Genomic DNA, 56982 nt, shown 5'->3' on the forward strand with positions numbered 1-56982 from the left:
GACCGGATGTGCAGCGACCGCTCGAACCGGCTTTCCCGCTTTCGGATGGTCTGCCAAGGCGCCGCGGCGCGCAAGGTCGAGATCACGTCCAGCCGGGAGCCGGAGTCGAGCCGTCCGCGCCGCGACGGGATCGGCCGGCCGCGCCGGTTGCCCTTGCGCTTGGCCCCCGCGCCGGCACTGCCCCCGGCGCCGCGATTGGCCTTTTTCGAGGCGAGCATCGCCAGCAGGTCGGCGGGCAGGGTGGCCTTGGCGGCCTCCAGCAGGATGTCTTGCAGCGGCAGGTCGTCCAGCGACTGGCCCTCGCCTTCGTCCTGTTCGCCCTTGTCGGGCTCCGGCTCCGGCTCGGGCGGGGTGGGGTCCTGTTCGGGCGGCTGGTCCTGTTCGTCTTCGGGGAATTGCGTGGCGCGCGGACCGAGGACAAGCTGCACCGCCGCCGTCAGGTCGTCGGCCTCCACCTCGTCATTGCCGGCGATGGCCGCCAGCGCCCGGGCGGTGCGCAGCGCCAGCATCGGGGCGCGCATCGAATGCACGCCGAGCCGCGCGGCCAGCAGCGTCAGGTCCTCCAGCACCTTGTCGGCGGCCCGCACCGAGCGCAGCCGATTTCGCGCCTCGGCCAGCGCGGCGTCGTCCAGCACGATCTCGTCGGTCTGGCCGAAGGACAGGGCGTCCAGGTCGACATGCAGCGCCAGCCGGTCGGTCAGCGCCTCGGGCAGCGTTTCCTGCGGCTCGGCGCCCTCGTCCAGCGCGATCAGGCAATGTCCGGTTCCCCGGTCTATCGCGCCGGCCAGCCGCGCGGCGAGGCCCGGCTGGGTGCGCTCGGCCATCGGCAGCAGCAGAATGGCCGGCTCCGCCAGCACCCCGGCGCGCTCCACCAGCTTGCCCGAGGACAGCGTCGCGGTCAGGTCGATGCCGCCGAAAAGCTGTTCGTCGCCGATCGACGGGTGCAGACGGCGGATCGGCAGCGGGAGCGCGGGCAGCGCCTCGATCAGCCGGTCGCGCACGGGGCCCGAGCGCGCGCGCATCCACAACCCGCCGAGGCCGGCGGGGTCGACCGCCAGCGCGTTCAGGCCGACCTCGACCCGCGTCCAGACCGACTCGTCAGGCAGGCTCACCCAGCACCTCCTCGACGACGCGGGAAACGCGTGTGGTCGAGCCCGCCTCGTCCAGCGGATCGCGGCGCAGGCGGTGGCGCAGGGCCGACGGCGCCACCTTGCGCACGTGGTCGCGCCCGACCTTGTCGGCGCCCTCGAAGGCGGCCAGCGCGCGCGCGGCCTTGAGCAGGGTGAGTTCCCCGCGCAACCCGTCCGATCCCAGCGCCAGGCACAGCTCGGCGCAATCGCGCAGCACCGCGTCGTCGCTTTCCATCGCCTTCAGGTGGTCGCGCGCGGCGAGGATCTTGTCGCGCAGCTCCGAATCGGTCGCCCGCCATTGCTCCATGAAGCCGTCATAGTTCATCTCGTAGGCGTCGCGGCGGCGGATCACCTCGATCCGAGTGTCGATGTCCTTGGGCGATTCCACCTCGACGGACAGGCCGAACCGGTCGAGAAGTTGCGGGCGCAACTCGCCTTCCTCGGGGTTGCCGGACCCGACGAGCACGAAGCGCGCCGGATGCCGGATCGAGAGCCCTTCGCGTTCGACCACGTTCTCGCCCGACTGGGCGACGTCCAGCAGCAGGTCGACGATGTGGTCCTCCAGCAGGTTCACCTCGTCGATATAGAGATAGCCCCGATTCGCCCGCGCCAGAAGCCCCGGCTCGAACGCCTTTTCCCCGCTGGTCAGCGCCTTCTCGATGTCGAGCGCGCCGACCACCCGGTCCTCTGTCACGCCCAGCGGCAGGTCCACGACGGGGGTGGGCCGCGTGACGATCTCGTGCGAGGTCAGATGCGCCCAGTCCGGGCACGTGTCGAGCGAGGGCGAGTTGACCGGGCAACTCGCGACCGCATGGATCGGCGGCAGAAGGGCGGCCAGCGCGCGCACGGCGGTCGACTTGCCGGTGCCGCGGTCGCCGAACACAAGAACGCCACCGATCCCCGGGTCGATCGCCGTGAGGATCATCGCCTGCTTCATCTCCTCCTGCCCGACGATGGCGGAGAAGGGAAAGGGTTGGGTCATGCGGTCTCTTCTACTTTCTTCTTCGGCGCCTTTTTCTTGGGTGCCGGCTTGGGTTGCGCGTCTCCCCCGGGCGCGGCGTTCAACCGCTGAACCGGGCTTCCGCCCTCCCACGTACCCTCTTCTTCGAGAATGTTGAAGCGGGCATAGAGCTCTTCCTTGAACCAGTTGCCTTCGCGGACGTGTTTCACCGCCCGGCCATGCGGGCAGTCGCCATGGGCGAAGCTCGTCATCTCGCGCTTGTTGTTCCACAGCGAGAAGGTCACCTGCTGCACCCAGGGCACCTCGGCCATGCCGATATGGAAGGCGCAGTTGGGATGCTCGGCCACGATCGACTGGATGTCGGGCACCTCGGCCCAGAACTGCAGCGCAATCGGCAGCTTGACGGTGGCGCGCGTCAGTACCGCCATGTTGCCGGTTTCGTCGGCCTTTTCGGTCGGGCGCAGGGGCTTGACGCCGGACCATTCGCCCTTGGTCGAGATCGGCGTGAGATAGATCGTGTAGGTCTCGCAGCTATGGTCGCGGAGGCTGCGATGGGTGACGCTGCCCTGCAAACCCGCCCTGGCCGTCTCCATGTCCGGCCAGACACAGAGAATCGCGTTGACGTCGACGTTGGGCTTGGGGTTGAAGCCGGCATCCGAGCCGGTGCCGAGGAGCTTAAAAAACTCCAGCCCCGGCACATTCTTCAGCGCGAACCTGCCGCGCGCCATCTGGCTCAGCGCCTCGAGCCGACCGGCCCAGTTGTCGTAACGGAAGAAGCTGATGGTAACGACTTGCATTGGCGATTCTCCATGCGCAACTGTCTTTGTCCGTGGCACGTCGGGGTGCGACCGCGCGTTACCTGCCGCCCTCGATACGTATCCGGTAGAACCCGGCAGGCGCATTGTAAACTAAACTAGACAGGTTTAACCTAGCGACATGATGACACGAGTCGATCCCGCCCTGGCGGAGGAAGCGGTCCGGGCCGGCGGCCCAAAGGCCATCGTAATCGGCGCCGGGCTGGGGGGTCTGGCGGCGGCAATGCGCCTTGGCGCGAAGGGCTACAAGGTCACGGTGATCGACAAGCTCGACGTCCCCGGCGGGCGCGGCTCGGCGATCTGGCAGGACGGCCACCGGTTCGACCTGGGCCCCACCATCGTCACCGTGCCCTGGGTGTTCGAGGAGTTGTGGAGAGCCTGCGGGCGCGACTTCCATCGGGACGTCAAGCTGGTCCCGATGGACCCGTTCTACGAGATCGTCTTCCCCGACGGCGAACGCTTCCGCGCCTGCCAGGACACCGAGAAGATGCGCGCCGAGGTGGCCCGTCTCTCGCCCTCCGACCTCGCGGGATACGACCAGTTCCTGAAAGACAGCGAAAAGCGCTACTGGTTCGGGTTCGAGCAACTGGGCCGCAAACCGATGCACAAGTGGGCGGACCTTGCGAAGGTTCTGCACACCTTCGGCCTGCTGCGCGCCGACAAGTCGGTCTATGCCCATGCCGCAAGCCGGGTAAAGGACGAACGCCTGCGCATGGCGCTGTCGTTCCATCCGCTCTTCATCGGGGGCGACCCGTTCAACGTCACCTCGATGTATATCCTCGTCAGCTACCTCGAAAAGGAATTCGGGGTGCATTACGCGATGGGCGGCGTCGCCGCGATCGCCAAGGCCATGGCCGACGTGATCGAATCCCAGGGCGGCGTCATGCGCCTGGGGACCGAGGTGGACGAGATCACGGTCGAACGCCAGAAGCAGTCGCACAAGGTCACCGGCGTAAAGCTGGCCTCGGGCGAAGCGATCAAGGCCGATCTCGTGGTGTCGAATGCCGATGCCGGGTTCACCTACAATCGCTTGCTGCGCAACCATCGCCGCTGGCGCTGGACCGACGATTCGCTTGCGAAGAAGCGCTGGTCCATGGGGCTTTTCGTCTGGTATTTCGGCACCAGGGGAACGCGGGGGATGTGGAAGGACGTGGGCCATCACACCGTGCTGAACGGCCCGCGCTACAAGGGTCTCGTCAAGGACATCTTCTTCCATCAGGAGAAGCTCTGTGACGACATGAGCCTCTATATCCACCGCCCGTCCGTGACCGATCCTTCGGCGGCTCCAGAGGGCGACGACACGTTCTACGCGCTCTCGCCGGTGCCGAACCTGCATACGGACGACCCGGTCGACTGGCAGGCCCATGGCGAACGCTACCGCCAGGCGGTTCAGGACGTCATGGAAGACAAGCTCATGCCGGGCCTCGGCCAGCACATCTCCACCAGCCTCTGTTTCACGCCAGAGACGTTCCGCGACCGCTACCTCTCGCCCTACGGCGCCGGCTTCTCGCTGGAGCCGCGCATCTTCCAGAGTGCGAATTTCCGGCCGCACAACATCTCCGAAGAGGTCGACGGGCTCTACATGGTCGGTGCCGGCACCCATCCGGGCGCGGGGCTGCCCAGCGTCGTCACCTCGGCCGAGGTCTTGTCGAAACTGGTCCCCGACGCCGGCAAAGTCGCGGCGGAATGACGATGATCGACCCCGCGGATCTTGCGCATTGCGAAGCCTCGATCCGCACCGGGTCGTATTCGTTTCACGCGGCCTCGAAACTGCTTCCCGACCGGGTGCGGAACCCCGCGCTCGCGCTTTACGCCTTCTGCCGGCTGACCGACGACGCGGTCGACCTGACCACCGAGAAGACCGCTGCGGTGCTGATGCTGGGCGAGCGGCTGGACCTGATCTATCGCGGCCAGCCCCGGAACGCGCCGACCGACCGCGCCTTCGCGGCCGTGGTCGAGCAGTTCGAGATGCCGCGCACCCTGCCCGAGGCGCTGCTGGAAGGCATGGCCTGGGATGCAATGGGCAAGCGCTACGCGACGCTGTCGGAGGTCTACGCCTATTCCGCGCGCGTCGCCGCCGCGGTGGGTGCGATGATGACGGTCCTGATGGGGGTGCGCTGTCCGCATACCCTGGCGCGGGCCTGCGATCTCGGCGTCGCGATGCAACTGTCGAACATCGCGCGCGATGTCGGCGAGGATGCGCGCGAGGGGCGGGTCTACCTGCCGACCGACTGGATGGCGGAGGCCGGTCTCGACGTCGACGCCTTCCTGTCCGACCCGCGTCCGACGCGCCAGATTCGGCGGTTCGTCAAGGCGCTCATCGCCGATGCGAACCGCCTGTATTTCCGCGCGGAGCCGGGTATCGCCGAACTGCCGCTCGACTGCCGGCCGGGCATCTTCGCCGCGCGCCACATCTACGCCGCGATCGGGCGCGAGGTGGCGCGGGTTCACCATGACAGCGTCACCCGCCGCGCCTACACGACCAAGGCGCAGAAGATCGGCTGGCTGGCCTATTCCACGCTGCAGGCGGGGGTGGCGACGGTGATGCCGCGCTCGGCCGTGCTCTACGGCAAGCCGCTGCCGGAATGCGCCTATCTGGTGGAGGCCGCGGCCGAACGGCTGCCTTCCGACAACCCGTGGGGCGAGGGGCGCGCGGGCGAGGTCGTCGCGGCGCTGGCGCAGCTCAAGGCGCGCCAGGCCCCGCTTCCCGGTGACGCATTGGCCGGAGGCGAACGCCGCGCTATCTAAGACCCATGCTGTTCGATTTGCCCCTTTTCGCCGTCTTCCTGGTCACCGTCTTCGCTGCGGGGTCCACGGGGGCGTTTTTCTCACCCGGCGACTGGTACGAGCGCCTGTCGAAGCCGGTCTGGACGCCGCCGAACTGGCTGTTCCCGGTTGCGTGGTTCGTGCTCTATGTCTCGATGGCCTACGCGGCGATGCGGGTGGCGGTCTCGGGGCATCCCGAGGCCATTCTGGCCTTGGCGATCTGGGGCTTGCAGATCGTGTTCAACACGCTGTGGTCGCCGGTCTTCTTCGGGCTGCACAGGCTGTTTCCTGCGCTGATCGTGCTGTTCGGCATGTGGGCGTCGGTTCTGGCGATGGTCGTCGCATTCTGGCGGGTCGATCTCTTCGCCGGCCTGCTCGTGGCACCCTACCTCGTCTGGACCAGCTACGCCTTCGCGCTCAATTTTTCGATCTGGCGCCGCAATCCCGACGCAGCCCAGATGGCCGGGGCATGACGGGCTGACAGGCGGCTTTTCTTCTTGGCCGAAATACTCCGGGGGTCTGGGGGCGGTGCCCCCAGCCGGTCGCCTTGGCGTTCGCCAAGGCGAAACAGCTGACCGTCACTGTCAGTCCGTGAACCGCCAACCCGCCCGCCGGGGCACCCGAACCGCCAGCATCGGTTTCAGCAGCGGGCTTGCGAACCGGTTGAGGTCTAGGGCCTCGTGCACGCCCACCATTTCCTCGCCGAAGACCTGCGTGCGAACCGCCGAGCGGCAGTAGAAGGGCGCATCCAGCATGTCGGCCACCTGGCGCGGCGTGTAGCCCGGGTCGGCCCGCGTCTCGCGCCGGACCAGCCATTTCGACCGGGCGAACCGCGTCCGCGGCGGCGCGTCGATCACCTCGGCCGACCCGTCCGCCCCGAAATGCAGCCCCACGGCCAGTTCCGACCCGTCGCGCACGCTGGCGTCGTAGAAGCAGTAGGCGCCGTTGTCGGCCGTCGGGAACCGCCCCCAGGTCCAATAGCTGAAATCGTCCTCCAGCGCGTGGATGCCGAAATTCGCGTCGAAATAGCCATGCCCCGTCCACTGCCAGCCGGGCTGGTTCAGGTCGACCTCGATTTCCGAGGAGGGCGCGAAGGGCCGCCAGACATGGCTGCCGTCCTGCTTGAGCGGCAATTCGACGGACGTAACGGCCGACGGTGTGACCGTCACCCGTCCCTTCAGCCGGTGCATCCGGGGCCAGGCCAGCTCGTCGATGTCGATCACCAGCTTCTCGCCCGTCCAGGTCAGCTTGGACGGCCCCACCTCGAACGTCCGGTCGGTCTGGCGCAGCGCCGCCTGCCCGCGGTCCGTCATGGTCCAGCGCCCGCCCTTTCCGTAGGTGGCGACGTTGATGCAGCAGTGGTTCTCGGGGGTCTTGCGCCCGGACCAGCGGTACCAGGGCGAGAACACCGAGCCGATGAACGAGATGATCGAGATCTGCTGGGTGCCGTCGTGGCTTATGCCGTCGACATACCACCAGGCATAACCGTCGGGCGGGACGTCGAGGTTGAAGCAAGGTCCGTCAAGATCGCCTCGGCCGCGTGCCGTCCGGAGAGGGTTGCCATGGGGATGCCCGCCCCCGGATGCGTCCCGCCCCCCGCCAGGTAGAGCCCCACCACGCGCGTCCGCGCCGTGGGCTTCTTCAACGAGGCTGTCAGCCCGTGCGGGCTCCGCCCGTAAAGGGAACCTTCCGACGCCGGAAACAGCTTCGCGAAGCGGCGCGGTGTCGTCAGCCACTCGGTCGTCGGCGTCGGGTCGAAGGTCAGCCCGAACCGGGCCAGCGTCTCGAAGGTGCGTGTCCGGCACGTCTCTTTCTCCTCGTCTGTCGCCTCGGCCCCGTCGGCCACGGGTGGCCCATTCATAATGATCTCGAACCGTTCCAGCCCCTGCGGCATCTTCGCGCTGCCCCGGTCCTGTGCGCAGATATAGAGCGTGCCGTCCTCGGGCATACGCCCCCCGGCGATCGGGTCGAACTCGGTATGGGGATCGTCGCAGAAAAAGACGTTGTGATGCACGAGCTCCGGGCCGTGGGGCCTGGCCGCGTAGGACCAGACATAAGCCGACAGGCTGCGCGGATGGGTGGCGTCACGGGGCAGCGTGTCCTCGACATCGGTTCCCAGGAGCCCGGCGCCCAGCGCCGCCGGATCGCCGTTGAAGACGACGCAATCGGCGGGCAGGCGCGTGCCATCGTCCAGGTGAACGGCCGTCGCGCGCCCGGCTTGCGTCTCGATCCGCGCCGCCCCGGTGCCGTAGGTGAACGCGGCGCCCTTGTCGCGGGCCAGCCGTTCCAGCGCCTGCGCAAGTTGCTTCATGCCGCCTTCGACGCGCCAGACGCCCTGCGACTCGGCATGCCAGATCAGGCCCAGAAGCGCCGGGCTGCGGAACGGCGATCCGCCCACATAGGTCGCGTAGCGCCCGAACAGCTGCGCCAGCCGCCGATCCGAGAACTGCGCGCCCAGCGATTGCGCCAGCGTCCGGTGCGGCGCCATGTCGAGAATGAGCCGCGGTTGGGTCAGCACATGTGCCGTGAGCGCCCCCTGCGACGGCGTGCCGGCCAGCATCATCGGCCCCTCGAACGCCTCGAAGAGCCGCCGGGCGCGGGCGCAGAAGCCGCGGAACTCGCGCTCGGCCTTGGCGCCCGCGAAGTCGGCGACGGCGGCCGCGCTGGCCTCGGCATCCGAAAACAGGTCCAGCGACGATCCGTCCGGCCACCAGTGCCGCGCCAGAACCTCTTCTCGGTGCAGCGTGACGTAGTCGGACAGCCGCGCGCCGGTGCATTCGAACAGCTCCTCGAAGACCGTGCGCAGCGTCATCACCGTCGGCCCGGCATCCACCGGCCCGGCCGGCGTTTCCATCGTGCGCATCTTGCCGCCGGGTCCCGGTGCCCGGTCCACGACCTGGACATCGAGCCCGGCATGGGCCAGCCGGATCGCCGAGGACAGCCCCCCCATTCCGGCCCCGATCACGACGACTCTCTCGACCGTTCCGGCCATCTTGATCCACCTCAAGGAATGTTGACTCGAAACCATAGACTGTCCATCCTGATTTACAATTCCGAATGTCTCGCCAGATTGACAGTCGGGCTGGGCAGGACAACGCAAGGGAGCGGGCCATGGACATCTCGGCGCGAATCGACGCCGCCATCAGCCGGGCGATCGCGGAGGGGCAGGGCGGTTCAGCGCCGCCCAAGCTGGCCTCGGCGCTGGAATACGCGCTCACCCCGGGTGGTGCGCGCATTCGTCCCACGATCTGCCTCAACGTGGCGCGGGCCTGCGGGGACGACAAGCCGGACCTGGCCGACGCGGCGGCGATCTCGATCGAGCTGATCCATTGCGCCAGCCTCGTGCATGACGACATGCCGTGCTTCGACGATGCCGACATCCGGCGCGGCAAGCCCGCGCTGCACAAGGCCTATGGAGAGCCGCTGGCGCTTCTGACCGGCGACAGCCTGATCGTGGCCGGGTTCGAGGTGCTGGCCCGCGCCGCGCATGACGATTGCGCCCGCGCGGTCGAGCTCATCCGCATCCTCGGCCAGCGCACCGGCATGCCCTGCGGCATCTGCGCCGGGCAGGGCTGGGAGAGCGAGGAAAAGATCGACCTCTCCGCCTATCACCGCGCCAAGACCGGCGCGCTCTTCATCGCCGCGACCTCGATGGGCGCGGTGGCCGCCGGCCACGAGGCCGAGCCCTGGGAAGAGCTTGGCGACCGCATCGGCGAGGCGTTCCAGGTCGCCGACGACCTCAAGGACGCGGTGCTCGACGCCGACGCGATGGGCAAGCCTGCCGGGCAGGACGTCACGAACGGCCGGCCGAACGCGGTGGCCGAACTGGGCGTGGAGGGCGCGGTCCAGCGGTTCCGCGACATCCTGTCGGGCGCAATCTCGTCGATCCCGTCCTGCCAGGGCGAGGCGGCGCTGGCCCAGATGGTCCAGGCCATGGCCGAGCGGCTCATTCCCGAACCCGCACGACACGCCGCAGAATGACAGACAGCATCTCCGATACGCGACCCGCGCGTGCGCAGCGCGGGTTCAGTTGGCGTCGCTGGCGCAACCGCAAGATCGCCTCGCCCGCCTTCCAGAGCTGGGCCACGCGCTTTCCCCTGACACGCGGCCACGCGAAACGCGAGGGCGAGCGGATGTTCGATTTGGTGTCGGGCTTCGTCTACAGTCAGGTGCTTTATGCGCTGGTCGAACTCGACCTGCTGGTGGCCGCGCGCGACGACCCGCAAACGGTCGCGATGCTGGCCAACCGCAGCCGCGTGCCGCCCGACCGGATGGAGGCGCTTTGCCAGGCCGCCACGGCCTTGGGGCTGTTCGAACGCGTCGGGGACCGATACCAGCTCGCCTCTCTCGGCGCGGCGTTGCTGGGGGTGCCGGGCGTGACCGACATGATCCGTCATCACGACGTGTTCTACCGCGACATGGAAGATCCGATCGCCGTGCTCCGGGGCGAGCGGGAGACCGAGCTCGCCCGCTTCTGGCCCTACGTTTTCGGAGCGGGCGCGGTCGAGCAGCCAGAGGTCGCGGAACGGTATTCCAAGCTGATGGCCGACAGCCAGGGCCTGGTGGCCGAAGAGACGCTGCGCACCGTGTCCTTGGACGGCATTTCCCATCTGCTGGACGTCGGCGGCGGCACCGGCGCCTTCCTTGACGCGGTGGGCCGGGCCTATCCGTCGCTCCGCCTGTCGCTTTTCGACCTGCCGGCCGTCGTGCCCGCTGCCGAAACCCGGTTCCGCGAGGCCGGCATGACCGGCCGCGCCAGCGTGTTCGGCGGCAGCTTCCGCGACGATCCGTTGCCCGAGGGGGCGGACGCGGCCTCCCTGATCCGGGTCTGCTACGACCATGCCGACGACACCGTGCGCGCGCTGATGGCCAAGATTTTCGCTGTCTTGCCGCCCGGCGGTCGGCTCATCGTGTCCGAGCCCATGTCCGGCGGCGCAACGCCCGAGCGGGCCGCCGATGCCTACTTCGCGTTCTACTGCATGGCCATGCAGACCGGCAGGGTTCGGTCCCGGGCAAGGATCGCCGAACTGATGAAAGAGGCGGGTTTTCAAGCGATTGAGATGCCGCGCGCACGCCGGACCTTCGTCACCTCGGTCGTGGTTGGCTGTAAACCCGTGGCGACATGATGCCCCTCCGAAGCTGTCTAAAAAAGTTGACACTCAGCCCTGTCTAGCTAAACTTACAACAGTCAATCACCGTCGAGTGAGTCCCGAGTCAGCCGGGCGACAGAAACGGGAAGGGAGTGTCCATGGAAACCACCGCCGTCATCCTTCGGGGCCCCAAGGAAATCGGGCTCGGAAAGCTGGGGTTGGCGGCGCCCGGACCGCGGGATCTGGTGGTGGAAATCTCCCATTCCGGCATCTCCACGGGCACCGAAAAGCTCTTCTATACCGGCGAGATGCCGCCCTTCCCCGGCATGGGGTATCCGCTGGTGCCCGGCTACGAATCCGCCGGCGAGGTGGTCGAGGCCGGCTCCGAGACGAACTTCAAGGTGGGCGAGCATATCTTCGTCCCCGGCGCCAACTGCTATGACGGGGCGCGGGGGCTTTTCGGCGGCTCGGCCCGGCGCCTGGTGACCGATGCCAGCCGCGTGACGCGGATCGACGCCGGCCTCGGGCCGGAAGGCGCGCTGCTGGCGCTGGCCGCCACCGCCCGTCATTCGCTGGCCGGCGTCGACAAGAAGATGCCGGAACTCATCGTCGGCCACGGCGTTCTGGGCCGGCTGCTCGCGCGGCTGACCATCGCCGCGGGCGCGCCGGCCCCCACCGTCTGGGAGATCAACCCCGACCGGCAGGGCGGCGCCGAAGGCTACGAGGTCCTGCACCCCGACGACGATCTGCGCAGCGATTACCGCACGATCTACGACGCGTCGGGCGTCGGCGCGCTCCTGGACATGCTCATCACCCGCATCGCCAAGGGCGGCGAGGTGGTGCTTGCCGGGTTCTACACCCAACCGCTTTCCTTCGCCTTTCCGCCCGCCTTCATGAAGGAGGCCCGGCTGCGCATCGCCGCCGAGTGGGACCGCGAGGACCTGATTGCAACGCGCCAGCTCGTGGAGTCGGGCGCGTTGTCGCTGGGGGGGCTCATCACCCACAGCGTACCCGCGGAAAAGGCCGCAGAAGCCTATGAAACCGCGTTCAACGACCCTGCCTGTCTGAAAATGATCCTGAACTGGGGAGCCGCTCATGACGCTTGACGTCCCGAATCTGAAAGACATCGATCAGCGCCTGCGCGACGAGGCGAACGAGCCGCTGGACGAGGAAATCCCCGTCGCCGAGCCGACCAAGAAGACGCAGATCGTCGCGATCTACGGCAAGGGCGGCATCGGCAAGTCGTTCACGCTGGCCAACCTGTCCAACATGATGGCCGAACAGGGCAAGCGCGTCCTGCTGATCGGCTGCGACCCGAAATCGGACACCACGTCGCTTCTGTTCGGCGGCAAGGCCTGCCCCACGATCATCGAGACCTCGACCAAGAAGAAGCTCGCCGGCGAGGAAGTGCAGATCGGCGACGTCTGCTTCAAGCGCAACGGCGTCTTCGCGATGGAGCTGGGCGGGCCTGAAGTCGGCCGCGGCTGCGGCGGGCGCGGCATCATCCACGGCTTCGAGCTGCTGGAAAAGCTGGGCTTCCACGACTGGGATTTCGACTACGTGCTGCTCGACTTCCTGGGCGACGTGGTCTGCGGCGGCTTCGGCCTGCCGATCGCCCGCGACATGGCGCAGAAGGTGATCCTGGTCGGCTCCAACGACCTGCAGTCGCTCTACGTTGCCAACAACGTCTGCTCGGCGGTGGAATACTTCCGCAAGCTCGGCGGCAATGTCGGCGTCGCGGGACTGGTCATCAACAAGGATGACGGCACCGGCGAGGCGCAGGCTTTTGCCGAGGCGGTGAACATCCCGGTTCTGGCGGCGATCCCGCAGGACGAGGATCTGCGCCGGAAATCGGCGAACTACCAGATCGTCGGCAGCGCCCAGAGCCAGTGGGGCGAGTTGTTCGCCGGGCTCGCGACCGCCGTGGCCGATGCGCCGCCGATCCGCCCCGCGCCGCTCGACCAGGACGGCCTGCTGGGCCTTTTCGCGCCCGAGGAGACCGGCGCGGGCTTCGAACTGACGCCCGCGACCGACGCGGACATGCGCGGCAAGAACGCCAAGCCGAAGAAATCCCTCGAAGTGGTGTACGACGATGTTTGACCTCGACGAACTCTCCCGCTGGGACGAGGCGCTGCAGGCGCTCGAACACCACGCCCCCGAACCCGCTGAACTCCAAGAGGCGCCCGCCAGGGATGCGGCGCCCCTGCGCGAACTGGAGGACGCATGACCGAAGAGGTCACATATGACAATGCCCACACCGCCGAGGTGATCGAGGGCACGCCGCGGGAGGCCGGAAACCCTCACGCGACGGGTGCCGACCCGGCGCTGGGCGACGGCATGGGCTGCCATGCCGGAGCGGCCGAGATGGAAAAGGCGGCCCGCATGGCGGGCAAGTCCGAGATTCTCGACCAGTACGCAAAGGACTATCCGCAAGGCCCGCACGACAGGCCGCAAAGCATGTGTCCGGCCTTCGGGTCGCTCCGTGTGGGGCTGAGGATGCGCCGCGTGGCGACCGTTCTGTCCGGTTCCGCCTGCTGCGTCTACGGCCTGACCTTTGTCAGCCATTTCTACGGCGCTCGGCGCTCGGTGGGCTACGTGCCGTTCAACTCCGAGACGCTGGTCACCGGCAAGCTGTTCGAGGACATCCGCGACTCCGTGCACGCGTTGGCCGATCCCGAGAAATACGACGCCATCGTGGTGACGAATCTCTGCGTGCCGACCGCGTCGGGCGTGCCGCTGCGGCTGTTGCCCGACGAGATCAATGGCGTGCGGATCGTGGGTATCGACGTGCCGGGCTTCGGCATTCCGACCCATGCCGAGGCCAAGGACGTTCTCGCCGGGGCGATGCTGAACTATGCCCGCCAAGAGGCCGAGGCCGGCCCGGTCGCCGCGCCCGAGGGCGGCGTGTCCGACCGGCCGACCGTCACGCTTCTGGGCGAGATGTTCCCCGCCGACCCGATCGTGATCGGCCAGATGCTCGACCCGCTGGGGCTGGCCTGCGGTCCCGTGGTGCCCGCGCGCGAGTGGCGTGAACTCTACGCCGCGCTCGACTGCGGCGCGGTCGCGGCGCTGCATCCGTTCTACACCGCGGCCATGCGTGAATTCGACGCGGCGGGCCGCCCGATCGTGGGTTCCGCCCCGGTCGGACATGACGGAACCGCCGCCTGGCTGGCCAATATCGGCGACGCCTTCGGCCTGCCGGCCGACAAGGTCGCCGCCGCCCAGAACGCCTTCCTGCCGGCGATCAAGCGGGCGCTGGAAGATGCCCCGGTCGATGGCACGATCACGCTGTCGGGGTATGAGGGGTCCGAACTTCTGGTGGCCCGCCTGCTGATCGAGTCGGGCGCGAAAATCCCTTATGTTGGAACGGCTTGCCCGAAAACGAAGCAATCCGAAGCCGACCGGGAATGGCTCGAGGCGCATGGCGCCAAGGTGGTCTATCGCGCCTCGCTCGAGGACGACTGCGCCGCCGTGGAGGCGATCAAGCCCGACCTCGCCATCGGCACCACGCCCGTCGTGCAGAAGGCCAAGGAACTGGCGGTTCCGGGCCTCTACTTCACGAACCTCATCTCGGCCCGTCCGCTGATGGGACCGGCCGGGGCGGGCAGCCTCGCGCAGGTGGTAAATGCGGCGATTGCGAACAAGGGCCGCATGGCATCGATGAAGGAATTCTTCGAAGGTGTGGGCGAGGGAGACACCGCCGGTGTTTGGGAAGGGGAACCGAATCTCCACCCCGAGTTCCGGGCGCTCCACGAGAAGAAGCTAGAGAAGAAGCGTCGCGCCGAGAAGGCGCAGGAGATGATCTGATGCTGGTCCAGGATCACGACAGAGCCGGAGGGTACTGGGGGGCCGTTTACGCCTTCTGTGCCGTCAAGGGCTTGCAGGTCGTCATCGACGGGCCCGTCGGATGCGAGAACCTGCCCGTCACCTCGGTGCTGCACTACACCGACGCGCTGCCGCCGCACGAACTGCCCATCGTCGTCACCGGCTTGGGCGAGGAAGAACTGGGTCGCGACGGCACCGAGGGCGCGATGAAGCGCGCCTGGGGCACCCTCGACCCCGCACTTCCGGCGGTCGTGGTGACCGGGTCCATCGCCGAGATGATCGGCGGCGGCGTCACCCCCCAGGGCACCAACATTCAGCGTTTCCTGCCGCGCACCATCGACGAGGACCAGTGGGAAGCCGCCGACCGGGCGATGACCTGGATCTTCACAGAGTTCGGCATGACCAAGGGCCGGATGCCGCCGGAGAAGAAACGCGAAGAGGGCGCCAAGCCGCGGGTCAACATCCTCGGCCCGATGTATGGCGTGTTCAACATGCCGTCTGACCTGGCCGAGATTCGCCGCCTAGTCGAAGGCATTGGCGCCGAGGTCAACATGGTGATGCCGCTCGGCGCGCACCTGGCCGAGATGCGCAACCTGGTCAACGCCGACGCCAATATCGTGATGTATCGCGAGTTCGGCCGGGGCCTCGCCGAGGTTCTGGGCAAGCCCTACCTGCAGGCGCCGATCGGGATCGATTCGACGACCAGGTTCCTGCGCAAGCTGGGCGAGATGCTCGATCTCGACCCCGAGCCCTTCATCGCCCGCGAGAAGCATTCCACGATCAAGCCGGTCTGGGATCTCTGGCGCTCGGTCACGCAGGACTTCTTCGCCACGGCGACCTTCGCCATCGTCGCGAACGAGACCTATGCCCGCGGCGTGCGGCATTTCCTGGAAAGCGATCTGGGCCTGCCCTGCGCCTTTGCCGTCGCCCGCAAGGCCGGCGCCAAGACCGACAACGACGAGGTCCGCGCGATGATGGCGCAGAAGCGTCCGCTCGTCGTGATGGGCTCGATCAACGAGAAGATGTACCTTGCCGAGTTGGGCGCGGGACACGGGCCGAAGCCGGCCTTCATCCCCGCCGGGTTCCCGGGCGCCGCCATCCGGCGCGCCACGGGCACGCCCTTCATGGGCTACGCAGGGGCGACCTACCTGCTTCAGGAAGTGTGCAATTCGCTGTTCGACGCGCTCTTCCACATCCTGCCGCTGGGCACCGAGATGGACTCGGCAGCGGCAACCCCCACCCGGCTTCGCCGCGATTTCCCCTGGGACGAGGACGCGCAGGCGCTCCTCGACCGGATCGTGGCCGAACACCCGGTTCTCACCCGCATTTCCGCCGCCAAGACGCTTCGCGATGCCGCCGAAAAGGCCGCGCTGGAGCAGGGGGCGGAACGCGTGGTGCGCGAAACCGTCGAGGCGCTCGCGCCCGCCGGTTTCGAAAGCCTTGTCAAAGGAGAAAGCAAATGACCGACCAGACTTCCGACGTCCATGTCGCGCGCGCGCACCGGCCGCCGAAAGTGGAGTTCATGGTCTACTTCACGATCATCTTCCTTGCCGCGCTGCCGCTCGCCTTCGTCGCGACGCTGCTGGCCGTGGTCAAGCGGGGCGATCTGAAGACGAAAGGGCCGGTGGCCCGTGCCTGGAGCCAGGCGCGGATCATCACGCCCATGATCTTTTCTGCCTGAGCGATCAGGCAGTTCACCGAGTTCGCCCTACTCCCGGTTGGGCGAATTGTCGGCAGGGCATGGTGCCTTGTCGGAACCCGGCCGCCGGGGTGCGCGGCATCAGTCTGACGATCCGGAGGAAAGTTAATGGCTGAATCTGACGTGTCGTTCACCGGTTTGACCGACGAGCAGGCGCAGGAAATCCACGCTGTCTACATGAGCGGGCTTTGGCTGTTCTCGGCCGTTGCCATCCTGGCTCACCTGGCAGTGTACATCTGGCGTCCGTGGCTCTGAGGAGGACCTGAACAATGGCAAAATTCTACAAGATCTGGATGATCTTCGACCCGCGCCGCGTGCTGGTTGCGCAAGGCGTGTTCCTCTTCCTGTTGGCGGTGATGATTCACCTGTTCGTGCTCAGCAACCCGTACTTCAACTGGTTGAACGTGGCTGCTGAAAAGGCCGCCGGCGCGTAAGCGACCCGCGGCCTTCCGGTGACGAACACTGGAAGTGGCATCAAGGCCGCGGGCGGGAGCCCCGATCTCCCGCCCGCGGCGATCTCGAAGAACAAGGACGGCTGAGGCCCGGACGGACACGGCCGCCATTTGCGGAGACAGACGATGGCACTGCTCAGTTTTGAGAGAAAGTATCGCGTCCGTGGAGGGACGCTCATCGGTGGCGATCTGTTCGACTTTTGGGTGGGGCCTTTCTACGTAGGCTTCTTCGGAGTGACGACGATCTTCTTCGCCACCCTCGGAACGGCGCTGATCCTCTACAGCGCGTCGCTTCAGGGGACCTTCAATCCCTGGACAATTCACGTTGCCCCGCCCGACCTCAGCTACGGTCTCGGCATCGCGCCCCTGGCCGAAGGCGGGCTCTGGCAATTCATCACCGTCTGCGCCATCGGCGCATTCGTCAGTTGGGCGCTGCGCGAGGTGGAGATCTGCCGCAAGCTCGGCATCGGCTACCATGTGCCGATCGCCTTCGGCTTCGCGATCCTCGCCTATGTGACGCTGGTGGTGTTCCGCCCGCTGCTGCTGGGCGCCTGGCACTTCGGTTTCCCGTACGGCATCTTCAGTCACCTGGACTGGGTGTCGAACACCGGCTACGCCTATCTGCACTTCCACTACAACCCCGCGCACATGCTGGCCGTGTCGCTGTTCTTCGCCACCTGTCTGGCGCTGGCGCTGCATGGCGGCCTGATCCTGTCGGCCTGTAACCCCGAGAAGGGCGAAGAGGCCAAGACCCCCGATCACGAGGACACGTTCTTCCGTGACTTCATCGGCTACTCGATCGGCACGCTCGGGATTCACCGGCTTGGCTGGCTTCTGGCCATCAACGCCGTCTTCTTCTCCGCGGTCTGCATCATCATCTCCGGTCCGCTCTGGACCGAGGGCTGGCCTGAATGGTGGACCTGGTGGAGCAACATGCCGATCTGGCCCGAAATCGAGGCGGCCGGCGCTGGCCAAGGAGTGATGTAACCATGGCTGAGTATCAGAACATCTTCACCCAGGTTCAGGTCGCGGGTCCCGGCGACTGGGGCATGGACAACGAGAACAACATGATGGAGGAGCGCGCCGGCGGTATCGGGAACTTCTCTATCCTCGGCTGGCTCGGGAACGCGCAGCTGGGCCCGATCTACCTGGGCTACAGCGGGGTGATCTCGCTCGTCGCCGGTTTCGCCGCGTTCTTCATCATCGGCCTCAACATGCTGGCCCAGGTGGACTGGTCGATCGTCCAGTTCCTGCGCCAGGGCTTCTGGCTGGCGCTGGAGCCGCCGAGCCCGGAATACGGGCTGCAGTTCCCGCCGCTCCATGACGGCGGCTGGTACATGATCGCCAGCTTCTTCCTGCTGGTGGCGGTCTGGGCCTGGTGGGTGCGCACCTACATGCTCGCGGTCGAGCACAAGATGGGCAAGCACATCGCCTGGGCGTTCCTCGCCGCGATCTGGCTCTTCATGGTGCTGGGCTTCTTCCGCCCGATCCTGATGGGCAGCTGGTCGGAAATGGTGCCCTACGGCATCTTCCCGCACCTCGACTGGACCACGGCCTTCTCGATCCGCTACGGCAACCTCTACTACAACCCGTTCCACGCGCTCTCGATCGCGTTCCTCTACGGCTCGGCCCTGCTCTTCGCGATGCATGGCGGCACGATCCTCTCGGTCACCCGCTTCGGCGGCGACCGCGAACTGGAGCAGATCTACGACCGCGGTACGGCGGCCGAGCGTGCGGCGCTGTTCTGGCGCTGGACCATGGGCTTCAACGCCACGATGGAAGGCATCCACCGCTGGGCCTGGTGGTTCGCGGTTCTCACCCCGATCACGGGCGGGATCGGCATCCTCCTGAGCGGCACCGTTGTCGACAACTGGTTCATCTGGGCCCAGGAGCACAACTTCGCGCCGACATATATCGAGCCCTACGGCTACGAAGCCTATAGCGGGCAAGGAGGCTGACATGTTGAAACTCCCCAAATGGTTCTTCAAGTGGAGTGAGGACAACCCCACCGATATCCGGGGTCCCGTGATCCTCGCGGGGACGGTGGGGTCGGCAGCGGCGGTCGTTGCGCTCATCGTGGCCTTCGACAACCCCTACCGGACCACGGACCAGCAGACCGGGCCCCGCGGGATCGGCATGGACGTCTCCAAGTTCGCGAAGGACAACGCGCAATACGACCCCTACGAGGAGACCTATGTCGCCTTCGATCGGGTCGAGGCACCGGAAGGGACGCCGACGGCGGCCGAGGCCTATGGCGACAGCGTCATCGCGTTCGGTGACATGGACCAGGCCAATTTCGACCGCCTGCAGGAGGCGATGAGCGCCTGGGTCGGCACCGACATCGTTCTCTACGACAACGGCGAGGTCGACGAGACCACGCTGGCGATCACCGAGAACTGCGTCGAGGCCACCCGCTATCTCAACGACGACTGGGACACGCACAACCTGGCGTCGGAAGGGATCGGCGTGAACTGCTATACCTGCCACCGGGGTCAGCCCACGCCTCCGGGCGCGTGGTTCGATCCGGGCGCGGTCAACTCCTCGGCCGAGGGCTGGGCGGCCGTCCAGAACCGGCTGTTGACCTACGAGCGGGCCGGCGTCACCGAGTTCGTCCACAAGTACACGGCCAGCGAGTTCACCTCGCTGCCGGTGGACTACAACGAGACGTTCCTGCTGGAGGGCGAGAGCATCAAGGTGCACGACCTCGAGTCCCGTGTCGACCAGCAGCCGGGCGATCCGACCTGGCAGAACGCCGAGCGGACCTATGCGCTGATGAACCACCAGTCGAACTCGCTCAACGTCAACTGCGTCTACTGCCACAACAGCCGGGCGTTCTACGACCCGACCCAGGTGACCCCGCAATGGTCGATCACCACGCTGGCGCAGACGATGCTGATCGACCTCAACCAGATCTTCTACGAGCCGCGCTCGGAGATCCTGGGCGAGGAATCCGGCAAGGTGAACTGCATGACCTGCCACATGGAGGTCATCCGTCCGCTCAACGGCCGCAACATGGTCGCCGAGTGGCCCGAACTCGCCACGGCCGGCGAGTGACCTGAATTCGGGCGCGGCGCCCCGGCGCCGTGCCCAACCCCATCGGGCCCTTGGCGGGGTCCGGTATTCGGGGCCTCCACACCCCGGTTCCCTTCCTGTCAGACACAGGACACTGGCGCCGTGTGGAGACGTGATCCACACGGCGCTTTTTTTGAGAAACGCGCGCGGGAGAAAACCGATGACCAAGCCCCTGACCCCGACACTGGACCGTGTCGCCGGCCCGGCCGACCTGAAGGGCATGAGCCAAGCCGAGCTGACCCAGCTGGCGCGGGACCTGCGAGAAGAGGTGATCTCGGTGGTGTCGCAAACCGGCGGGCACCTGGGCTCCTCGCTTGGCGTCGTCGAACTCACCGTGGCGCTCCACGCCGTCTTCAACACCCCCTTCGACAAGCTCGTCTGGGATGTCAGCCACCAATGCTACCCGCACAAGATCCTCACCGGCCGGCGCGACCGGATGCACACGCTGCGCCAGGGCGGCGGGCTGGCCGGGTTCTGCAAGCGTTCGGAAAGCGAGTATGACGCGTTCGGCGCGGGCCACTCGTCGACCTCGATCTCGGCCGCGCTCGGCTTTACCGTCGGCCGCGACATGGGCCAGCCCACCGGCGACGCCATCGCGGTGATCGGCGACGGGTCGATCTCGGCGGGCATGGCCTACGAGGCGCTGAACAATGCCGGGCACGAGAACCGGCGGATGTTCGTGATCCTGAACGACAACGAGATGTCCATCGCGCCCCCCGTGGGCGCGATGTCGAAATACCTCTCGGGGCTCTACAACGACACGCCCTTGGGCAAGCTCAAGGACATGGCCGAGGATTTCGAATCGGCGCTGCCGGGGCCCATTCGCGAAGGCGCGCGCCGCGCCCGCCAATTGGTCACCGGCTTCCCCGGCGGCGGCACCCTGTTCGAGGAGCTGGGCTTCGACTATATCGGCCCGATCGACGGCCACGACATGAGCCAGTTGATGACCGTGCTGCGCGCCGCCCGCGCGCGGGCCTCGGGGCCGATGCTGATTCATGTCTGCACGGTCAAGGGCAAGGGCTACAAGCCCGCCGAGGAAGCCCCCGATTGCGGGCATGGCGTGTCGAAATTCGATGTCGCCTCCGGCGCCCAGAAGAAGAGCCAGCCCAACGCGCCGTCCTATACCTCGGTCTTCGGCAAGACGCTGACGGCCGAGGCGGCGCGCGACCCCAAGGTCGTGGCGATCACCGCGGCGATGCCCTCGGGCACCGGGCTCAACATCATGCAGGACCGGTTCCCGCAGCGGGTGTTCGACGTGGGCATCGCGGAACAGCACGCCGTGACGTGCGCCGCGGGCATGGCCGCGTCGGGGCTCAAACCCTTCTGCGCGATCTACTCCACCTTCCTGCAGCGCGGCTACGACCAGGTCGTGCATGATGTCGCGATCCAGAAACTGCCGGTGCGATTCTGCATCGACCGGGCCGGTCTTGTGGGCGCCGATGGCTCGACCCATGCCGGCGCGTTCGACGTGGCCTACCTGGGCAACCTGCCCGGCATGACGGTGATGGCCGCCGCCGACGAGGCGGAACTGGTCCACATGGTCGCCACGGCTGCCGAATACGACGAAGGCCCCATCGCCTTCCGCTATCCGCGCGGCGAGGGGATGGGTGTCGAGATGCCCGAGCGAGGCCGGTTCCTTGAAATCGGCAAGGGCCGGATCGTGAAGGAGGGCACCAAGCTGGCCTTCCTCTCGCTCGGTGCGCCGCTCGTCGATTGCCTGGCCGCCGCAGAGGAGTTGGAAGCGCGCGGCGTGTCGGTAACCGTCGCCGATGCCCGCTTCGCCAAGCCGTTCGACACCGACCTCGTCGCCCGGCTCGCGGCCGAGCACGAGGCGCTGGTGACCGTCGAGCACGGTGCCGAAGGCGGCTTCGGCGCACTGGTTCTGCACTGGCTGGCGCGCACGGGGCGGCTGGACCGCGGCCTTGCGATCCGCACGATGACCCTGCCCGACAAGTTCATCGAGCAGGGCAGCCCCGCGCAGATGTATGCCGAGGCCGGCCTGACGGCACGCGATATCGCGACGACCGGGCTCGAGGCGCTGGGGATCGCGGCGGGACAGTTCGGCGCGGCCGCAGGTTAGGGCGGCCGCCCGCCGCTCAGAGGCTCGCGTCCAGCGCCGCCAGGATCGCGTCGCCCATGCCCGTTGTGGTGGTGGGCGTCGCCCCTTCGCTCTGCATAAGGTCGGCGGTGCGCACGCCGTCGGCGAGGACCTTCTCGACGGCCTGCTCCAGCCGCCGCGCCTCCTCCCCCTGGTCGAAGGAATAGCGCAGCGCCATCGCGAAGCTCAGGATGCAGGCGCAGGGGTTGGCCTTGTTCCGACCGGCGATGTCGGGGGCCGAGCCGTGGACGGGTTCGTAAAGCGCCTTGGGCCGGCCGTTCGCCATCGGCGCGCCGAGGCTCGCGGAGGGCAGCATCCCAAGCGACCCGGTCAGCATCGCGGCCACGTCCGACAGCAGGTCGCCGAACAGGTTGTCGGTCACGATCACGTCGAACTGCTTGGGCCAGCGGCACAGCTGCATGCCGCCGGCATCGGCATACATGTGCGACAGGTCCACCTCGGGGTAGCTTTCGTCATGCACCCGTTGCACCACCTCGCGCCACAGGATTCCCGATTCCATGACGTTGGCCTTCTCCATCGAGCAGACCTTGTTGCCGCGCCGCTTCGCCAGTTCGAAGGCCGACCGCGCGACCCGCTCGATCTCGGACTCGGTGTAGCGCTGGGTGTTGATGCCGACCCGCTCGCCGCCTTCCTCGGAGATGCCGCGCGGCTCGCCGAAATAGACCCCGCTCGTCAGCTCGCGCACGATCATGATGTCGAGCCCGGCCACCACGTCGCGCTTGAGCGACGAGAAATCGGCCAGCGCGTCGAAGCACTGCGCGGGGCGCAGGTTGGCGTAGAGGTCCATCTCCTTGCGCAGGCGCAACAGGCCGCGCTCGGGCTTCACGCTGAAATCGAGATCGTCGTATTTCGGCCCGCCGACCGCGCCCAGCAGCACCGCGTCGACCTCTTGCGCCCTGGCCATCGTGGCGTCCGCCAGCGGCACGCCGTGGGCGTCATAGGCCGCCCCCCCCACCAGATCCTCGGAGACATCGAAGCGCAGCCCCCGCCGATCCCCGAACCAGTCGATGATCCGGCGCACCTCCGCCATCACCTCGGGGCCGATGCCGTCGCCGGGCAGGATCAGAAGCGTGTTCGTCATGGGGGGCTGTCCTTGTCCTGAAAGGTCGGAAAGGGGCGTAGCCGTTGGCCCGGCGCGGGTCAAGGCAGGGCGACATCCACCCAGACGAGCCGGTGCCGCGAGGCCGCCGCGACGGTTTCGGCCATCTTCCCCTCGGCGGGCCAGAACACCCCCGCGCCGGTCACCTCGAACTCGGCCGAGGGCAGCACGTAGTCCACCCGCAGGTTGCCCGGATCGCCCTCGGCCCCGTCGTCCCAGTCGGCGGTGTCCAGCGCCGGGTCGCCGCGATGGGTGGCGTTCACGCCGCCCTGTTGCGCCGATGCCGCGACGCCGCCGTTGGAGCGCGGCGCCGGGTCCCGCAGGCGCGGATCGGCCAGGAAGCGCGCCATCGCCGCGCTGCGCCCGTCGCCGTCGACCGGGTCGAGATTGGCGTCGCCCAGCACCACGAACGGGCCCTCGGGCGGCGAAAGCCCCGGCAACGCGCCGTCCAGGTAAAGCGTCCACAGCCGCAACTCGTCGCGGTTTCGCAGGCCGTTCCGGTCCTCGGGGCCGTCGAAGACCGGCGGCGTGGCGTGGAACGCAAGCAGGTGGATCGCCGTTTCGCCCACCCGCACCGGCACGTCCCAATGCGCCCTGGTCGACAGCCGCTGAACCGCCTGCGCCTCGGCCGAGGGGAACGGGCGCCCCTCGGCCCGGGGCAGGGTCGCCGTGGGCATGTCCTTCCAGAGCAGGGCCGAGAGATCGCGCAGCCCGTCGCGGTCGACCGGGAAGCGCGAAAGCAGCGCCATGCCGTCCTGGCCCGGGAAGTAGCCGAAGCCCTGGCTGTCGCGCGGGCCGTCCGACCGACCGTCGCCGTCCAGATCGACCCCGGTGCGCCGCCCGGTGTTGGGAGGGCCCGCAAAAAGATGCGGATAATCCAGACCGCGCGCCCGCAGCCGGTTTGCCAGCGCCTCGAGCGCCAGGGCGTTCAGGTCGTAATCGAGGCCCTGCAACAGCAGGATGTCTGGCCCGACCGCAACGATCACTTCCACGACGGCGGCCACCTGGGGATCGTCGCCCGACAGGATATCGGCGAGCAGGAGCCCCGGTCCCTTGCGCGAAAGCTCGGTGTTGAAACTGGCGATGCGCAGGTCGGTCGCCGCGGCCATGCCGGCGACCAGCCACAGGAGCGCACCGATCAGACCGGCACGAGCGCGGGGTCGGAGTCGGGTGCGGCGCGGCGGCGCTGTTCGCGGATCATCGCGGCGATGCGGCCGATGGCGATGCCGCGCATGAACAGGCTGGCGGGAAGCAGGGCCCATGCGGAGACCGTCCAGATCAGGGTTTGCGGTTGCTCCAACGAGAACGGATCGAACGGCGTCGTGGACGCCCTCAGGATCACTGGTATCAGGAAAGGCAACACGAAGCCCAGCGCGACGTTGAACCGCGCGTCCCGCGACATCCGGTCGGCCACGTCGCCGCCTGTCGTGGGATCGAAGGTGGGCAGGTTGATCCAGACATTGAAGGCGCCCCGGCCCGACGGCCAGCGGGTGATCCGGGTGTAGATGGTGAAGACGGCCAGCGACAGCAGCGAGATCAGGTAGGCCATTCCCGCGGCGCTGAGCACCAGGTCGACCAGCCAGGGCGGTGCGTCCGCCGGCAGAAGCAGCGCGAAGAGCCGCACGGGGCTGTAGGGAAAGTCGATCGCCGCGGCGATCACCGACCCGACCGCATGCGCACCCGCCGTGACCGCGGAGGGGCGTATCTCGTCGAGGCAGATCACCGTCAGCACCAGGACGGTGACGAACATCGCGAGGAAGCGAATGCGGTTGAACGGGGGCGCGTCTCGAAACTCCACCAGGCCCGGATAGGTCGCCGCGTATTCGAAGACCGTCAGGCCGGCGGCGAAGATGCACAGCAGCACGACGATCTGCGAGACGTCACCGGGCACGTTCGGCAGCAGCAGGGACGGCGTCGAGATCATCAACACCACCAGACAGCCCCGCAGGATGGCGCCGAAAAGCCGCGTCATCCCGCGTCCCGCCCCTCGCCGAGGCCGGAGCCGGGCGCCATCCGCGCCGCCCGTCCGGTGACTTTCCGCTCATCCCAGCGGTGTGCCATGTCCTTGCCCCATTCGTGCCGTGACGATTCCGGCCCCGCGTGCCGGGCTCAATCGTTGCGATTCGAATGGGGCGATTTCATGGTGAGACTGTCCCGAAATCGGGCAAATCCCTGTACGACGTCGGGCCGCCCGTCGGACGGCCCGCGCCTGTGCACCTCTGGTTGTCCCGCGCTCCAGGCGGGGCGGCGGGCGTTCAGACCCAAGGCCGCTCCTGCGCCATGCGCGACTCGAACCCGTTGATCGCGGGGGCCTTTTCAAGCGTCAGGCCGATATCGTCGAGACCGTTGAGAAGGCAGTGCTTGCGGAACGGGTCGACCTCGAAGGGGAATGCCTCGCCTTCCGCGGTCGTGATCACCTGCGCGTCGAGATCGACCGTCATCCGCGCGTTCGCGCCCTTCTCGGCCTCCCGCATCAGCGTGTCCACCTGGTCCTGCGGCAGCACGATCGGAAGGATGCCGTTCTTGAAGCAGTTGTTGAAGAAGATGTCGGCGAAACCCGGCGCCACGATGCAGCGGATGCCGAAATCGCGGATCGCCCAGGGCGCGTGTTCCCGCGACGACCCGCAGCCGAAATTGTCGCCCGCGACCAGGATTTCCGCCTCGCGATAGGCCGGCTTGTTCAGCACGAAATCGGGGATCTCGTTGCCCTGGTCGTCATAGCGCATCTCGTCGAACAGGTTGACGCCCAGCCCGGTGCGCTTGATCGTTTTCAGGAACTGCTTGGGGATGATCATGTCGGTGTCGACATTGACCAGCGGCAGCGGCGCGGCGATGCCGGTGAATTTCTCGTACTTGTCCATCGTCCCGCCTCCTCAGACCGTTTCGCCCATGAATTCGCGCACATCCGTCAGGTGCCCGGTGACCGCTGCGGCGGCCGCCATCGCGGGGCTCATCAGGTGGGTGCGCCCGCCGCGGCCCATGCGTCCCTCGAAGTTGCGATTGGACGTCGCCGCGCAGCGCTCGCCCGGGGCCAGCTGGTCGGGATTCATGCCCAGGCACATCGAACAGCCCGCGAGCCGCCATTCGAAGCCCGCCTCGGTGAACACCTTGTCCAGCCCCTCTTCCTCGGCCTGCGCGCGCACCAGGCCCGAACCCGGCACCACCATGCCGCGCACGCCCTCGGCCAGCTTGCGGCCCCTGAGGATCTCGGCCGCGGCGCGCAAATCCTCGATCCGGCCGTTGGTGCAGGACCCGATGAAGACCGCGTCCACCTTGATCTCGTCGAGGGGCGTGCCCGGTTCCAGCCCCATGTAATCCAGCGACCGGCGCGCGGCCTCGACCTTGCCGCCGGCAAAGTCCTCGGGCGCGGGGACGACGCCGGTGATCGGCAGCACGTCCTCGGGCGAGGTGCCCCAGGTGACGACGGGGGCGATCTCCTCGGCGCGGATCGTCACCACCTTGTCCCACTGCGCGTCCGGATCGGATTTCAGCGTCTTCCACCAGGCCATCGCCGCTTCCCACTGGGCACCCTTCGGCGCGTGGGGCCGGCCCGCGATATAGGCGAAGGTCTTTTCGTCGGGGGCGATCAGCCCGGCCCGCGCGCCCCCCTCGATCGCCATGTTGCAGACGGTCATCCGGCCTTCCATGGACAACTCGCGGATCGCGTCGCCGCAATACTCGATCACATAGCCGGTGCCGCCCGCGGTGCCGGTCCGCCCGATGATCGTCAGGGTGATGTCCTTGGCCGTGACCCCCGGCGGCAGGGTGCCGGTGATCTCGACCTTCATGTTCTTGGACTTCTTCTGGATCAGGGTCTGGGTGGCGAGGACGTGTTCGACCTCGGACGTGCCGATCCCGTGCGCGAGCGCACCGAACGCGCCATGGGTCGCGGTGTGGCTGTCGCCGCAGACGATGGTCATGCCCGGCAGCGTCCAGCCCTGTTCCGGGCCGATGATGTGGACGATGCCCTGGCGGACATCGCTGACGGGATAGTAGTGGATGCCGAATTCGCGCGCGTTGCGGTCCAGCGCCTCGACCTGGATGCGGCTCTCCTCGTTCTCGATGCCCTTCTCGCGGCCGAGCGTGGTCGGCACGTTGTGGTCGGGCACGGCGATGGTCTTTTCGGGCGCGCGCACGCTGCGCCCGGCCATCCGCAGCCCTTCGAAGGCCTGCGGGCTGGTGACCTCGTGCACGAGGTGGCGGTCGATATAGAGCAGGCTCGTGCCGTCCTCGGCCTCGTCAACCAGGTGGGCATCCCAGATCTTGTCGTAAAGCGTCTTGCCGGTCATGGAACTCTCCGCGGCAGGTGTTCGGAAATTGCGAAACGGGCGGGACGCCGCCTCATGGGCGGGCGAGCACCGAGCGGGCCGCGCCGAAGAACCGCCAGGGCAGGCGCGCGCGGTCGTCCATGTCGAAGATGCGTTTCATGGCCGTCCAGATACGCCCTTGGCCGCCGCCGATCAAGGCTGCATGCTTGTCGCCCCGGTGTGCCCCGTGCCAGTCTGCGACCGAGGAGGGCGGATGGAAGCCGACCCGATATCGCTCATGGATCAGGTGCAGGCGCTGGCCGATCAGGCCCTTGTCTTCCTTCAGGGGATGACGCGGCCGGGATGGCGCCTCTACCAGATCGGCATCGTGCTCGCGCTGGCGCTCTTGGCGGAGCTGGCCGCGTGGGGGCTTCGCGGCCGGTTCCACGACTGGCTGCGTACGCGTGAGGGGTGGCCGCGCTGGCGGCTGCGGGTGGCGCTGATCCTGTTGCGCCGGCTCCGGCTGATCCTCTTCGTGCTCGCGGCGTGGGCGGTGACCTTGGTGATGCGCGAGGTCACCTGGCCCTCGCGCAGCTACCTGATCGGCATCGCGGCGACGCTGGCCACCGCCTGGCTCGGGGTCGGGCTCGCCGCGCGGCTGGTCCGAAACGTCGTGCTGCGGCGGATGGTGTCCTGGGCGCTGTGGATCTACGTCACCTTCTACGTCCTCAACCTGACCGACGAGGCCGCGGCGCTTCTGGACGACCTCGCGATCTCCTTCGGCGAGATGCGCCTCTCGGCGCTCACGCTGCTGAAGGCGGCGGTCCTGACCGGCATCCTGTTTGCCGCCGCGCGGATCGTCGCCCGCAACTCCGCGGCCCGGATTCGCGCCGACGAGGACATCTCGCCCTCGATGCGGGTGCTGATGGTCAAGATCCTGCAGGTGTCTCTTTACGGGCTGGCGATCTTCATCGGGGTGCAGGCCGTGGGCTTCGACCTCACCGGCCTCGCCTTCCTGTCGGGGGCGATCGGCGTCGGGCTCGGCTTCGGGCTGCAGAAAGTCGTCTCGAACCTCGTGTCGGGCTTCATCATCCTGCTCGACAAGTCGATCAAGCCGGGCGACGTGATTTCGCTGGGCGAGACCTTCGGCTGGATCAACCAGCTGGGCGCGCGCTACGTCTCCGTGGTCACGCGCGACGGCAAGGAATACCTGATCCCGAACGAGGATCTGATCACCAGCCGGGTGGTTAACTGGTCCCATTCCAACGAGTTCGTCCGGCTCGACATCTATTTCGGCACCTCCTACGGCGACGATCCGCACAAGGTGCGCGAGATCGCGGTGGAGGCCGCCGCCACGGTGGACCGCGTGCTGGCCGCCCGCCCGCCGGTGTGCCACATCGTGGGCTTCGGCGACAGTTCGGTCGACTACATCCTGCGGTTCTGGATCGTCGACCCCACCCAGGGGCTCACCAATGTCCGCGGCAATGTCTATCTGGCGCTCTGGGACGCCTTCGAGGCCAACGGCGTGACGATTCCCTTCCCCCAGCGCGAGGTCAAGCTGCTCGAAGGCAGCCAGGTGCGCAGCGCGCCCGCGCCCGACTAGGCCGCCAATGCCCGTTGGGGGCGGTGGATGCGGGCGCCGCGCCAGTCGGGGCGACCGCACGACGGCGTTACTGGTCCATGCTCTCGCTCCGGCGGTCGCACTCTTCGCAGATGCCCTCGATCCGTCTGCAGGAACGGCCGCACCGGCTGCATTCGCTCGAGGCCCTGGTCACGCACAGGGCGGCTGCAAGCAGCGCGGCCAGGGCCCCCAGCCCCGCAACGATGGCCAGCGTGGCCAAGGTTTTCAGCAAAACCGGAATCGAAACACCAACCATGGTCTACCCCTTACGCATGTCCGGCCGGGGGGCCTTGGGCCGCCGGCCGGACATGCGTTTTTCAGCACCGCGCCGGGATTTTTGCAAGCGGCCCCCTTCGCCTCTGTGTTCGAGTATGACCTGCCCGGCACGTCAGTTCTTGTCGTGGACGTGCGCCGGATGCCTTGCCGGATGTCAGCGGTGTGCCGTTGCGCCCCGGTCGCATGACGGAGCGGCCCCGTTGCCTTGCGCGGCGGTCGGTCGCATACTTTACCCGGTCGCGCTTCGCCCTATTGCTCTTGAGGGTCGGGCGGGGGCGATGCCGTGCGGCAACGGTCGTGACGCAGGAGACACGGAGAGCAAGCGGCACCGGTCGGTGCAGGGCCTGCACGAGAATCACCAGGACATCCGGGGAGATCACACCCAATGCAAGACTACGACGCCCGCCAGGCGCGGCCCCACCCGGCCGCTCGCCTTTTCGCGCGCGAGCACATGGCCGGAGCGATGAACCGGCGCGAGTTCCTGGGCCGGGCCACCGCTCTCGGCCTCTCGGCCGGCGCCGCCTACGGCTTGATCGGCCTGCCCGCCCCGGCCCGTGCGCAGGCAACCCCGCAGACGGGTGGCACGCTGCGCATCCAGACCAGCTGCCGCGAGTTGAAGGACCCGCGCACCTATGACTGGCCCGAGATGGCCAACCAGACGCGCGGCATCGTCGAGTATCTCGCCGAGGTTCTGCGCGACGGCACGCTGGCCCCGGTTCTGCTGGAAAGCTGGGAGGCCAATGCCGACGCCACCGAATACACCTTGAACGTTCGCCAGGGCGTCAAGTGGAACAACGGCGACGACTTCACCGCCGAGGACGTCGCCGCCAACATCGTCGGCTGGTGCGATGGGTCGGTCGAGGGCAACTCGATGGCCACCCGCATGGCCGCCCTGGTCGCCGACGGCGCGGCCGCCGAGGGCGCGGTCGAGGTGGTGGACAGCCACACCGTCCGGCTTCGGCTGGCCTACCCGGACGGCACGCTGATGTTCGGTATGGCCGACTACCCCGCCGCGATCATGCACCGCGACAGGATCGGCACCTCGGTGCTCGATCACGGCATCGGCACCGGCGCCTACATGTTCGACGAGTTTCGCGTGGGCGAGCGGGTCGTGCTGGTGAAGAACCCGGACCACAGCTATTGGGGCGAGGCCTGGCTCGACCGGGTCGAGATGCTGGACTACGGCACCGACCCGGCCGCGTGGCTGGCCGGCGCGGACTCCGACGAGTTCGACATGGTCTACGAAACCACGGCCGACTTTCTGGACATCTTCGATTCGCTCGGCTGGGTGCGGAGCGAGATCGGCACCGCCGCGACCGTGGTGATCCGCCCCAACCAGGAGGCCGAGATCGACGGCGCGCGGCCTTATGCCGATGTCCGCGTGCGCCGCGCCCTGCAATTGGCGGTCGACAACCGGGTGCCGCTGGAACTGGGCCTGTCGAACCACGGCGCGCTGTCGAACAACAACTACCACGTGGCGCCGGGCGTCAACCCGGACCATGCGCAGATCCCGGGCCATGACCGCGATGTGGACGAGGCCCGCCGCCTGATGGAAGAGGCGGGCATGCTGGAGTTCGAGCACGAGCTGATCTCGATCGACGACGGGTTCATCAAGGCCACCACCGACGCGGTGGCCGCGCAGCTGCGCGATGCGGGCTTCAAGGTCAAGCGCACGGTCATGCCCGGCTCGACCTTCTGGAACGACTGGACGAAATATCCGTTCTCCTCGACCAACTGGGGCCATCGCGAAACCGGCATCCAGTCGCTGAACCTCGCCTACCACTCGACCGCCACCTGGAACGAGGCGGGGTTCCGCTCCGAGGCGTTCGATGGGCTGCTGGCCCAGGCGACCGCGATCGCGGACAACACCGCGCGGCAAGAGGTCATGGCCGAGCTGGAGCAGATGATGGTGGACGAGGGCGTCGCGATCATCCCCTACTTCCGAACGATCTTCCGGCACTACACGGACGGCCTGATCGGGGCGGAGCAGCACCCGAAATACGAGATCAACATTCACCGGATCGGCTGGGCCTGACCCGGTCACCGGGCAGGGGGCGCGCAGGCGGCAGTCCGGTCGAGCGGACCGGGGCTGCCGCCGCCCGGCCCGGCGGGCCTGCCGGCCTCGGCGCGGTTCGCGCGCTGCACATGTAACCGGCTTTGCGTGGCCGGCGGGGTTGCGCGGTGGGCAGCGCGCATTTCCCGCGGGTCCGGCAGCGTTTGCGCCTCGGCTGGCGCGGTGGAGCTGTTGCAGGATCGACGGGAACGCCGCGGGGCCGAGACCGTTGCCCGTCGGCGGGATGTCGGAAAGCGGCGCGTCTGCGGCGCTGCGGCGACGGCACCGCGGGCTCTGCCGTGCCATGGCCGGGTCACGACCGGCGGACGGCAGCAGGGGAAGGATCGATGATCCAGGTGTTATCCGGCGTTTGGGCGCTTCTCGTCGGGATCGTGCTCATCATGCTCGGCAACGGCATGCATTTCACGCTGATCGGGTTGCGCGGCGGCATCGAGGGGTTCTCGGCCGCGGAACTGGCCGTCATCACGTCGGGCTATTTCGTGGGCTTCCTGTCGGGCGCGCGCCTGACGCCGCGCCTGATCCGGCGCGTCGGGCATGTGCGCGTCTTCGCGGCGCTGGGCAGCTTCATGTCGGCGGGGCTGATCGCCTTCACGCTGCTGCCCGAGCCCTGGGCCTGGACGATCCTGCGCGTTCTTCTGGGCTTCTGCATGTCGGGCATCTACGTCGCGGCCGAAAGCTGGCTGAACAACGCCGCCACCAACGAGACGCGCGGCAAGGTGCTGTCGGCCTACATGATCGCGCAGACGCTGGGCATCATCGGGGCACAGGGCCTCCTGACGCTGGGCGACGCGGCGACCGCGGGGCTGTTCATCGGCGCCTCGATCCTGGTCTCGATCTCCTTTGCGCCGATCCTGCTGTCGGCCACCCCGGTCCCCGCGGTCGAGGTCGCGCGCCCGATGTCGTTGCGCGATCTGTTCGCGGGCTCGCCGCTGGGGACGGCGGGGATCTTCCTTCTCGGCAGCATCTACGCAACGCAGGCGGGCATGGGCGCCGTCTTCGGCAGCCAGATCGGGATGACGGCCTCGCAGATCGCGCTCTTCGTGGCGATGCTGTTCGCGGGCGCGCTGGTCCTGCAATACCCCGTCGGCTGGCTCTCGGACCGGGTGGACCGGCGCAAGCTGATCTTCGGGGCGGCGCTGCTGGGCGCGACGTCCTGCGGGCTCGGCTGGCTGGCCGGCAGCGGCATGGCACCGGTGGGCGGCGGCGGGCTCTGGCCGCTGATGGCCGCGGCATTCCTTGCCGGGGGGGTCACGACGCCGCTTTACGCGCTGCTTCTGGCCTATACCAACGACTTCCTGTCGGCCGAGGAAATGCCGGCCGCCTCGGGCGGGCTGGTCTTCACCTTCGGGCTCGGCGCCATCTTCGGCCCGCTGGCGACGGGCTGGGCGATGAACGGCTTCGGGCCCTTCGCGTTCTGGCCGGTTCTCGGGGCGACATTCTTTGTCCTGGCGCTCTACGCGCTCTATCGCATGAGCCAGCGGGCGGCCGCCCCGGCCGAAGAGACCGAAAGTTATCTCGGCGTGCTTCCCACCGCTTCCGTCGTCGCGGTCGAAGCCGCCGGGGCCTGGGCCGCCGAGCAGGCCGAGGCCGAACGCCAGGCGCAGGACGACCCGGCCTGACCGCGCGACGGCGGGCTCCCGCGCCGAAGGACCCGCCGCCGCGGGTTGCCGCGGGCCCGCCGCGCGGGCATTCTCGCGGCGCACCCGGAACGTCCGGCCACCGCCGGGCGACGTGTCGGAGGCCCACGCAATGCCCAAGGCGACTGGCGCCGCCGCCCGACACCGCAGACCGCATGCGGCGGCCATCGGCCGGTCGCTGGACATCTACTATCGGGACACGGATCGGACCGCGCGCATGGACCGGCTGCATGCCGCCTTCGTCACGCCGGGCGCGCCGGTTTTCGATATCGGGGCGCATGTCGGCGACCGCACCGGCAGTTTCCTGCGGCACGGGGCGTCCGTCGTCGCGCTGGAGCCGCAGCCGCAGGTCTTTCGTGCCCTGCGCCTGATCCACGGGCGCCACCCCGCCGCGGTGTTGCTGCCTGCGGCCGCCGGTGCCGCGCCGGGCACGCTCACGCTGCATCTCAACACGCGCAATCCCACCGTTTCCACCGTGGCGCCGGGCTTCCTGTCCGCGGCCGCCGATGCGCCGGGCTGGCGGGACGAGGTCTGGGACGGGACGGTCACCGTTCCGGTCGTCACGCTCGACCTGCTGATCGCACGCCACGGCCTGCCCGCCTTCGTCAAGATCGACGTGGAGGGCCATGAACCGGCGGTGTTGCAGGGGCTGAGCGCCCCGTTGCCCGCCCTGTCCTTCGAGTTCACCACGATCCAGCGCCGCGCCGCCCATGCCTGCATCGCGCGGCTGGGCGCCCTGGGGCGCTACGCCTACAACCTCAGCCTGGGCGAAGAGCACCGGCTGCGCCATGACGTCTGGCTGACCGCGGCGGAGATGCAGGCCGAACTCGACGCGCTGCCCGAGACCGCGAACTCGGGCGATGTCTACGCAAGGCGGGTCTGAAACGGCCGCGGATCGGGCGCCCTGGGGCCGTGTGCGGTCCCCGGTGCCGGGGCGGGTGCAATTGCGAGTCCGGCGGTATAGGCTGCCTCGCGAAAGGGAGGAGAACCATCCATGCGTTTACCAGTTTTCGCCGGCCTCGCCGCGCTGGCGGCCCTGCACGTCGCCCCGGCCCATGCCGACACGGCGTGCACGGCCCTGACGGGCACCGTATTTCCCGCAGGCCATGTCACCAGCGCCCGGGTCATGCCGGAAGCCGACGGCCTGCCCGCCTATTGCGAGGTGCGGGCGACAGCGCTGCCCGCCATCTCGATCGAGGTGCGCCTGCCGATGGAGGGATGGAACGGCAAGTATTACCAGGCCGGCTGCGGCGGGTTCTGCGGCATCCTCGGCCGCGCCGATGCGGGCTCGGGCTGGATCAACGCGATGCGGCCCGGGCTGGAACGCGGCTATGCCACCGCGACCTCAGACAGCGGGCATCACGGGCTGTCGGTCGTCGACGCAAGCTGGGCGGACCACAACCCGCAGGCCGAACGCGACTGGGGCTGGCGCTCGATCGGCGAGACGAACCGGGTGGCGGGCCACCTGATCGACGCGTTCTACGGCGAGCCGGCGGAACAGGCGATCTTCCAGGGCTGCTCCACCGGCGGGCGCATGGCGCACATGGCGGCGCTGCGCTACCCCGAGATGTTCGACGGCATCATCTCGGGCGCGCCGGCGATGGACTATACCGGGCTCGTGGCGACCGCGCTCAGCTGGTTCATGCAGGCCAATACCGACGCGGACGGCACCCCGATTCTCAAGCCCGGCAAGGAGGCGCTGGTGGGCGAGGCGGTGCTGGCGCAATGCGACGGGGCCGACGGCGCCGAGGACGGGCTGATCGCCGACCCGCGCGCCTGCGATGTCGACCTGTCGGGTCTGGCCTGCACCGACGCGGCGGCCGAGGATTGCCTGACCGAGGCCGAGCTGGGGGTCATCGCCAAGTGGCGCGAGGGGCCGCGGAATGCGGCGGGCGACCAGCTCTACCCCGGTGGCATCCCCGAAGGATCGGAGCCGTTCTGGGGCCTGTGGCTGACCGGCCTTCCGGGCGGCGGGGGCAAGCTCAACCATGCCTTCGCGGCGAATTTCGGGGCCTACATGGCCTTCGCGGACGATCCCGGCGCGGGCTGGGCGCCCACGGATTTCGATTTCGAGACCGACCCGGCGCGGCTTGCCGCGATGGCCTCGGTCTACAACGCCGACGACCCGGATATCTCGGCCTTTCGCGCGGCGGGCGGCAAGATGATCGTCTGGCACGGCTGGGCCGACGCGATCGTCACGCCCTACAAGACCGTGGACTGGTACGAGAAGGCCGCCGAGGTCGCGGGCGGGGAAGACGCGCTGAACGAAAACGTGGCGCTCTTCATGGTCCCGGGCCTCGACCATTGCGGGCTGCAGCCGGGGCCGACGGGGCTGAGCCAGGCCGATCTCGACCCGCTGACGCCGCTTGAGGCGTGGCTGGCCGACGGCACCGCGCCGCGCTCGATCATGGCGGCGGAGTAGCGCGGCGCGGCCGGGCGGGGCGCCGGGCCTTTCACGCCGCTAAGCGCTGGACAGTCGCGGGCGGGACGTTAGGCTCCGTCCAACCGGTCGGGGGAGAGAGAATCGACGGGCCCTCGGACAGCTTCTGGCGGTCCGCGACGGGAGGAAGACCAGAGGTTCACGAACGCCCCGGACCGGGTGTCGCGGCGACGGCTGACCGCCCCGACATCCGGGGGCCGCCGCGCGGGGAACGCTCCGCGGCGCTTGCGAAACGAAAATCGGCCGCGCCCGGACAGAACAGGCTCCGGGACGCGCCAGGGAGGAAACGGGGGAGGGCAGTCGCACGTGTTACGCGCGCTCGGATGGATCAACGAGGCGGTCGGACGGGTCATCGCGATCCTCGCGATCGTCTTCGCCGCGATCATCGTCTACGACGTGATCCTGCGTTACGCGTTCAACGACCCCACGCGCTGGGCGTTCGACGTGACCAAGCAGATGTTCGGCTTCTACTTCATCTTGCTGGGGGGCTACGCGCTGCGCCACCAGGCGCATGTGCGGGTCGACCTGTTGACCGAGACGCTGCGCCACGGCGCGCGCCGCTGGGTCGATGCGGCGGGCTACATCCTGTTCTTCTTCCCCTTCGCCTGGGTGTTCCTGACCCGCACCTACGATTTCGCGGCCACCTCCTGGGCGCAGGGCGAAACGACCTACGGCGCGGTGCAGATCCCCGTCTATCCGCTGAAGGCGGCGATGTGCGTCGCCGCGGCGCTCCTGCTGCTGCAGGGGATCATCGAATTCCTGAAACTCGTTCTCAACCGGCCGGGCGATCTCTATGGGTCCTGAATATATCGCGCTTTTCATGTTCGGGATGCTGCTCGTCGGCCTTCTGATGGGGCATCCGCTGGCCTTCGTCCTCGGCGGGACGGCCGTGGCCGGCGCGATCGTCGCCGGCAAGCCGATGGTGCTGGGCATCGTGGTCAACCGCGTCTTCGGCGACGTGCTCGACAATTACACCCTGATCGCGATTCCGCTGTTCGTGCTGATGGCCCGCTTCCTGTCGGACTCGGGCGTGACCGACAAGATGTTCGAGTCGTTGCGGCTTCTGACGGCGGGCGTGCATGGCGGGCTGGCCCTGGCGGTGGTGTTCATCTCGATCCTGCTGGCCGCGACCACCGGCATCATCGGCGCCTCGATCACCGTGATCGGCTTCATGGCGCTCAGGCCGATGCTGCAATACGGCTACAGCCCGACGCTGACGACCGGCGTGATCGCCGCCTCGGGCTGCCTCGGCATCCTGATCCCGCCCTCGATCATGCTGATCCTGATGGCGAGCTATTCGCCGCTCTCGGTGGGCGAGCTTTTCGCAGGCTCGATGGTGCCCGGCGTGCTGCTGGGACTCGTCTATGCCGGCTGGGTGGCGCTGGTCGCGGCCTTCCGCCACGACATGGCGCCGCCCGTGCCCGCCGACGACAAGATCAGCCGCCCGGCGCTCCTCCGCATGCTGATCCTCGAGGCGGTGCCGCCGCTGGTGCTGATCCTCGGCATCCTCGGCTCGCTGCTGGCGGGCATCGCCACCGCGACCGAGGCCTCGGCCATCGGTGTCTTTCTCGCGCTCGGCATCGTGATCCTGCGCGGGCGCTTCGAGCTGAAGACCTTCTACGGCGCGCTGATCGAGACGGCGCGCACTTCGGCGATGATCCTGTTCATCGTGGTCGGGGCCACGGCGTTTACCGGCGTCTTCAACATCACCGGGGGCCTGCGCGCCACGCAGGAGATCATCCGCGGCCTGGAGATGGAGCCCTGGATGCTCATCACCATGATGATGTTCATCGTGTTCATCCTCGGCGCCTTCCTCGACTGGACCGGGATCGTGCTGCTGTCCTTCCCGATCTTCCTGCCCATCGTGCAGGAGATGGACGTGAGCCTTCTGTGGTTCGTCGTTCTGATGGCGGTGGTGCTTCAGACCTCGTTCCTGACGCCGCCCTTCGGCTATGCGCTCTTCTATCTCAGGGCGATCGCACCGAAGGAGGTGAAGACCACGCATATCATCCAGGGGGTCCTGCCCTTCATCGGGCTGATCCTGGTGATGTGCCTGCTCGTGGCGTTCTTTCCGGGCCTCGTGACGTGGCTGCCCGAGGCGCTCTATGGCGAGGGCCGATGACGGCCCTGCCCGACAACAACCAGAAGAGGCCTCCAAGGCCCCACCCCCAGTAATTATCAGGAGGATTACCGATGCGATCCACACTCTTCGGAACGGCGGTGGCCGCGCTGGCCGCGCTGCCCGCAGTCGCCCAGGAGAACTGGACGATGACCACCACCTGGCCGTCGTCGCTCGAACTGATCGAAACCGACCGGCATTTCGTCGACCTCGCCAACAAGCTGACCGAGGGCGAGCTGACCATCGAGTTCTACGAGGGCGGCTCGCTCGTGCCGGCGGGCGAGGTGTTCGGCGCGGTGCAGTCGGGCACCGTGCAGGCCGGGGCCGACTGGCCGGGCTACTGGGCCGGGCGCGACGCGGCGTTCTCGCCGCTGGCCACCACGCCCAGCCTGTTCAACGCGGTCGACTACGTGAACTGGATCCAGCAATGGGGCGGCGCCGATCTCTACAACGAGATCTACGGCAATTTCGACATGGTCTACCTGCCCTACGGCGTGACCAACAACGAATCCGGCTTCCGCACCAACGAGCCGATCGTCAGCCTCGACGACCTCCAGGGCAAGCGGCTGCGGGTCTCGGGCCTCGAACAGGGCAAGCTTCTGGAACGGCTCGGCGGCAGCCAGGTCTCGATGGCCGGCGGCGAGATCTACCAGGCGCTGGAACGCGGCGTGATCGACGGCGGCGAATTCTCGACCCCCAATGTCGACTGGTCGGCGGGCTTCCAGCAGGTCACCGGCTACTGGGCGACGCCCGGCTGGCACCAGTCGGCCTCGGTCTTTGGCGTGATGATCAACAAGTCCGCCTGGGACGCGCTCGGCCCCGAGACCCGGGAAAAGCTGCAGATCGCCGCGGACGCGACGCTTCTGTGGTCGCTGGCCTTCACCGAGAAGCGCGCGACCGAGGCCTATGCCAAGTTCGAGGAGGCGGTCGAGATCAACCGCTATGACGACGCGATGCTGGAGCAGGTGCAGCAGATGGCCAACGAGGTGATCGTCGAGACGGCCTGCGAGAACCCGAACTCGGCCAAGGTCTATCTCAGCCAGCTCGAATACCTCGCGGACTACGCCCGCTGGCGCGACGCCTCGGCGCCGTTCAACCTCGGCCGCACGCCCGACGGCCCGGATATCGAGGCGGTGCGCGACTGCGTGCAGTAGGCCGCGCGCCCGCGCAGACGGGGCCGGGCCCGCGCCCGGCCCCGTCGCACCGGCGGGTCCCGCGGCGCGCCCGAACGCTCGTGCGGCGCGCGGGACATTGAGATTTGCCGACCCCGATGCTATCTTTCACCCATGCCCAGCGTCGGGGCGCAGACGGCGCGCAGCGTAGGAGGACAATGTCCTGTCTCACCATGTTGAGGCGGCCCGCGAGGCGGCCGCACCGAATCCAGCCATGACGGCGCGGATTCCCGACGCGTCGAGCGAAGACCTGCTTGACCATATCCTCGCATCCCTTTCCGACGACAAGGCCGAAGACGTGATCACCATCGACCTGCGGGGCAAGTCGAGCATGGCCGACTACATGGTCATCTGCTCGGGCCGCTCCACCCGCCAGGTGTCGGCGATCTCGGAAAAGCTGAAGGACCGGCTCAAGGCCGACCTCGGCCGGGCCTCCAAGCTCGAAGGCAAGGACCAGGGCGACTGGGTGCTGGTCGACGCGGGCGACGTCATCGTCCACGTGTTCCGCCCCGAGGTGCGTGAATTCTACCAGCTCGAGAAGATGTGGCTGCCCGCGGGCGCCGCGACCGCCCGCGCCTGAATGCGCGTCCATGTCTGCGCCGTGGGCCGGCTCCGCGCCGGTCCCGAGCGCGACCTCGTTTCCGACTATGCGGCCCGGTTCGACCGCACCGGGCGCGGCCTCGGGCTCGGCCCGCTCGCCTTCGCCGAGGTCGAGGACCGGAAGGGCGGGGGACCGTCCGCCGAGGCGCGGCTTCTCGACCGGGCGATCCCCGACGGCGCGGCGCTCTGCGCGCTCGACGAACGCGGCAGGACCCTCTCCTCCCCGGACTTCGCGGCGCTGCTGGCCCGCTGGCGCGACACCGGCCGCCCGGCCGCGGCCTTCCTCATCGGCGGCGCCGACGGGCTCGACCCGGACCTGGCCGCGCGGGCCGATACCCGGCTCTCGCTCGGCCCGATGGTCTGGCCGCACATGCTGGCCCGCGTGATGCTGGCCGAACAGCTATATCGCGCCGCCTCGATCCTCGCCGGCGCGCCCTATCACCGCGCCTGAGCTTCTTCTGGCCCCAAATATCCCCTGCGGAGCGCGCGCCCGGGACGGGCGCGGTTGTCCTGCGGCCGTGCCCTGCCTAGAAGGGGCGCAACCGCAGAAAGGCCCGCACCGATGTCCACACCGAAACCCGTCGTGCTTTGCATCCTCGACGGCTGGGGTCTCGGCCCCACCCATGACGACAACGCCCCCGACCTGGCCGACACGCCGACGTTCGACCGCCTCATGGCGACCTGCCCGCATGCGACGCTCACCACCCACGGCCCCGACGCGGGCCTGCCCCGCGGGCAGATGGGCAATTCCGAGGTCGGTCACACCAATATCGGCGCGGGCCGCGTGGTGGCGATGGACTTGGGCCAGATCGACCTGGCGATCGAGGAGGGCAGCTTCTTCGAGAACGCCGCGCTCAAGGACTTCATCGCCAAGGTGAAGGCCGCCGGCGGCACCGCGCACCTGATGGGGCTCGTCTCCGACGGCGGCGTGCACGGCCATACCCGGCACATCCTCGCCGCCGCGCGCACCATCGCCGCGGCCGGCGTGCCCGTGACCTTGCACGCGATCACCGACGGGCGCGACGTGCCGCCGAAATCCGCCGATCGCTTCGTCGCGGATCTCGCCGCGGGGCTGCCCGACGGCGCGACCGTCGCCAGCGTGGTCGGCCGCTACTACGCCATGGACCGGGACAACCGCTGGGAGCGGGTGCAACTGGCCTATCACGCCATGGCGAACGGCCTCGGCGAAGAGGTCGAAACGCCCGTGGAGGCGGTCACGGCGGCCTATGCCCGGGGCGAAACCGACGAGTTCATCGAGCCCTCGGTCATCGGCGACCCGCCCGGCATGAAGGACGGGGACGGTCTTTTCTGCCTGAACTTCCGCGCCGACCGCGCCCGCGAGATCCTGCGCGCCTTCGCCCAGCCCGATTTCGACGCGTTCGAGACCGGCAAGCGCCCCGACTTCTCGGCGCTGCTCGGGATGGTGGAATACTCCAGCGACCATAACCGCTGGATGCAGACGGTCTTTCCCAAGCGCGAGATCGTCAACACCCTGGGCGAATGGGTCGCGAAACAGGGGCTGCGCCAGTTCCGCCTGGCCGAGACCGAGAAATACCCCCACGTCACCTTCTTGCTGAACGGCGGCAAGGAAGAGCCCGAGCAGGGCGAGGACCGCTTCATGCCGCCTTCGCCCAAGGTCGCCACCTACGACCTGCAGCCCGAGATGAGCGCGCGCGAGGTCACCGACAGGCTGGTCGAGGCGATCGGGCAGGGCTACGACCTGATCGTGGTGAACTATGCCAATCCCGACATGGTCGGCCATACTGGCGTTCTGGAGGCCGCGATGAAGGCCTGCGAGGCCGTGGACCGGGGACTTGGCCGCGCGCTGGAGGCGCTGGACCGCGCGGGGGGCGCGATGATCGTCACCGCCGACCACGGCAATTGCGAAACGATGGTCGACCCCGAGACCGGCGGGCCGCACACCGCGCATACGCTGAACCCGGTGCCGGTGATCCTGGTCGGCGGCCCCGCGGGGGCCCGCCTGCGCGGCGGCCGGCTCTGCGACCTCGCGCCCACCGTTCTGGAGTTGATGGACTTGCCGAAACCGCCCGAAATGACCGGCGAAAGCCTGATCGAGACGTGACCCCCCTGCGCCCGCTCCTGATGTGTCTCGCGCTCGCGGCCCAGCCGGCGGGCGCCCGGGGCGATCCGGCGGAAACTGCGCGCGCCGCGGCCGAGGCGCTGCGCGAGGCCGGCCGGTCGCTCGAGGCGGTCGACAGCGCGGGCGACCGGGTCGCGGCGCTGACCCGCACGATCCGCGCCTACGAGGCGGGTCTCGCCGCCCTGCGCGAGGGCTTGCGGCGCGCGGCGCTGCGCGAACAGGTGGTCGCGGCGACCCTGGACGCGCGCGAGGCAGAGGTCTCGCGGCTCTTGGGGGCGCTGCTGGCCCTGCCGCACAGCCCCGACACGATGATGGTTCACCCGGCCGGGCCGCTGGGGACCGCCCGTGCGGGCATGCTCCTGGGCGAGGTCGCGCCGGTCCTGCAGGCCGAGGCCGATGTGCTGGCGGCCGAACTGCGCGAAGTGGCGCTGATGCGCGCGCTGCAGGAAAGCGCCGCCGACAGCCTGGCCGAAGGCCTCGCCGGCGTGCAGCGGGCGCGCACGGACCTTTCCCAGGCGATGTCCGAGCGGCGCGACCTGCCGCGCCGCCTGGCCGCCGATCCCGGCGCCCTGCGCAGATTGCTCGAAAGCAGCGACACGCTGGACGGGTTCGCCGCCGGGCTCGCCGAGATGCCGGGCAGCGCGCCCGAGGCGATCGCCTCGGCCGATTTCGGCGCGCTGCGGGGGCGGGTTCCGCTGCCCGTCGCCGGCAGCGCGCTGCGCGGCTTCGACGAGCCGGACGCGGCCGGCATCGCGCGGCCCGGCCTGGTGCTGGCCACCCGGCCGCTTGCGCTGGTCACCACCCCGGTTCCCGCCACGATCCGCTATCGGGGGCCTTTGCTCGACTACGGAAATGTGATGATTCTGGAGCCCGCGGAGGACTACCTGCTGGTTCTGGCGGGCCTGTCGCAGGTCTATGGTGACGCCGGAGACGTCCTGACCGCGGGCAGTCCGGTCGGGCTGATGGGCGGCGCGGACCCGGAGGCGGCCGCGTTTCTCGACGCCGCGTCAGATCGTGGTGGCGACGTGCGGACGGAAACGCTTTATATGGAACTGAGACAGGGCGGCAGCCCCGTGGACCCGACACCGTGGTTCGCGACAGACCAAGGATTGAGGAAGCCATGAAGAGATTTGCGATGGCCGCGCTCGGCGGCACCCTGGCCGGAGCGCTGATGGCCACCCAGGTGGCCGGACCGCTCATCGCACAGGAGGCGAACCGCAAGAACTCGGTTTACGAGCAGCTCGACCTCTTCGGCGACGTGTTCGAACGCATCCGCGCGCAATATGTCGAGGAGGTCGACGAGTCCGAACTGATCGAGGCCGCGATCAACGGCATGCTGACCTCGCTCGACCCGCATTCGAGCTACCTGCCGCCGCGGGATTTCGACGACATGCAGGTGCAGACCCGCGGCGAATTCGGGGGCTTGGGCATCGAGGTCACGCAGGAAGAGGGCTTCGTCAAGGTCGTCTCGCCGATCGACGACACGCCGGCCGACGAGGCGGGCATCGAGGCGGGCGACTTCATCACCCATGTCGACGGCGAGAGCGTCCTGGGCCTGACGCTGGACGAGGCGGTGGACCTGATGCGCGGCCCGGTGGGCAGCGAGATCGTCATCACCGTGGTGCGCGAAGGCGTGGACGAGCCCTTCGACGTCAGCATCATCCGCGACACGATCAAGCTGACGGCGGTGCGCTCGCGCATCCAGGGCGACACGGTCGTGCTGCGAATCACCACCTTCAACGACCAGACCTTCACGAACCTCGAGGAGGAATGGGAGAACTCCGTCGAGGAACTCGGCGGGATGGAGAACGTCAACGGCGTCGTGCTCGACCTGCGCAACAACCCCGGCGGCCTGCTGCCCCAGGCGATCAAGGTCTCCGACGCCTTCCTCGAGGCCGGCGAGATCGTCTCGACCCGCGGGCGCGACCCGCAGGACAGCGACCGCTACAACGCCAGCAAGGGCGACATCACCGACGGGAAACCCCTGGTGGTTCTGATCAACGGCGGCTCGGCCTCGGCCTCGGAAATCGTCGCCGGCGCGCTCAAGGATCACCGCCGCGCGATCGTGGTGGGGACCAAGAGCTTCGGCAAGGGCTCGGTGCAGACCGTCATGCCGCTGAAGGGCGACGGCGCGATGCGCCTGACCACGGCGCGCTACTACACGCCGTCCGGCCGCTCGATCCAGGCGCTGGGCGTGTCGCCCGACATCGTGGTGGCCCAGCCCCCGCGCCGGCCCGCCGAGGAAGAGGAAAACGGCCCGGCGCTGCCCAGCCGCTCCGAGGCCGATCTGCGCGGCGCGCTCGACAATGACAGCATGACCGAGGACGAGCAGAAACAGGCCGAGGAAGAACTGCGCAAGGCCGAGGAAGCGGCGCAACTGCGCGAGGAGGACTACCAGCTCGCCTACGCGATCGACATCCTCAAGGGCTTCTCCGCGCTGGGACCGCAGGACTGAGGGGGCGGGGCCGGTCCTGCGCCGGCCCCCGAACACGCGCCGATGCTGTCACCCGAAGAGATCGAGAAACTGCCCTACCGCCCCTGTGTCGGCGTGATGCTGGTGAATGCCGCGGGGCGCGTCTTCGTCGGCCAGCGCAAGGACTGGCACGAACCGGCCTGGCAGATGCCGCAGGGCGGGATCGACGCGGGCGAAACCCCCGAAGAGGCCGCGCTGCGCGAGCTGTGGGAAGAGACCGGCGTGACCGCCGATCTCGTCGAGGTGGTCGGCCGCACCGCGGACTGGGTCCATTACGACCTGCCGCCCGAGCTCATGGGCAAGATCTGGAAGGGCCGGTATCGCGGCCAGAAGCAGCTGTGGTTCCTGATGCGCTTTCTGGGCCGCGACGACCAGATCGAGATCGAGACCGCGCATCCCGAGTTCTCGGAATGGGCCTGGCTGGAGCCCGGCTACCTCGTCGAGAGCATCGTGCCCTTCAAGCGCGCGGTCTACGAGCGGGTGGTGGACGAGTTGTCGGGGTATCTGCGCTGACCGCGGGCGCTTGCCCCCGCGCCGGAAATCGCGCATTGAGCCGGGCACGCGTCTTCTGGAACGGACCATGGCCGAGAAACTCGACACCCGCGCGGTGGGCCTCGATGCGGGGCTGTCCTTCATCCGCTGGCTGACCGGGGCGGAGAACCTGCATTACGGGCTCTGGACCGGCCTGGAGGTGACCGCGCAGAACCTGGGCCGGGCGCAGGCGGCCTATACCGACAAGCTGTTCTCCTACCTGCCCGAGGGGCGCCTGCGCATCCTCGACATCGGCGGCGGCGCGGGCGAAACGGCGGCCAAGCTGATCGCGCTGGGCCATGAGGTCGACATCGTGGTGCCGAGCGCCCTGCTGGCGGAGCGGTGCCGCGCGAACGCGCCCGCGGCGCGGGTGCATGAGATGCCGTTCGAGGATTTCGCCGCCGGGTCCCGGTTCGATCTTTGCCTGTTTTCCGAGAGTTTCCAGTATATCCCGCTGGCGGTCGCGCTCGACAAGGCCGCGGCCTTGCTGGCGCCCGGGGGGGAAATCCTGATCGCCGACTGCTTCCGCTCGGACGCCTACCGGAAGCGGCAGAAAATCCGTGCCGCCGGCGGCGGGCACCGGCTTTCGGCGATGCGCGCGGCCCTGGCCGAGCGACCGGTCGGGATCGTGGCCGAGGAGGACATCACCGGCGCGGTCGCCCCCTCGATCGATCTGGAGCAGGCGCTTTTCAACGTGGTCGGCCAGGCGATCGGTCGCGTCGATGCGGAACTCGCCGCGAAACGCCCGCGTGGGCGGTGGCTGCTGCGCCGCGCGCTGGGGGCGGTGCTGGGCGCGCGCCGGCGCGCGCGGCTGGCCGCGCGGCTGATGGGGCGGGAACGCACGGCGGAGGCGTTTTGCCGCGACAACCGCTACATGATCTTTCGCCTGCGCGCGCGTCCTTAGGCGGCGGTCCGGCCGCCATGCGGGGCGTGTCGGGTTTCGGCCTGGCTGGCGCCAGGCCGACCCGCCGGGGGGCGCTGCCCCCCGGACCCCCCGGAGTGTTTGAACCAAGAAGAAGACGGCAGGGGCGCGTGACGCGGCCAGGGGAGGCAGATCGGACTCCACGTGAGAACAAAACATGAATATACTGCCGACTCGTCATGTTCGCCGAACTCAGCGCCACGTCCAATTTCAGTTTCCTGACCGGGGCCTCGCATCCCGAGGAGTACATGCGCCGCGCGGCGCTTCTGGGGATCGGCGCGCTGGCCGTGGCCGACGAGAACTCGGTGGCGGGGCTGGTGCGCGCCCATGCGGCGGCGCGCGAGATCGCGCGCGAAGTGCGGCTGCGGCGCGCCGCCGATGCCGATCCGGTCGGCCCGCCGCGGCCTGCGCATCTGCCGCAACCGCCCTCGGCGCCGATCTACACGGTGCCGCGGCTGATCCCGGCCGCGCGGCTCGTTCTGGAGGGTGGCTTTGCCGTGACCGCGTTGCCGCGCGACCGCGCGGCCTGGGGGCGGCTGTGCCGGATGCTGTCGGCGGGCAAGCTGAAGGCCGAGAAGGGCGCGTGTCGGCTCACGCTCGACGATCTGCTGGCGCGGGGCCACGGGCTCGAACTGCTGCTCCACCCGCCGGCGGACGCGGCCGACTGGCGGCGACAGGCCGCCCGGCTTGCGCGCCGCTTCCCCGGGCATGTGGCGCTGATGATGGCGCCGGCCTATGATGGTGGGGACACCGCGCGTTTCGACCGCCTCGCCGCGCTGGCCCGCGATCTGGGTATGCCCACCGTCGCCTCGGCCGCCCCCCGCATGCATACCGGCCGCCGACGCCGCCTCGCCGATGTTCTGACCGCGATCCGCACGGGCCGGCGCGTGGACGCGCTCGGCCGCGATGCCTTGGCCAATGCCGAGCAGCGCCTGCGCGCGGAGGCGGAGATGCTGCGGCTCTTCGCGGGCCACGAGGCAGCCGTCCGGCGCAGCGCCGGGATCGCCGCACGCTGCACCTTCAGCCTGGACGAATTGCGTTACGAGTATCCCTCGGAACTCCGGGGGGGCGAGAGCGCGGCGCAAAGGCTGGCGCGGCTCGCCCATGAGGGGCTGGCCCGGCGCTATCCGCAGGGCGCCCCCGACCGCGTGCGCGGCCTGCTGGAGCACGAACTCGCCCTTATCGCGAAACTGGCCTACGAGCCCTATTTCCTGACCGTCCACGACATCGTCGCCTTCGCCCGTTCCCGCGGCATCCTCTGCCAGGGCCGCGGCTCGGCGGCCAATTCCGTGGTCTGCTACTGCCTCGGGATCACCTCGGTCAGCCCCGAGATCGGCACCATGGTCTTCGAACGCTTCGTGTCCGAGGCCCGGGGCGAGCCCCCCGATATCGACGTCGATTTCGAACACGAGCGGCGCGAGGAGGTGATCCAGCACATCTACGAAAGATACGGCCGCCACCGGGCGGGGCTGTGCGCCACCGTCATTCACTACCGCGGCAAGCGCGCGGTGCGCGAGGTGGGCCGCGCGATGGGCCTGTCCGAAGACACGGTGGCCGCGCTGTCGAGCCAGATCTGGGGCTGGGGCAACGGCAGCATCGCCGAGACCCGCCTCCGCGAGATCGGGCTCGACCCGGCCGACCCGCGGCTCCGGCGCACGATGGCGCTGATCGAGGAGATCCAGGGCTTTCCCCGCCACCTGTCCCAGCATGTCGGCGGCTTCGTCATCACCGAGGGGCGGCTCGACGAACTGGTGCCCGTCGAGAACGCCACGATGGAGGACCGCACCGTCATCTGCTGGGACAAGGACGATATCGACGCGCTGGGCATCCTCAAGGTCGATGTGCTCGCGCTGGGGATGCTCACCTGCCTGCGCAAGGCGTTCGAGCTGATCGAGCGCCATCACGGGACGCGGCTGGACCTCGCCACCCTGCCGCCCGAGGATCCGGCGGTCTACGACATGCTCTGCCGGGCGGATTCGCTCGGCGTCTTCCAGGTGGAAAGCCGGGCGCAGATGAATTTCCTGCCCCGGATGCGGCCGCGCAGCTTCTACGACCTGGTGATCCAGGTCGCGATCATCCGCCCCGGGCCGATCCAGGGCGACATGGTCCACCCCTATCTCAGGCGCCGCAACGGCGAGGAGGCGGTGCGCTTCCCCTCGGACGCGCTGGGTGCGGTGCTGGGCAAGACGCTGGGTGTGCCGCTGTTCCAGGAACAGGCGATGCAGATCGCGATCACCGGGGCAGGCTTCACGGCCGAAGAGGCCGACCGCCTGCGCCGCTCGCTCGCCACCTTCAAGAAGCACGGCAATGTCAGCGAGTTCCGGGGCCGGTTCCTGCGCGGGATGGCCGCCAACGGCTATGAGGCCGATTTCGCCGAACGCTGCTTTTCCCAGATCGAGGGCTTCGGCTCCTACGGCTTCCCCGAAAGCCACGCGGCGAGCTTCGCGCTGCTGGTCTACGCCTCGGCCTGGGTGAAACGCCACCACCCCGCGATCTTCGCCTGCGCGCTGCTGAACGCGCAGCCCATGGGGTTCTACGCCCCCGCGCAGATCGTGCGCGACGCGCGCGAGCACGGGGTCGAGGTGCGGCCGGTCTGCGTGAACCGCAGTCACTGGGACAACATGGTGGAGCCCGACGACGAGGGCGGGCTCGCGCTGCGGCTCGGCTTTCGCCAGATCGCCGGCCTGCCCGAGGAAGAGGGGGCCTGGATCGTGGCGGCCCGCGGCAACGGCTATGGATGCGTCGAGGATGTCTGGCGCCGGGCGGGGCTGGCGCCGGCCCTGATCGAGAAGCTGGCCGAGGCGGACGCCTTCGCCGCGCTGGGTCTTTCGCGGCGCGCGGCGCTCTGGGCGGCCCGCGCGCTGACCGCGCCGGCTCCCCTGCCGCTCTTCGCCGGCGATCTCGACGGCGAAGGCCTCCTCGAGCCCCGGGTCACGCTTCCTGCGTCTTCCGAGGGCGAAGAGGTGGTCGACGACTATCTCGCGCTGCGCCTCACGCTGCGCCGTCATCCCGTGGCCCTGATCCGGCACCGGCTTACACCGGGTTGTCCGCCTTTGGCGGCTCCCAGGCGCGTCGCGGCCGCGCCCTGACGAGACCTTGCCTCCGGCGGGGATATTTCCAGCCAGAAGAAGCAAGAGAACATTAACCTTAATGCGCCATATCGGAGGGGCGGTACAGGCGGGGACGCCGATGACCGCGCCAGGAGAAGGCCCCCTGTCCCCCCTTCACGAAGGCCCGGACAGGGGGTCGATTTCCGTCTCTTCTTCTGGCGGCAAATATCCCCGCCGGAGGCAGCCGACGCAGTCGGCTTTCCCGACGTGCTCAACGCAGGCGCTTGAGGATCTCCAGGCTCGCATAACCGTCCGGGATCATCCCGATCGAACGCTGGAAGGCGCGGACCGCGGCGATGGTGTTCGGGCCGATCTTGCCGTCGATGCCCTTGGTGTCGAACCCGGCCCGCGTCAGCCGCTCCTGCAACTCCTTGCGCTCGGCGAACAGCAGCGCCCGGTCGCCGCGGGGCCAGTCGGCGCGGATCGGCGGCCCGCCCTTCAGACGGTCCGACAGGTGCCCAACCCCGATCACGTAGGCATCCGCCGTGTTGTAGCGTTCGATCACCCCGAAATTGTCGAAGACCATGAAAGCCGCCCCCCGCGCGCCCGCCGGCAGCAGGATCGAGGCGCGCCCGTAATCGGGCACCGGCCGGCCATTCATGTCGCGCACGCCCATCGCCGCCCATTGCGAGGGGCTGCGTTTCACGTCGCGATCGGCCAGGCGATGGTCGAAGCTCGGTGGCAGCCGCACCTCCACGCCCCAGGGTTGGCCTTTCGTCCAGCCGAACCGCGCCAGGTAGGCCGCGGTCGAGGCGAGCGCGTCGGCGGGGTTGTCGCTCCAGATGTCGCGCCGCCCGTCGCCGGTGAAATCCACCGCATAGGCCAGGTAGGAGGTCGGGATGAACTGGGTATGTCCCATCGCCCCCGCCCAGGAGCCGGTCATGCGCCGCGCGTCGGTGTCGCCGGCCTGAACGATCTTGAGCGCCGCGATCAGCTGCTGTTCGAAGAACCGCCCGCGCCGCCCGTCATAGGCCAGCGTCGCAAGCGCCCCGATGATCGGCGTCGAGCCGCGATATTCGCCATAGGCGCTTTCCAGCCCCCAGACCGCGACCACGACCTCCTTGTCGACGCCGTAGCGCGCCTCGATCATCTCCAGCAGCCGGCCATGCTCGCGCAGGGCGTCCCGGCCGTTCCGGACCCGCGTGTCCGAGACCGCGCTGTCGAGATAGTCCCAGATCGCCTTGGTGAACTCGGCCTGGTTGCGGTCGCGCTCGATCACGTCGGCATTGTAGCGCACGCCGCGGAAGGCGGCGTCGAAGGTGCGCGCCGAGATGCCCTGCGACAGCGCGCGGCCGCGGAACCCGTCGATCCAGCGCTGGAATCCCCGGTTCGCGGTCGATACCTGCACGGGTTTCAAGGGCGTCTCCGTTTGGCGCGCCGGCCGCGGGGCGGGCCGCGGGCTTTGGGCGGCCGCCGCGTCCGCGTCGGGGCGCGGCGCGGGCCGGGGGGAGCCGTCGAGCGCGGCCGCAGGGCCGGGCGCGGTCAGAACGGCAAGGGTCACCGCAAGGACCCTGGCATGCGCCATCATGGAAAACATCTGCTCGGACCTTTCCGGTTTTGACCGATTGTAGCCCCAGCGCGGCGACTCGCAAAGCGGGCAATCGCCCGTCATGCGCGATCTCGCCGGATTTCGCCTAGCGGCTCTTGCGCTGCACCTTGCGGCGCGCCTTGTCGGTGCGGGCCTTGGCGCGGGCGGGCTTGCGGCGGACGGGCTTGCCGGGCTTGCGGCGGGGCCGCGCGCCCATCGGCTGGTCCTCGACGCTCAGCAGCTCGAAGGTCAGCCCGCCGGTCACCGGCACCGCCTCGGCGAGCCGCACGGTCACCCGCTGGCCGATGCCGATCTCGCGCCCGGTATCGGCGCCCATCAGGGTCTGCGCCTCGCGGTCGTGGTGGAAATACTCGTTGCCCAGTTCGCGGATCGGCACGAGGCCGTCGGCGCCGGTCTCGTCCAGCGTCACGAACACGCCGAACCGTGCGATCCCCGAGATGCGGCCGGTGAACTCGTTGCCGACCCGTTCCGACAGATAGGCCGCGAGGTAGCGGTCGGTGGTGTCGCGTTCGGCCGCCATCGAGCGGCGCTCGGTCTCGCTGATATGCTGGGCGGTGGCCTCCAGCGTGTCGATATCCTCGGAGCTGAGCCCGTCCTTGCCCCAGCCATGCGCGGTGATCAGCGCCCGGTGCACGATCAGGTCGGCATAGCGCCGGATGGGCGAGGTGAAATGCGCATAGGACCGCAGCGCCAGCCCGAAATGGCCGAAATGTTCCGGCGTGTAATAGGCCTGGGTCATCGAGCGCAGCGTGGACAGGTTGATGAGTTCGGAAAACTCGGTGCCCATCGCCTGGTCCAGCAGGTCGTTCAGGTGGCGGGTCTGCAACACCTGCCCCTTGGCCAGCGTGAAGCCCGAGGCCGCGGCCACCTCGCGCAGCGCGTCAAGCTTTTCGGGCGGCGGCTCCTCGTGGACGCGGAAGATCAGCGGGCGGCGCAGCCGGGTCAGTTCCTCGGCGGCGGCGACATTGGCCAGCACCATGAACTCCTCGATCAGCCGGTGCGCGTCCAGCCGGTCGCGGAACTTGACCGAGGCCACATGCCCGTCCTCGCCGAGCTCGATCCGCCGCTCGGGCAGGTCGAGGTCCAGCGGCTGGCGGGACTCGCGCGCCCGGGTCAGCGCCCCGTAGGCGGCATAGAGCGGCCGGATCACGTCCTCCAGAAGCGGCTCGGCCTTCTCGCCGGGCTTGCCGTCCTGTGCCGCCTGCACCTCTTCGTAGGCAAGCGCCCCGGCCGAGGCCATCAGCCCGCGGGTGAAGCGGTGCGACAGCTTGTGGCCATGGGCGTCGATTTTCATCCGCACCGCGATGCAGGCCCTGGGCACGCCCTCGTGCAGGCTGCAAAGATCGCCCGACAGCCGGTCGGGCAGCATCGGCACCACCCGGTCGGGGAAATAGCTGGAGTTGCCGCGCTTGCGCGCCTCGCGGTCCAGCGCCGAGCCGGGCGTCACGTAATGGGCGACGTCCGCGATGGCGACCCACAGGATATGCCCGCCCTCGTTCTTGGGGTCGTCGTCGGGCATCGCCAGCACCGCGTCGTCGCGGTCCCGCGCATCGGCCGGGTCGATGGTGATCAGCGGCAACTCGCGCAGATCCTCGCGCGCGCCCAGCCCCGCGGGTTTCGCGCGGTCGGCCTCGGCGATCACGTCGTCGGGAAATTCGTCGGGGATGCCGTGCTGGTGGATCGCGATCAGACTCACCGCCCTGGGCGCCGTGGGGTCGCCCAGCCGCTCGACCACGCGGGCCTTGGGCAGGCCCATCCGGCCCCGCGGGCCCGCCTGCTCGGCCTCGACCAGCTCGCCGTCCTTCGCGCCGTGGGCCGCGTCGCGGCCGACCACCCATTCCTTGTCGGCGCCCTTGTCGATGGGCACGATCCGCCCGCCCTCGGCGCCCTTGCGGAAGACGCCGAGGATGCGTTTCGGGTTCGCGCCGATCTTGCGGATCAGCCGCGCCTCGTACTGGTGTTCCTCGCCGCGCACTTCCTGCAGGCGGGCGAGGATGCGGTCGCCCTCGCCCAGCGCGGGTTCCGCCTTGCGCGCGACGAACAGCACCCGCGGCTCCGGCCCCTCGCCGTGCCATTCCAGCGGCTTGGCATAGAGATCGCCGTTCGCGTCGGGGGCCAGCACCTGCAGCACGGTCACCGGCGGCAGCTTCTCGGGGTCGCGATAGGTCTTGCGCCGCTTCTCCAGATGCCCCTCGTCCTCAAGCTGCTTGAGCACGCGCTTGAGGTCGATCCGGTCGGCCCCCTTGATGCCGAACGCCTTGGCGATGTCGCGCTTCGACGTCTGGCCGGGGTTCTCGGCGATCCAGTCGAGGATCTCGGTTTTCGAGGGGATGCGGGTCATGGGACAGGAGGTAACATGCACACCCCGCCCCGTCAGCCGGAAAGCGGGGCGGTTCAGGCGAAATAGTCGGCGAGGATGCGCGCGTAGACGCGCGCCAGCGACTCGACCTGGTCCACCGCCACGCGTTCGTCCACCTCGTGCATGGTCTTGCCGACCAGCCCGAACTCGACCACCGGGCAGACATCCTTGACGAAGCGCGCGTCCGACGTGCCGCCCGAGGTGGAGAGCTGAGGGCGCCGGCCGGTTTCCGCCTCGACCGCCCCGGCCACGAGTTCCGAAAGCGCGCCGGGCGGGGTCAGGAAGCTCTCGCCCGAGACCTTGAACTCCATGTCGAAGCGGATCCCGGTCTCGTCGGTGACCTTGTCGGCCTCGGCGCGCAGCCATTCGGTCAGGCTGTCCGAGGAATGCGCCTCGTTGAAGCGGATGTTGACGGTGGCGCGGCAGAGGCCGGGAATCACGTTGGTCGCCGGGTTGCCGGTGTCGAAGGTGGTCACCGCCAGCGTCGAGGGGTCGAAATGGCGGGTGCCCTCGTCGAGCGGATAGACCGACAGCCGTTCGACGAGCCGCGCCATCGCCGGGATCGGGTTCTGTGCGCGATGCGGATAGGCGGAATGGCCCTGCACCCCATGCGCGGTGAACCAGGCGGTCATCGACCCGCGGCGGCCGATCTTCATCATGTCGCCGAGGGTGTCGCGGCTGGTGGGTTCGCCCACCAGACAGGCCGCCATGTGTTCGCCCTCGGTCGCCATCCAGTCGAGCAGCGCGGCGGTGCCGTCGATCGCGTCGCCCTCCTCGTCGCCGGTGATGGTCAGCACGACCGCGCCGTCGGGCGGCGTGTCGGTGACGAAGTCGATGGCGGCGGCGACGAAGGCGGCGACGCCCGATTTCATGTCGGTTGCGCCCCGGCCCCAGAGCAGGCCGTCGCGCCGCTCGGCCCCGAACGGGTCATGCGTCCAGGCGGCGGTGTCGCCGGCGGGCACCACGTCGGTATGGCCGTTGAAGCCGAGGGTTTTGGGGTGGCCCTTGGCCCCCCAGCGGGCGAAGAGGTTGGCCACGCCGCCCCGGTCGACCCGGTGACAGTCGAACCCCGCCGCGGCCAGCCGGGTTTCCAGAAGCCGGAGCGCGCCGCCTTCGCTGGGCGTGACCGAGGGGCAGCGGATCAGCTCGGCGGTCAGGGCGACGGGGTCGGTCATGGGCGGGCTCCTTTGCGGGTCGGGCTCAGCGATAGCCCGCGCCGGGCAGGGCCGCAATGGGGGAGGGGTTTCGCCCCGGCCTTGCCGGGGCGACCGGCCGGGGGCTCCGCCCCGTCGCCAATGGCGACCCCCCGGGATATTTCCGGCCAGAAGAAGACGGGGGGCCGCGTTTGTCCGATGAAAGTCCGATGAAAGTCCGATGGAATTCCGATGGAATTCCGATGGCGGTTTCGGGGCTGTTTCAGCCGTCGTCGCGATCGAAGAACGGCTCCATCTGCGCCACGATCACCGCGTTCTCGGCCAGCGCGCGGGCCATCAGCGCGGCTTCCTCGTCGGGGATGTCATGGCCCTGCGCCCGGCGTTCCTCGGCGGTGCCGTAGCCGGTCACGTCGAGCGGTGCGAGCCCGGCCTGCTTCAGCACCGCCACCGTCTCGCGCACCGCCTCGGCCTCGTCCACGCCCGAGGCGTAGCACATCAGCCCCGCCCCGGTCGCCCCCTCGGGAAGGCCGTCATCGGGCTTGCGGCCGACTTCGATGAGAAGGGTGTAAACCTCTTGTTTCGGCTTGGCTTTTTCAGTCACGCAACAGCTCGTTGATGCCGACCTTGGAGCGGGTCTTCTCGTCCACCCGCTTGACGATCACCGCGCAGTAGAGGTTCACGCCGCCCTTGGAGGGCAGCGAGCCCGAGACCACGACCGAGTAGGGCGGCACCTCGCCGTAGATCACCTCGCCGGTCTCGCGATCGACGATCTTGGTCGATTTGCCGATGAAGACGCCCATTCCGAGGACCGCGCCCTCGCGCACGATGCAGCCCTCGACCACCTCGGAGCGGGCGCCGATGAAGCAGTTGTCCTCGATGATCGTGGGACCGGCCTGCATCGGTTCCAGCACGCCGCCGATGCCCACGCCGCCCGAGAGATGCACGTTCTTGCCGATCTGGGCGCAGGACCCGACGGTGGCCCAGGTGTCGACCATCGTGCCCGCGTCCACATAGGCGCCGAGATTGACGAAGGAGGGCATCAGCACGACGCCCGGCGCGATATAGGCGGATTTGCGGACGATGCAGTTGGGCACCGCGCGGAAGCCCGCGGCCTTCCACTCGTTGTCGCCCCAGCCCTTGAACTTCGAGTCGACCTTGTCCCACCAGTGGCCGCCTTGGGGGCCGCCGTCCTGCTGTTCCATGTCTTTCAGCCGAAAGCCCAGAAGCACCGCCTTCTTGGCCCACTGGTTCACGTGCCAGTCGCCGTTTTCCTGCCGTTCGGCCACGCGCAGTTCGCCGCTGTCGAGCGCGTTCAGCGTGTTCTCGATCGCCTCGCGCGTCTCGCCGCCCGTGGAGGGCGTGATCGTGTCGCGCGCCTCCCAGGCGGCTTCGATGGCGGCTTCGAGCTGGGCGTGGGACATCGCTTCCTCCGCGGAAAGGTGGCTTTCATGATTGGCCGTCAGCCTATAGACGCAAGGAACCCTAGGCGCAATGCAGCCCGATGAGAGCCCGATGACCGACGACGCCTGCCGCCCGTTCCGAGATGCCCAGAAGGATGTCGAGACCGTTCGCGAGATCCCGGACACGCCGCAGACGCGGGCGCCGGCCTACCGGCTCGCCTTTGCCGACCCCGAGTTCCTCTGGCGCGACGAGTTGCGCCCGGTGCGGCTGCAGCTCGAACTCCTGAAGCCCGAACTCCTGATGAGAGAGTTCGGCATCGAGAGCACGATCGTGCTGTTCGGTTCGGCGCGCATCCCCGAAGAGGCCAGGCGCGTCGAGGCGGCGACCGAAACCCTGGGGCGATATGCCAGGTATTACGAGGAGGCGCGCCGTTTCGCGCGTCTCATGACCGAAAAGAGCCAGACCAACGGCCGCCACCATGTCATCGTCACGGGCGGCGGCCCAGGCATCATGGAGGCGGGCAACCGCGGCGCGGCCGAGGCCGGCGGCGTGTCGATCGGGCTGAACATCGTGTTGCCGCACGAGCAGGCGCCGAACGAGTACGTCACGCCGGATTTGTGCTTCAACTTCCACTATTTCGGCATCCGCAAGATGCATTTCCTGCTGCGCGCCTCGGCCATCGCGATCTTTCCCGGCGGCTTCGGCACGCTGGACGAGATGTTCGAGGCGCTGACCCTGATTCAGACCGACCGGATGGACCCGGTGCCCTTCCTGCTGTTCGGGCGGGAGTTCTGGGAGCGGATCATCAACTGGGAGGCGCTGGCCGAGGTCGGCACGATTTCTCGCGAGGATCTGGACCTGTTCACCTATGTCGAGACGGCGGAGGAGGCCGTGGCGGCGATCGAGAACTGGCAACCTCCGCGCAAGACCGACGAGGCCTACGGGACCTGAGCCTCAGTGCACGTCCGGCGCATTGGGGCGGCGGACGACGCGTTCTGGCTGGGGCAGGCCCGCCTCTGCGGCGATCTCGAAACGCGACTTGCGGGCGCGTTCGGTGGCCGATTTCAATTGGCCGCACGCGGCCATGATGTCCTCGCCGCGGGGCGTACGGATCGGGCTGGCGTATCCGGCCTTGTACAGGATGTCGGCAAAGCCCTCGATTCGCTCCCAGTCGGAGCGTTCATACGGGGAACCGGGCCACTCGTTGAACGGGATCAGGTTGATCTTGGCGGGGATGCCGGCGATCAGCTTGACCAGCCGGCGCGCATCGGCGTCGCTGTCGTTGACGTCCTTCAGCATCACGTATTCGAAGGTGATGCGTTCGGAATTCGACAGCTTGGGGTAGGCGCGGAGCGCGTCGAACAACTGCGCCAGCGGGTACTTCCGGTTGATCGGTACCAGCGTGTTGCGCAGCTCGTCGGTGGTGGCGTGCAGGGATACCGCCAGCATGCAGCCGATCTCGGTCGCGGTGCGACCGATCTCGGGCACGATGCCCGAGGTGGAGAGCGTGATGCGGCGGCGCGAAAGCGAAATGCCCTCGCCATCCATCGCGATCTGCATCGCGTCGCGCACCGACTCGAAATTGTAGAGCGGTTCGCCCATGCCCATCAGCACGATGTTGGAAATCAGCCGCGTCTCGTCCTTGGGCTGGCCGGGCTCGGGCCATTCGCCCAGGTCGTCGCGGGCCAGCATGATCTGGCCGACGATCTCGCCCGCGGTCAGGTTGCGCACCAGCCGCTGGGTGCCGGTATGGCAGAAGGTGCAGGTCAGCGTGCAGCCCACCTGGCTGGAAATGCACAGCGTGCCGCGCCCGTCCTCGGGGATGTAAACCACCTCCACCTCGTGGCCGCCGGCGATCCGCACCAGGTACTTGCGCGTGCCGTCGGCCGAGACGTTGCGCGAGACGACCTCGGGTACCTCGATGACGAAATGGTCTTTCAGCCGGGCACGGTAGTCCCTGGCGAGGTTGGTCATCGCGTCGAAGGCGCGCACGCCCTTCTGGTAGACCCACTGCCAGACCTGCGCCTCGCGCATCTTCGCCTGTTTCTCGGGGGTGCCGGCCTCGATCAGCGCGGCGCGCAACTGCGGCCGCGTCAGGCCCACGAGATTGCGGCGCCCGGCCTCGGGGGTCTTGCGGGGAATCGGCATCGCCTCGGGCGTGATCGGCG

At 68.6% G+C, this 56982-nt stretch carries 51 protein-coding genes (2 of these 51 only partly in view); 34 read left to right on the plus strand and 17 right to left on the minus strand.

All coding sequences use genetic code 11. The features are described from left to right. The 3 genes in view from BUR28_RS13710 to BUR28_RS13720 are tightly spaced (each overlapping or abutting the next) and all read right to left on the minus strand, a layout consistent with a single transcriptional unit that may run on beyond the window. A protein-coding gene (locus BUR28_RS13710) for a magnesium chelatase subunit D (RefSeq protein WP_254813752.1) crosses the window boundary here: on the minus strand, positions 1–1112 show its 5' portion. The gene continues 595 nt to the left of window position 1, outside the view; 1112 of the gene's 1707 nt are visible here — the first part of the coding sequence; the start codon lies at positions 1110–1112; its stop codon lies off the left edge, out of view. After that, entirely contained in the window at positions 1099–2112 is a 1014-nt protein-coding gene (gene bchI / locus BUR28_RS13715) for a magnesium chelatase ATPase subunit I (RefSeq protein WP_074220644.1), read from the minus strand. Before bchI ends, BUR28_RS13710 begins: the two co-directional genes overlap by 14 nt. Next, complete coding sequence (locus BUR28_RS13720; protein WP_074220645.1) at positions 2109–2888, minus strand: hypothetical protein; 780 nt, start codon at positions 2886–2888, stop codon at positions 2109–2111. The genes bchI and BUR28_RS13720 overlap by 4 nt, the downstream gene beginning before the upstream one ends. A 139-nt stretch (positions 2889–3027) precedes the next feature. Between BUR28_RS13720 and BUR28_RS13725 the strand changes: the two genes are divergently transcribed. Genes BUR28_RS13725 through BUR28_RS13735 form a run of 3 tightly spaced genes read left to right on the plus strand, consistent with a single transcriptional unit; the run spans position 3028 to position 6145 of the window. Further along, positions 3028–4596, plus strand: a complete 1569-nt coding sequence (locus BUR28_RS13725; RefSeq protein ID WP_074220646.1) for a phytoene desaturase — start codon at positions 3028–3030, stop codon at positions 4594–4596. Positions 4597–4598: 2 nt separating this feature from the next. Then, positions 4599–5654 carry a 15-cis-phytoene synthase gene (gene crtB, locus BUR28_RS13730; RefSeq protein ID WP_074220647.1) on the plus strand — a complete coding sequence of 352 codons (1056 nt, stop codon included), beginning with the start codon at positions 4599–4601 and terminating at the stop codon, positions 5652–5654. Positions 5655–5659: 5 nt separating this feature from the next. After that, on the plus strand, positions 5660–6145 hold the full coding sequence (locus BUR28_RS13735; protein ID WP_074220648.1) for a tryptophan-rich sensory protein TspO: 486 nt from the start codon (positions 5660–5662) through the stop codon (positions 6143–6145). 111 nt (positions 6146–6256) lie between these two features. Here BUR28_RS13735 and crtC read toward each other — a convergent pair whose 3' ends face one another. Then, positions 6257–7132 (minus strand): carotenoid 1,2-hydratase, encoded by an 876-nt coding sequence (crtC, locus tag BUR28_RS13740; protein ID WP_074221659.1) that lies wholly within the window; start codon positions 7130–7132, stop codon positions 6257–6259. Further along, the gene (gene crtD, locus BUR28_RS13745) at positions 7129–8664 is read right to left on the minus strand and encodes a 1-hydroxycarotenoid 3,4-desaturase CrtD (protein ID WP_074220649.1); all 1536 of its coding nucleotides are present in this window, start codon (positions 8662–8664) and stop codon (positions 7129–7131) included. Before crtD ends, crtC begins: the two co-directional genes overlap by 4 nt. Positions 8665–8783: 119 nt before the next feature. Here crtD and BUR28_RS13750 point away from each other — a divergent pair, with 119 nt between their 5' ends. From BUR28_RS13750 to dxs, 14 genes are all read left to right on the plus strand, one after another. Continuing rightward, on the plus strand, positions 8784–9653 hold the full coding sequence (locus tag BUR28_RS13750) for a polyprenyl synthetase family protein (RefSeq protein WP_074220650.1): 870 nt from the start codon (positions 8784–8786) through the stop codon (positions 9651–9653). Further along, entirely contained in the window at positions 9650–10798 is a 1149-nt protein-coding gene (locus BUR28_RS13755; RefSeq protein WP_074220651.1) for a methyltransferase, read from the plus strand. The genes BUR28_RS13750 and BUR28_RS13755 overlap by 4 nt, the downstream gene beginning before the upstream one ends. A 122-nt stretch (positions 10799–10920) precedes the next feature. Then, positions 10921–11868, plus strand: a complete 948-nt coding sequence (gene bchC, locus BUR28_RS13760) for a chlorophyll synthesis pathway protein BchC (RefSeq protein ID WP_074220652.1) — start codon at positions 10921–10923, stop codon at positions 11866–11868. Beyond that, entirely contained in the window at positions 11858–12862 is a 1005-nt protein-coding gene (locus BUR28_RS13765; protein ID WP_074220653.1) for a chlorophyllide a reductase iron protein subunit X, read from the plus strand. The genes bchC and BUR28_RS13765 overlap by 11 nt, the downstream gene beginning before the upstream one ends. Continuing rightward, positions 12855–12989, plus strand: coding sequence for a hypothetical protein (locus BUR28_RS20710; RefSeq protein WP_256370886.1), 135 nt, complete (start codon positions 12855–12857; stop codon positions 12987–12989). The genes BUR28_RS13765 and BUR28_RS20710 overlap by 8 nt, the downstream gene beginning before the upstream one ends. Next, complete coding sequence (gene bchY / locus BUR28_RS13770) at positions 12986–14569, plus strand: chlorophyllide a reductase subunit Y (protein WP_074220654.1); 1584 nt, start codon at positions 12986–12988, stop codon at positions 14567–14569. Before BUR28_RS20710 ends, bchY begins: the two co-directional genes overlap by 4 nt. Continuing rightward, a complete protein-coding gene (bchZ, locus tag BUR28_RS13775; RefSeq protein WP_074220655.1) occupies positions 14569–16050 on the plus strand; it encodes a chlorophyllide a reductase subunit Z in 1482 nt (493 codons plus the stop codon). Before bchY ends, bchZ begins: the two co-directional genes overlap by 1 nt. Further along, positions 16047–16268: a cytochrome PufQ gene (pufQ, locus tag BUR28_RS13780; RefSeq protein ID WP_074220656.1), complete on the plus strand. Its 222-nt coding sequence runs from the start codon at positions 16047–16049 to the stop codon at positions 16266–16268. Before bchZ ends, pufQ begins: the two co-directional genes overlap by 4 nt. A gap of 126 nt (positions 16269–16394) precedes the next feature. Then, positions 16395–16541 carry a light-harvesting antenna LH1, beta subunit gene (gene pufB, locus BUR28_RS13785; RefSeq protein ID WP_074220657.1) on the plus strand — a complete coding sequence of 49 codons (147 nt, stop codon included), beginning with the start codon at positions 16395–16397 and terminating at the stop codon, positions 16539–16541. A 14-nt stretch (positions 16542–16555) separates the two neighbouring features. Next, positions 16556–16720, plus strand: a complete 165-nt coding sequence (gene pufA / locus BUR28_RS13790; protein WP_074220658.1) for a light-harvesting antenna LH1, alpha subunit — start codon at positions 16556–16558, stop codon at positions 16718–16720. Positions 16721–16864: 144 nt separating this feature from the next. After that, positions 16865–17725 (plus strand): photosynthetic reaction center subunit L, encoded by an 861-nt coding sequence (gene pufL, locus BUR28_RS13795; protein ID WP_074220659.1) that lies wholly within the window; start codon positions 16865–16867, stop codon positions 17723–17725. 2 nt (positions 17726–17727) lie between these two features. Continuing rightward, a complete protein-coding gene (pufM, locus tag BUR28_RS13800; RefSeq protein WP_074220660.1) occupies positions 17728–18696 on the plus strand; it encodes a photosynthetic reaction center subunit M in 969 nt (322 codons plus the stop codon). A 1-nt stretch (position 18697) separates the two neighbouring features. After that, positions 18698–19792: a photosynthetic reaction center cytochrome PufC gene (gene pufC / locus BUR28_RS13805; protein WP_074220661.1), complete on the plus strand. Its 1095-nt coding sequence runs from the start codon at positions 18698–18700 to the stop codon at positions 19790–19792. A 178-nt stretch (positions 19793–19970) separates the two neighbouring features. Continuing rightward, positions 19971–21890 (plus strand): 1-deoxy-D-xylulose-5-phosphate synthase, encoded by a 1920-nt coding sequence (dxs, locus tag BUR28_RS13810; RefSeq protein ID WP_074220662.1) that lies wholly within the window; start codon positions 19971–19973, stop codon positions 21888–21890. 16 nt (positions 21891–21906) lie between these two features. On the opposite strand, the gene leuB is transcribed toward dxs, so the two are convergent. The 6 genes from leuB to BUR28_RS20715 all read right to left on the minus strand — a co-directional run bounded on the left by leuB (position 21907) and on the right by BUR28_RS20715 (position 27492). Next, positions 21907–23010 carry a 3-isopropylmalate dehydrogenase gene (leuB, locus tag BUR28_RS13815; RefSeq protein WP_074220663.1) on the minus strand — a complete coding sequence of 368 codons (1104 nt, stop codon included), beginning with the start codon at positions 23008–23010 and terminating at the stop codon, positions 21907–21909. A gap of 59 nt (positions 23011–23069) precedes the next feature. Continuing rightward, a complete protein-coding gene (locus BUR28_RS13820) occupies positions 23070–24137 on the minus strand; it encodes an endonuclease/exonuclease/phosphatase family protein (protein ID WP_074220664.1) in 1068 nt (355 codons plus the stop codon). Positions 24138–24166: 29 nt separating this feature from the next. Continuing rightward, positions 24167–25000, minus strand: coding sequence for a hypothetical protein (locus tag BUR28_RS13825; protein WP_074220665.1), 834 nt, complete (start codon positions 24998–25000; stop codon positions 24167–24169). 283 nt (positions 25001–25283) lie between these two features. Further along, entirely contained in the window at positions 25284–25889 is a 606-nt protein-coding gene (gene leuD / locus BUR28_RS13830) for a 3-isopropylmalate dehydratase small subunit (protein ID WP_074220666.1), read from the minus strand. Positions 25890–25901: 12 nt separating this feature from the next. Further along, the gene (gene leuC, locus BUR28_RS13835) at positions 25902–27317 is read right to left on the minus strand and encodes a 3-isopropylmalate dehydratase large subunit (protein WP_074220667.1); all 1416 of its coding nucleotides are present in this window, start codon (positions 27315–27317) and stop codon (positions 25902–25904) included. A gap of 52 nt (positions 27318–27369) precedes the next feature. Continuing rightward, positions 27370–27492, minus strand: a complete 123-nt coding sequence (locus tag BUR28_RS20715; RefSeq protein ID WP_256370887.1) for a hypothetical protein — start codon at positions 27490–27492, stop codon at positions 27370–27372. A gap of 57 nt (positions 27493–27549) precedes the next feature. Here BUR28_RS20715 and BUR28_RS13840 point away from each other — a divergent pair, with 57 nt between their 5' ends. From BUR28_RS13840 to BUR28_RS13920, 16 genes are all read left to right on the plus strand, one after another. Continuing rightward, complete coding sequence (locus BUR28_RS13840; RefSeq protein WP_074220668.1) at positions 27550–28878, plus strand: mechanosensitive ion channel family protein; 1329 nt, start codon at positions 27550–27552, stop codon at positions 28876–28878. Between the two features lie 679 nt (positions 28879–29557). Then, positions 29558–31207: an ABC transporter substrate-binding protein gene (locus tag BUR28_RS13850; RefSeq protein ID WP_074220670.1), complete on the plus strand. Its 1650-nt coding sequence runs from the start codon at positions 29558–29560 to the stop codon at positions 31205–31207. Positions 31208–31572: 365 nt separating this feature from the next. Next, positions 31573–32865 (plus strand): MFS transporter, encoded by a 1293-nt coding sequence (locus BUR28_RS13855; protein ID WP_074220671.1) that lies wholly within the window; start codon positions 31573–31575, stop codon positions 32863–32865. A gap of 130 nt (positions 32866–32995) precedes the next feature. After that, the gene (locus tag BUR28_RS13860) at positions 32996–33766 is read left to right on the plus strand and encodes an FkbM family methyltransferase (protein WP_074220672.1); all 771 of its coding nucleotides are present in this window, start codon (positions 32996–32998) and stop codon (positions 33764–33766) included. A 111-nt stretch (positions 33767–33877) separates the two neighbouring features. Beyond that, on the plus strand, positions 33878–35305 hold the full coding sequence (locus BUR28_RS13865) for a tannase/feruloyl esterase family alpha/beta hydrolase (protein WP_074220673.1): 1428 nt from the start codon (positions 33878–33880) through the stop codon (positions 35303–35305). Positions 35306–35629: 324 nt separating this feature from the next. Next, positions 35630–36127, plus strand: coding sequence for a TRAP transporter small permease subunit (locus BUR28_RS13870; protein ID WP_074220674.1), 498 nt, complete (start codon positions 35630–35632; stop codon positions 36125–36127). Beyond that, on the plus strand, positions 36117–37445 hold the full coding sequence (locus BUR28_RS13875; RefSeq protein ID WP_175566951.1) for a TRAP transporter large permease: 1329 nt from the start codon (positions 36117–36119) through the stop codon (positions 37443–37445). Before BUR28_RS13870 ends, BUR28_RS13875 begins: the two co-directional genes overlap by 11 nt. 71 nt (positions 37446–37516) lie before the next feature. Continuing rightward, complete coding sequence (gene dctP / locus BUR28_RS13880) at positions 37517–38596, plus strand: TRAP transporter substrate-binding protein DctP (protein ID WP_074220675.1); 1080 nt, start codon at positions 37517–37519, stop codon at positions 38594–38596. Positions 38597–38828: 232 nt separating this feature from the next. Beyond that, complete coding sequence (gene rsfS, locus BUR28_RS13885; RefSeq protein ID WP_074220676.1) at positions 38829–39194, plus strand: ribosome silencing factor; 366 nt, start codon at positions 38829–38831, stop codon at positions 39192–39194. Beyond that, positions 39195–39665 (plus strand): 23S rRNA (pseudouridine(1915)-N(3))-methyltransferase RlmH, encoded by a 471-nt coding sequence (rlmH, locus tag BUR28_RS13890; protein ID WP_074220677.1) that lies wholly within the window; start codon positions 39195–39197, stop codon positions 39663–39665. Positions 39666–39776: 111 nt separating this feature from the next. Beyond that, complete coding sequence (gene gpmI / locus BUR28_RS13895; protein WP_074220678.1) at positions 39777–41297, plus strand: 2,3-bisphosphoglycerate-independent phosphoglycerate mutase; 1521 nt, start codon at positions 39777–39779, stop codon at positions 41295–41297. Between the two features lie 20 nt (positions 41298–41317). Then, on the plus strand, positions 41318–42439 hold the full coding sequence (locus tag BUR28_RS13900; protein WP_074221661.1) for a murein hydrolase activator EnvC family protein: 1122 nt from the start codon (positions 41318–41320) through the stop codon (positions 42437–42439). Next, complete coding sequence (locus BUR28_RS13905; protein WP_074220679.1) at positions 42436–43770, plus strand: S41 family peptidase; 1335 nt, start codon at positions 42436–42438, stop codon at positions 43768–43770. Before BUR28_RS13900 ends, BUR28_RS13905 begins: the two co-directional genes overlap by 4 nt. Positions 43771–43815: 45 nt before the next feature. Next, positions 43816–44301 carry an RNA pyrophosphohydrolase gene (locus tag BUR28_RS13910; RefSeq protein WP_074221662.1) on the plus strand — a complete coding sequence of 162 codons (486 nt, stop codon included), beginning with the start codon at positions 43816–43818 and terminating at the stop codon, positions 44299–44301. A 67-nt stretch (positions 44302–44368) separates the two neighbouring features. Beyond that, positions 44369–45223 (plus strand): class I SAM-dependent methyltransferase, encoded by an 855-nt coding sequence (locus tag BUR28_RS13915; protein WP_074220680.1) that lies wholly within the window; start codon positions 44369–44371, stop codon positions 45221–45223. Between the two features lie 197 nt (positions 45224–45420). Continuing rightward, positions 45421–48330: an error-prone DNA polymerase gene (locus BUR28_RS13920; RefSeq protein ID WP_074220681.1), complete on the plus strand. Its 2910-nt coding sequence runs from the start codon at positions 45421–45423 to the stop codon at positions 48328–48330. Positions 48331–48562: 232 nt separating this feature from the next. On the opposite strand, the gene BUR28_RS13925 is transcribed toward BUR28_RS13920, so the two are convergent. From BUR28_RS13925 to dapD, 5 genes are all read right to left on the minus strand, one after another. Beyond that, positions 48563–49879, minus strand: coding sequence for a lytic murein transglycosylase (locus tag BUR28_RS13925; protein ID WP_083626818.1), 1317 nt, complete (start codon positions 49877–49879; stop codon positions 48563–48565). 106 nt (positions 49880–49985) lie between these two features. Next, positions 49986–52241 carry a ribonuclease R gene (rnr, locus tag BUR28_RS13930; protein ID WP_074220682.1) on the minus strand — a complete coding sequence of 752 codons (2256 nt, stop codon included), beginning with the start codon at positions 52239–52241 and terminating at the stop codon, positions 49986–49988. Positions 52242–52294: 53 nt separating this feature from the next. Then, complete coding sequence (gene dapE, locus BUR28_RS13935) at positions 52295–53434, minus strand: succinyl-diaminopimelate desuccinylase (protein WP_074220683.1); 1140 nt, start codon at positions 53432–53434, stop codon at positions 52295–52297. A 241-nt stretch (positions 53435–53675) separates the two neighbouring features. Beyond that, the gene (locus BUR28_RS13940; protein ID WP_074220684.1) at positions 53676–54014 is read right to left on the minus strand and encodes a hypothetical protein; all 339 of its coding nucleotides are present in this window, start codon (positions 54012–54014) and stop codon (positions 53676–53678) included. Beyond that, positions 54007–54834, minus strand: coding sequence for a 2,3,4,5-tetrahydropyridine-2,6-dicarboxylate N-succinyltransferase (gene dapD / locus BUR28_RS13945; protein WP_074220685.1), 828 nt, complete (start codon positions 54832–54834; stop codon positions 54007–54009). The genes BUR28_RS13940 and dapD overlap by 8 nt, the downstream gene beginning before the upstream one ends. A 91-nt stretch (positions 54835–54925) precedes the next feature. Between dapD and BUR28_RS13950 the strand changes: the two genes are divergently transcribed. Continuing rightward, complete coding sequence (locus tag BUR28_RS13950; RefSeq protein ID WP_074221664.1) at positions 54926–55765, plus strand: LOG family protein; 840 nt, start codon at positions 54926–54928, stop codon at positions 55763–55765. Between the two features lie 3 nt (positions 55766–55768). Here BUR28_RS13950 and rlmN read toward each other — a convergent pair whose 3' ends face one another. Next, on the minus strand, positions 55769–56982 hold the 3' portion of the coding sequence (rlmN, locus tag BUR28_RS13955) for a dual-specificity RNA methyltransferase RlmN (RefSeq protein WP_074221665.1). It continues 13 nt past the right edge of the window; 1214 of the gene's 1227 nt are visible here — the last part of the coding sequence; its start codon lies beyond the right edge, outside the window — the gene reads right to left on this strand; it ends in the stop codon at positions 55769–55771.

Source organism: Rhodovulum sp. ES.010, assembly GCF_900142935.1.
GTDB lineage: Bacteria > Pseudomonadota > Alphaproteobacteria > Rhodobacterales > Rhodobacteraceae > Rhodovulum.

Coding starts and splice junctions, on each gene's coding strand:
- leuC (WP_074220667.1), bottom strand. CDS start 27,317: ATGACCGGCAAGACGCTTTACGACAAGATCTGGGATGCCCACCTGGTT.
- leuD (WP_074220666.1), bottom strand. CDS start 25,889: ATGGACAAGTACGAGAAATTCACCGGCATCGCCGCGCCGCTGCCGCTG.
- bchZ (WP_074220655.1), top strand. CDS start 14,569: ATGCTGGTCCAGGATCACGACAGAGCCGGAGGGTACTGGGGGGCCGTT.
- crtB (WP_074220647.1), top strand. CDS start 4,599: ATGATCGACCCCGCGGATCTTGCGCATTGCGAAGCCTCGATCCGCACC.
- BUR28_RS13865 (WP_074220673.1), top strand. CDS start 33,878: ATGCGTTTACCAGTTTTCGCCGGCCTCGCCGCGCTGGCGGCCCTGCAC.
- rsfS (WP_074220676.1), top strand. CDS start 38,829: ATGACGGCGCGGATTCCCGACGCGTCGAGCGAAGACCTGCTTGACCAT.
- BUR28_RS13825 (WP_074220665.1), bottom strand. CDS start 25,000: ATGACGCGGCTTTTCGGCGCCATCCTGCGGGGCTGTCTGGTGGTGTTG.
- BUR28_RS13850 (WP_074220670.1), top strand. CDS start 29,558: ATGCAAGACTACGACGCCCGCCAGGCGCGGCCCCACCCGGCCGCTCGC.
- BUR28_RS13735 (WP_074220648.1), top strand. CDS start 5,660: ATGCTGTTCGATTTGCCCCTTTTCGCCGTCTTCCTGGTCACCGTCTTC.
- crtD (WP_074220649.1), bottom strand. CDS start 8,664: ATGGCCGGAACGGTCGAGAGAGTCGTCGTGATCGGGGCCGGAATGGGG.
- gpmI (WP_074220678.1), top strand. CDS start 39,777: ATGTCCACACCGAAACCCGTCGTGCTTTGCATCCTCGACGGCTGGGGT.
- rnr (WP_074220682.1), bottom strand. CDS start 52,241: ATGACCCGCATCCCCTCGAAAACCGAGATCCTCGACTGGATCGCCGAG.
- BUR28_RS13900 (WP_074221661.1), top strand. CDS start 41,318: ATGTGTCTCGCGCTCGCGGCCCAGCCGGCGGGCGCCCGGGGCGATCCG.
- BUR28_RS13755 (WP_074220651.1), top strand. CDS start 9,650: ATGACAGACAGCATCTCCGATACGCGACCCGCGCGTGCGCAGCGCGGG.
- BUR28_RS13720 (WP_074220645.1), bottom strand. CDS start 2,888: ATGCAAGTCGTTACCATCAGCTTCTTCCGTTACGACAACTGGGCCGGT.
- BUR28_RS13925 (WP_083626818.1), bottom strand. CDS start 49,879: ATGATGGCGCATGCCAGGGTCCTTGCGGTGACCCTTGCCGTTCTGACC.
- rlmH (WP_074220677.1), top strand. CDS start 39,195: ATGCGCGTCCATGTCTGCGCCGTGGGCCGGCTCCGCGCCGGTCCCGAG.
- BUR28_RS13950 (WP_074221664.1), top strand. CDS start 54,926: ATGACCGACGACGCCTGCCGCCCGTTCCGAGATGCCCAGAAGGATGTC.
- pufL (WP_074220659.1), top strand. CDS start 16,865: ATGGCACTGCTCAGTTTTGAGAGAAAGTATCGCGTCCGTGGAGGGACG.
- pufA (WP_074220658.1), top strand. CDS start 16,556: ATGGCAAAATTCTACAAGATCTGGATGATCTTCGACCCGCGCCGCGTG.
- dapD (WP_074220685.1), bottom strand. CDS start 54,834: ATGTCCCACGCCCAGCTCGAAGCCGCCATCGAAGCCGCCTGGGAGGCG.
- leuB (WP_074220663.1), bottom strand. CDS start 23,010: ATGACGAACACGCTTCTGATCCTGCCCGGCGACGGCATCGGCCCCGAG.
- bchY (WP_074220654.1), top strand. CDS start 12,986: ATGACCGAAGAGGTCACATATGACAATGCCCACACCGCCGAGGTGATC.
- BUR28_RS13725 (WP_074220646.1), top strand. CDS start 3,028: ATGATGACACGAGTCGATCCCGCCCTGGCGGAGGAAGCGGTCCGGGCC.
- pufB (WP_074220657.1), top strand. CDS start 16,395: ATGGCTGAATCTGACGTGTCGTTCACCGGTTTGACCGACGAGCAGGCG.
- BUR28_RS13875 (WP_175566951.1), top strand. CDS start 36,117: ATGGGTCCTGAATATATCGCGCTTTTCATGTTCGGGATGCTGCTCGTC.
- BUR28_RS13765 (WP_074220653.1), top strand. CDS start 11,858: ATGACGCTTGACGTCCCGAATCTGAAAGACATCGATCAGCGCCTGCGC.
- bchC (WP_074220652.1), top strand. CDS start 10,921: ATGGAAACCACCGCCGTCATCCTTCGGGGCCCCAAGGAAATCGGGCTC.
- BUR28_RS13915 (WP_074220680.1), top strand. CDS start 44,369: ATGGCCGAGAAACTCGACACCCGCGCGGTGGGCCTCGATGCGGGGCTG.
- bchI (WP_074220644.1), bottom strand. CDS start 2,112: ATGACCCAACCCTTTCCCTTCTCCGCCATCGTCGGGCAGGAGGAGATG.
- BUR28_RS13840 (WP_074220668.1), top strand. CDS start 27,550: ATGGAAGCCGACCCGATATCGCTCATGGATCAGGTGCAGGCGCTGGCC.
- BUR28_RS13860 (WP_074220672.1), top strand. CDS start 32,996: ATGCCCAAGGCGACTGGCGCCGCCGCCCGACACCGCAGACCGCATGCG.
- BUR28_RS13820 (WP_074220664.1), bottom strand. CDS start 24,137: ATGGCCGCGGCGACCGACCTGCGCATCGCCAGTTTCAACACCGAGCTT.
- BUR28_RS13920 (WP_074220681.1), top strand. CDS start 45,421: ATGTTCGCCGAACTCAGCGCCACGTCCAATTTCAGTTTCCTGACCGGG.
- pufC (WP_074220661.1), top strand. CDS start 18,698: ATGTTGAAACTCCCCAAATGGTTCTTCAAGTGGAGTGAGGACAACCCC.
- BUR28_RS13855 (WP_074220671.1), top strand. CDS start 31,573: ATGATCCAGGTGTTATCCGGCGTTTGGGCGCTTCTCGTCGGGATCGTG.
- pufQ (WP_074220656.1), top strand. CDS start 16,047: ATGACCGACCAGACTTCCGACGTCCATGTCGCGCGCGCGCACCGGCCG.
- dapE (WP_074220683.1), bottom strand. CDS start 53,434: ATGACCGACCCCGTCGCCCTGACCGCCGAGCTGATCCGCTGCCCCTCG.
- pufM (WP_074220660.1), top strand. CDS start 17,728: ATGGCTGAGTATCAGAACATCTTCACCCAGGTTCAGGTCGCGGGTCCC.
- BUR28_RS13750 (WP_074220650.1), top strand. CDS start 8,784: ATGGACATCTCGGCGCGAATCGACGCCGCCATCAGCCGGGCGATCGCG.
- dxs (WP_074220662.1), top strand. CDS start 19,971: ATGACCAAGCCCCTGACCCCGACACTGGACCGTGTCGCCGGCCCGGCC.
- BUR28_RS20710 (WP_256370886.1), top strand. CDS start 12,855: ATGTTTGACCTCGACGAACTCTCCCGCTGGGACGAGGCGCTGCAGGCG.
- BUR28_RS13905 (WP_074220679.1), top strand. CDS start 42,436: ATGAAGAGATTTGCGATGGCCGCGCTCGGCGGCACCCTGGCCGGAGCG.
- dctP (WP_074220675.1), top strand. CDS start 37,517: ATGCGATCCACACTCTTCGGAACGGCGGTGGCCGCGCTGGCCGCGCTG.